Source organism: Salmonella sp. SG203 (assembly GCF_013350575.1).
Classification (GTDB): domain Bacteria; phylum Pseudomonadota; class Gammaproteobacteria; order Enterobacterales; family Enterobacteriaceae; genus Salmonella; species Salmonella enterica.
The window spans coordinates 573,354-619,432 of the sequence record NZ_SNMT01000001.1 but is presented as its reverse complement, the minus strand read 5'-3'; the positions used below and the strand labels follow the sequence as shown (position 1 = coordinate 619,432).

Here is a 46,079-nt window from a genome sequence, read left to right as displayed (position 1 = left end):
AACGAAGTTTGATGCAAATGTCAGATCGTATGCGCCTGTTAGGGCGCGGCTGGTAAGAGAGCCTTACAGGCGCATCTGAAAAACCTCCGGCTATGCCGGAGGATATTTATTTAACAAGCGCAGAAGTCGTCAGGATAATGCTACAAAATGTAAAGTTGTGTTTTTCTCGTGACTTACCGCCTGGTGATGCTTGAAAATAGCCATAAGACCCATACGATGTGGGTAATCGCATAGTGCGCTTTGTTAAATTGAGGTTAAAAGAAAATTATGATGCGAATCGCGCTCTTCCTGCTGACGAACCTGGCCGTGATGGTCGTTTTCGGGCTGGTTCTGAGCCTGACAGGGATACAGTCGAGCAGCGTGCAAGGCTTGCTGATCATGGCGCTGCTGTTTGGTTTTGGCGGTTCTTTTATTTCATTGCTGATGTCCAAATGGATGGCGTTAAAATCCGTAGGAGGGGAAGTTATTGAACAGCCTCGCAATGAAAGAGAACGCTGGTTGATGAACACCGTAGCAACGCAAGCGCGCCAGGCCGGTATCGCCATGCCGCAGGTTGCTATCTACCATGCGCCGGACATTAACGCGTTTGCGACGGGCGCACGCCGTGACGCCTCATTGGTCGCTGTGAGCACCGGTTTGTTGCAAAACATGAGCCCTGACGAAGCGGAAGCCGTCATTGCGCATGAAATCAGCCATATTGCCAATGGCGATATGGTGACGATGACGTTGATTCAGGGGGTGGTTAACACCTTCGTTATCTTTATTTCGCGCATTATCGCGCAAATTGCTGCTGGTTTTCTGGGCGGCAACCGCGATGAAGGCGAAGGAAGTAACGGTAATCCGCTAATCTATTTCGCCGTTGCGACGGTGCTGGAACTGGTCTTCGGTATTCTGGCGAGCATCATCACCATGTGGTTCTCCCGTTACCGTGAGTTTCATGCCGATGCGGGATCGGCGAAGCTGGTTGGCCGTGAAAAAATGATTGCCGCGTTGCAGCGCCTGAAAACCAGCTACGAGCCGCAAGAAGCGACCAGCATGATGGCGTTTTGTATTAACGGTAAATCGAAATCGTTAAGCGAGCTGTTTATGACGCACCCACCGCTGGATAAACGCATTGAAGCGCTGCGTAGCGGTGAGTACCTGAAATAATAAGCCCACTGGCAAGTATGAAAAGCGCGTCGAATGACGCGCTTTTTTTACGCCTGAACGCGTGGTTGCGTAATACGTAAACCGCTCACCACCGCCGCGAGAGTCGCCAGGATCGCCGCTGCGAGCAGAGAAAGATGCGTACCGCTATCGCCAAACTGGTTCAACATCAGCGCTACCAGCGCGGCGCCAGTACTTTGGCCTAACAGTCGCGCCGTGCCCAGCATCCCGCTGGCGCCACCGCTGCGCTCACGCGGCGCGGAAGTGATAATGGTGTGATTATTCGGCGACTGGAACAGGCCAAACCCTGCGCCGCAAAGGATCATCGGCCAGATAATATTCAGATCGGAGGGGGAGGCTGGCAACATGACCAGCGCAAACAACCCGGCTGCCATTATCACCATTCCCAGCGCCCCCAGCAAACCGGCATGAAGACGTTCTATCAGGTATCCCGCCAGCGGCGCCATTACCATCGTTGCCAGCGGCCAGGGCGTCAATAACAGGCCGGTTTCTACTTCGCTACGGCCCAGCACGGTTTGCAGATAAAAAGGTAGCGAGACCATGGCTAACATTTGCGCGCAGAACGAGCAAATTGACGTGCCGATCGAGAGTGAAAAAAGCGGAATGCGTAACAAGTCGATGGGTAACAAAGGGACGGGCAAAGAAAGCTGGCGGCGCACGAAGAAAAACCCGACCACGACCAGAACGAGCAGCTCTGCGCCAATCAACGTTAGCGACTGTCCCTGGGCAAATCCGCTCAATGCGGTAATCAGCAGGCCAAATGTGAGCGCATTCATTACCGCGCTCGGTAAGTCAAAGCGCGGCTTAGTGTCATGGGCGATGTTTGCTGGTAAAAAGCGTATGGCCAGAATTAACGCGATGATACCTAACGGGACATTAATCAGAAACAGCCATTTCCATGATGAGATGGACAAAATCGCTGCGGCGATCGTCGGACCCGCGGCGGAAGAGACTGCGACGATAAAAGAGTTAATTCCCATGCCTCGTCCCAGATGACGCTGGGGGTAGATAAGACGAATCAGCGCCGTGTTTACGCTCATTAGCGCCGCGCCGCCAAATCCCTGCGCGATGCGCGCCAGCGTCAGCATCTGCAGCGAGTCTGAAAGCGCGCAAAACAATGATGAAAGCAGAAATACCACTAAACCACATTTGTAGATCCGGCGATAACCAAACATGTCGCCTAAAAAAGACAGGGAAAGCAGTGAGACGACAATGGCGATTTGGTATGCATTGACAATCCAGATAGAGCTGGCAGGGGAGGCATGTAAATCAGTCGCAATGGTTGGCAGCGCGACATTAGCGATTGCGCCATCCAGAACCGCCATCGAAATACCGATAATAATCGTCAGGATAGCGCCGTATCTCTGCGGGAGGGGCAGGCCATCGGCCCGTGTTTTTTCCATAAGTATTTTGTAATAAGGGGAATTATGAGCTGAATAATAATGTTAGCATTAATACTGAGTTGTTATGTCGCAGATTTGTAACGAAGTAAGCAAAGATGGATTGCGGGCGACCTGGCGTGAAATTATAATAAAAACTCGTTCTGAATTTTATAAAACGCTCGTAATGAGGTGATAAATGGCAAACGCAGATCTGGATAAGCAGCCTGATTCTGTATCTTCTGTGCTGAAAGTTTTCGGCATTCTGCAGGCGCTGGGTGAAGAGCGTGAAATAGGGATTACCGAGCTATCGCAGCGCGTCATGATGTCGAAAAGCACCGTTTATCGCTTTTTGCAAACCATGAAAACGCTGGGCTACGTGGCTCAGGAAGGGGAGTCTGAAAAATACTCTCTGACGCTAAAGCTGTTTGAGCTGGGCGCGCGAGCTTTGCAAAATGTTGATCTCATCCGCAGTGCGGACATTCAGATGCGCGAACTGTCTCGTCTGACAAAAGAAACTATCCATCTTGGCGCGCTGGATGAAGACAGCATTGTCTATATCCATAAAATTGACTCTATGTACAATCTGCGGATGTACTCACGTATTGGGCGTCGTAATCCGCTGTACAGTACGGCCATCGGTAAAGTGCTTCTGGCCTGGCGCGACCGTGATGAGGTTAAGCAGATTCTCGACGGCGTAGAGTATAAGCAAAGCACTGGACGCACGATTACCAGCACTGAAGCGTTGCTGCCGCTGTTGGATGAAGTGCGTGCGCAAGGCTACGGTGAAGATAACGAAGAACAGGAAGAAGGGTTACGTTGTATCGGCGTACCGGTATTTGACCGTTTTGGCGTAGTCATCGCAGGGTTAAGCATTTCGTTCCCGACGCTGCGTTTTTCAGAAGAACGCCTGCAGGAATATGTGGCTATGTTACACGCCGCCGCGCGTAAAATTTCTGAACAAATGGGTTACAACGATTATCCCTTCTAAGCAACGTTATTAGCATGACGTTAAAAAAAAGCAGCTGCGAAAAATGTAGCTGCTTTTTTTATAACATCGGGTGGGATGAAATCGTAAAAGTAGATAATATCTGTCGGCTTATTTAACGGTTATTAAAATATTATTTAACAGTACTTATGAACAACAGCCAATATAGGGGAATTATTGGTGATAGTTTCACTGTGAAATTATTTATTGCCGCTTAGCCATTATCCACCACGGTGGCGATTTTTCTGAAAATGGGACAGTCGGAAAAGCCGATAATGCCGCTGTTGGTATGGAGATATTGCGCCGTGCTGGTGCCGCGTGCGGTCAGGTAATGGCACTGTAAACCCAGCCCCGCAGCGTTCACTTTACTTCCCACCAGGATGCCATAGCCGCTCATCAGCAGGCCTATCCACACCAGGGCAAACAATACAATTGCGCGAATGATCAAACGCATTACTACCTCTTTTCTTTTTTAGTTAGAATAAGAGTAGCGTGTACATTGATTGAAACAAGTGAATCATTCCTAAAAACATATAATGCCGCTACAGTTACTCCTGGTTTAAGTAACTCATGATAATTTAGCGACATAAGATGTAAGATCGGAGAGTGGAGTGAAAAAATTTCGATGGGTCGTTCTCGGCATCGTGGTGGTAGTATGCCTGTTGCTGTGGGCGCAGGTGTTTAATATCATGTGCGATCAGGATGTACAATTTTTCAGCGGTATTTGCGCCATCAATAAATTTATTCCCTGGTAAACGTTTTACACCAGAGATTTCCTTCCCGTGTAGCAGTGGTAGAATGACGTCTCTACATTGAGGTGGTGAAATGAACGACGTTTTAAACTCTGGTGCGTTTTCTCTTGCATCTTTAATAGTATCAATGGTGGTTCTGGTGGTGGGGCTGGCGCTCTGGTTCTTTGTCAACCGGGCAAGTTCCCGTGCCAACGAGCAGATAGAATTGCTCGAAGCGTTATTGGATCAACAGAAGCGGCAAAACGCGTTGTTACGTCGCCTTTGCGAAGCAAACGAACCAGAAAAAGAAGCGGAACCCGCAACAGCGGCAAGCGAACCAAAAGAGGATGAGGACATCATTCGTCTGGTTGCAGAACGATAATGCTTACCGGGGCGCAAATGGCGCCAGTGCCATACGCCCCATTTCCCCGTCGGATCTCTCCGCGTTGCCGTTTGCAACTGATACTACAGCATCAACACCTTACATAATATATGGCTTTATATGCAATATAGTTTTATATGTATAACAAATGGACATATGGCATTTTTGTGATACCGCTCATTCTCTATTAAAAGCGAAACGTTTCTCTCTCTTTATGGATTGTCATTGTTTGTTCATTATTTTAAGGCATTCTGTAAAGACGCAGAACATCACAAAAAGCGGTGTCGAAAATCGCTTTTCTTTTCTATTATTTTGATTAAAAGGTGTTTTTTATCATTGTGACAATTTATGCATAACTCAGCATAAAAAGTGATATGAAAAATACAGCTTTTAAATGTGATTTGATGCACTGGAAGAAGCGAAGTTATTGAGCTATGGTAGAAAAATGGCTTTTCAGCAGTGACGTTGTCAGGAGTCCGTCAGCGCGTGAGGATATATCTTTCGCAATTTTGTTGCATAAACGTGCTGTCAATTTGTGAAGGTTCTCGTAATTTGTGCGACGGATCGAGACACGTTTAAAAATGGCTTGCCATAATTAACGTTGTATGTGATAACAGGCTTTGGGTTAAACGAGGTACAGTTCTGTTTATGTGTGGCATTTTCAGTAAAGAAGTCCTGAGTAAACACGTTGACGTTGAATACCGCTTCTCTGCCGAACCTTATATTAGTGCCTCAAGCAGTAATGTCTCAGTTTTATCTATGTTATGCCTACGGGCAAAGAAAACACTCTAAGGAATTTTGCAAATGGCAAAGATTAAAGGTCAAGTTAAGTGGTTCAACGAATCCAAAGGTTTTGGCTTCATTACTCCGGCTGACGGCAGCAAAGATGTGTTCGTACACTTCTCCGCTATCCAGGGCAATGGTTTCAAAACTCTGGCTGAAGGCCAGAACGTTGAGTTCGAAATTCAGGACGGCCAGAAAGGTCCGGCTGCTGTTAACGTAACAGCTATCTGATCGACACCACTGATTTGATGCGTTTGTCGCGTCAGCCTCAGATATAAAGCCTCGCTAAAAGCGGGGCTTTTTAATTCAATATCCTTCAAAATGTGTCTGGATGCGCTCTCGTTAGCGATTTGTTGCAAAGGCGCGAGGTTATTAGCATTGTTTTTTCTGGTTTTTCCGGCCGTTTCCCGTTAAATCAATCACCTGAAAAATGATTCGGCTGGAGATCAGGTGAAAAAGAAAAGCGACGGCGATACCCGTAATTTTACGCCCATACGTTTTGCACTACTTTGCACTGCCATTCTGCTCAGTATGGCATTGTTGTTAGGGCGGGTGGCATGGCTGCAAATTGTTACGCCGTCGAAACTGGTGAAACAAGAAGATATGCGCTCGCTTCGTGAAGTGACCACGGCCTCTCCACGCGGCATGATCACCGACAGAGAAGGGCGACCCTTAGCGGTGAGCGTTCCGGTTAATGCTGTCTGGGCCGATCCGAAGACTATCATAAGCAAAGGCGGCGTTGGCTACAATGAGCGCTGGCAGGCGCTGGCCAGCGCCCTACATCTGTCGCTCAGTACGCTTGCGGAACGGGTAAACAGTAACCCGGCAGGCCGTTTTATCTACCTCGCGCGCCAGGTTTCACCCCAGCAAGCCGAATGGATAGATAGATTAAATCTACCGGGTATTAACCTGCGGGAAGAGTCGCGCCGTTTTTACCCTGCCGGACACGTAGCGGCCAATTTGATCGGCTTTACCAATATCGACGGGCAGGGAATAGAAGGTATTGAAAAGAGCTTTAACGCGCAACTGACGGGAAAACCGGGCTCCCGATTGGTGCGTAAAGATAAATTTGGGCACGTTATTGAGAACATTACGGAAGTGAATCCGGTTCCTGCTCATGAACTTCAGCTTAGCATTGATGAACGTCTGCAAACGGTTACCGAAGATGCGCTGGATAACGCCGTCATCTGGAACAAAGCGGAATCCGGCGCTGCCGTATTGATTAACATCCCAACGGGTGAAATTCTCTCGATGGCGAGCTACCCGGATTTCAACCCGAACAACCGTGAAGGCGCGCAGTTGGACGATTTTCGTAACCGCGCGATTAGCGACACTTTCGAACCCGGTTCTACTGTGAAGCCATTGGTCATTATGACTGCGTTACAGCAGGGCATCGTGCAGCCGGACAGTGTTATCGATACCCATCCTTTTACTCTCGATGGACACCGTATCCGCGACGTCGGTTACTATCCGGAACTGACATTAACCGGCATTTTGCAAAAATCCAGCGATACCGGCGTTTCTCACCTTTCTCTGGCGATGCCGGTGCAGAAATTAATGGATACTTATAAAAGCTTTGGTTTCGGCGTGCCTACCGGACTGGGTCTCACCGGAGAGAGCAGCGGGTTATTACCGAAACGCCGTTACTGGAGTGATTTAGATCGCGCTACCTTCGCTTTTGGCTATGGATTAATGGTGACGCCGCTGCAACTGGCGCATGTTTATGCCACGATTGGCAGCTTTGGTATCTACCGTCCGTTATCGATCACCAAAGTTGATCCGCCCGTGATCGGCACGCGGGTAATGCCGGAAGAACTGGTGCACGAGGTGGAACATATGATGGAGAGCGTCGCGTTGCCTGGCGGCGGCGGAACAAAAGCCGCAGTAAGAGACTACCGTATTGCGGTCAAAACCGGGACGGCGAAAAAAATTGGCGATGATGGTAAATACGTCGATAAATATGTGGCATATACCGCAGGCGTCGCGCCGGCAAGTAACCCCAGATTTGCGCTGGTGGTGGTGATTAATAATCCGCAAAACGGGGCTTATTATGGCGGCGCGGTATCTGCGCCCGTATTCAGCCAGATCATGGGCGATGTGCTGCGGCTGGAAAATGTTGAGCCAGACGGTATGCCAGCCGATTCAGATCACCTTCTGGTGATGCATGGCAGCCACGTTGCGGTTCCGGGCTCGTAAAGGATTTTCCCGGGGCGCAATTCGCGTTACACTTGCGCCCTTTAGCGCCCCAGTCCGGAGTTGTCATGTCGTTTACCTGTCCGCTTTGCCATCAGCCGCTTACGCAGATTAATAACAGCGTTATATGTCCACAGCGCCATCAGTTTGATGTGGCGAAAGAGGGCTACATCAATCTGCTGCCGGTACAGCATAAACGTTCGCGCGATCCGGGCGACAGCGCCGAAATGATGCAGGCGAGGAGAGCGTTTCTTGATGCGGGCCATTATCAGCCGCTGCGCGATGCCGTGATTAACCTGTTGCGCGAGCGGCTGGATCAGTCGGCCACGGCGATTCTGGATATCGGCTGCGGCGAGGGGTATTACACTCATGCTTTTGCCGAGGCGTTGCCGGGAGTCACCACGTTTGGACTGGACGTTGCTAAAACGGCGATCAAAGCGGCAGCGAAGCGCTATTCGCAGGTGAAGTTTTGTGTGGCGTCAAGCCATCGACTGCCCTTTGCCGATGCGTCAATGGATGCGGTGATCAGAATCTACGCCCCGTGTAAGGCGCAGGAATTGGCGCGTGTGGTGAAACCTGGTGGTTGGGTCGTTACCGCCACGCCGGGGCCGCATCATCTGATGGAACTAAAAGGGCTCATTTATGATGAGGTGCGTTTACATGCGCCGTATACCGAGCAGCTCGTCGGATTCACATTGCAGCAGATTACCCGCCTTGCTTATCACATGCAGCTCACCGCCGAAGCGGCTGTAGCACTGTTGCAAATGACGCCATTTGCCTGGCGCGCCAGACCAGAAGTGTGGGAACAACTGGCTGCCAGCGCCGGACTTAGCTGCCAGACGGATTTCAACCTTCATCTCTGGCAGCGTAACCGTTAACCGTGAAAATGCGTCCAGAGGATCTGGACGCCAATTCCTATCAGTACGACCCCGCCGAGAATTTCAGCACGCTTACCCAGCATTGGGCCGATAAAGCGACCGATCATCATTCCGAGGGTGGACATGATAAGCGTGGCGCAACCGATAGCCAATGCGGTTGCGATGATGTTTACCTGCAAAAACGCCAGACCGACGCCAACCGCCATCGCATCGAGGCTGGTCGCGATAGCCGTCGTGACTAATAGCCAAAAGCTGTGGCGGCGTAACGGTGTTTCGTCTTCATCACTACCGCCGCGGATACCTTCGATGATCATGCGTCCGCCCAGAAAGATCAGCAGAACAAAGGCTATCCAGTGGTTCCATTCCAGAACGAATTTACTCGCCAATATCCCCATCCCCCAGCCGATCAACGGGGTCAGCGTTTCAACCGCGCCAAAGATAAGACCGGTACGCAACGCTTCTGAGAATTTGGGTTTATGTAGGGTGGCGCCTTTGCCAATTGATGCCGCGAAAGCATCCATCGACATACCGAAAGCGAGAAGAACAGTAGCAGTAAAGTGCATGACAACGTCCTGACCGGGGTATCCATTAAACACATCACTGCCCCCAGCAAACATGCATGTCGCCATTCTGTGACGAAATACACAGCAGTTGATGCGCCTATGGTCTCGCCTGACCAGCGGCGGCTGGTCCGTACGCGCCACGTTTTGCAACGAGTATGTTGACGCGTACATTTCCGGAGTCTGGAAATCGGCTACTCCCCAATTGACGGCGCAACATTAACATATTTTTAGAATATAAAACAACAGCGATAAAATATTATTTGCCTTCTAATTGAAAACGATTTTCATTTAGATTTATTCATCAATAAAACGTTAAATTAAATAACAATTGGTCAATAGAAAATATAGCCTTAGCTATATTATGATTCGAAATAAAATTCGAAAAACATAGTTGAGGCTATATCTTAGATTATTGATTTTCAATAAGAAGTTTATATATTTTTTCCAGATCGTCGATATTGCGTACACGGATAAGCAAGCGTCGTTGTTCTAATTGCATCACCAGTACGCCGTCTTCCGATAAATTCATCTCTTTAATACGGTTATATTCTATCCAGACATTGGCGAAGAAAAAGCCACGTTGTTTAAAGATGATCCGTGGCGTGCGGATCCAGAATATATAAAACCCCATTAACGCCAGCGCACTTAATAACCATGTGGTCATCTGCGCTCCGTGGCTGGTTACGTTGTTATAAATAAGGATGGCGACCAGCCCAACGAAGATAACGCTGTCTACGCGACCACGGCGGAGCAGGGCTATAGAAAGCAGAGTGGGGCCATTGCGACGGGGCATGATGAACTGATCGTAGAGAGCGTAAGCCAATAATGCGGCAATAAAGAGAATCAGCACCAGGTCCGTGATAGTCATTTATCCTCCAGAGAAATAAAAAAACGGGGCCGTTTGGCCCCGGTAGTGTACAACAGCCTTACTGACCCAGCAGTCCTACGGAGTAGCCGGCGATACCGATGACGAAGAAGCCCACGATAATCCACAGCGGGTTAACTTTCTTACGCAGCAGCCACATACAGGCAAAGGTCAACAGTAGCGGAACCAGACCCGGCATCAGCTGGTCGAGAATGGTTTGCACGGTGGTAACGCGTGTCTGACCATCCTGACCGGTGATGGTGGAGACCACCAGCGGGATATTCACATGCGTCCACTTGTTAACCAATGCCCCCATGACAAACAGGCCGAGGATTGACGCCCCCTCAGTCAGTTTTTGCAGGAAGCCGCCGCCCATATCTTTAACGATATCGACGCCTTTGCGGTAGCCATAAGCCACGCCATAATAACGGGTCGCCAGACGCACCAGGTTAAACAGGATGAAAAACAGCAGCGGACCAAGCAGGCTGCCGCTCATTGCAATACCTGCGCCCAGCGCCGCGAATACTGGACGGACGGTACCCCAGAAGATAGGGTCGCCGACGCCTGCCAGCGGTCCCATCAGACCGACTTTGATACCGTTGATAGCACCATCGTCAATCTCTGCGCCGTTCGCACGCTTTTCTTCCATTGCCAGCGTTACGCCCAGTACCGGCGCCGCAACGTAAGGATGAGTGTTAAAGAACTCCAGGTGACGCTTAATCGCCTGTTTACGCGCGTCATTATTCTCCGGATACAGGCGACGAATCGCCGGCACCATAGAGAAGCAGAAGCCCAGCGCTTGCATACGTTCGAAGTTCCATGACCCCTGGAACAGGTTAGAACGAAGAAATACGCCGCGAATATCGCTCGGAGTGAGTTTTTTCTCGGTGGTAGTTTTAGTCATATCAACCATTTCGCTCACCTGTTAGTCCAGTTCGTTATCGAGATCGTTATTGCCAGCAGCCGCTGCAGGCGCGCCCGCTACACGGTTGTATTTCGGGCTCAGCTGGATGTAAAGAATAGCCATCACTGCGCCGATGACACCCAGTGCGACCAGGTTGAAGTTTGTGAAAGCCGCGGTGACGAAACCGAGGTAGAAGAACGGCATCAGGTAGCCTGCGCGCATCATATTGATAACCATCGCATAACCAACCACGACGATCATGCCGCCGGCGATGTTCAGACCGCCTGTGACGACTTCAGGAATCGCATTCAGCATTCCCTGTACTTCGCTGGTGCCTACGGAGATGGCAACGATAACCGCCGGGATGGCGATACGCATTGCCTGCAGGAACAGAGAAGAAACGTGCAGCCAGGAGAGCGCCGTCAGGTTGCCGTTTTCAGCCGCCTTGTCCGCCGCGTGCTGGAATGCCACGGTGATGGTACGAACGATAATGGTCAGTACCTGGCCTGCCGCCGCCAGCGGAATCGCCAGCGCGATACCGGCGCCAATGCTTTGATGCCCGGCGATGACCAGAACGGTAGAGATGATGGACGCCAGTGCGGCATCAGGCGCAACGGCAGCACCGATGTTCATCCAGCCCAGAGCGATCATTTCCAGAGTACCGCCGATGATAATACCGGTTTTCATGTCCCCCAGAACGGCGCCGATTAAGGTACAGGCGATCAGCGGACGGTGGAACTGAAATTCATCAAGTACCGACTCCATACCTGCGATACATGCGACGATGAACACCAGCACAATCTGAAGAGTGGTAATCTCCATTGTACTTCTCCTATTGCTATCTTAAGTGTGAAAGCTAATTAAATGCCGGCGGTTATTTCGCCACTTTGGCAATTAAATCCATCATTTTCAGTTTCGGATCGGTGGAAACTTTACGCACCTCAAGCTCGATGCCGCGCTCGTTGAGCTTTTTAAAGGCTTCGATATCCTTTTCATCGACGGAAACGGCGTTGTTCACCTGCGTTTTACCTTGACGATAGGCCATACCGCCAATGTTCACGGAGGTGACTTTCACGCCGCCCTCAACGATGCGCTCGACGTCGGTAGGATTGGTAAACAGAAGCATCACGCGTTCGCCGGCGTATTTCGGGTTATTGTAGACGCGAATCATCTTCGCGACGTCAACCACATGCGCCGTAACGCCCGGCGGCGCAACTTGCGTCAGCAGCGTTTTACGTACGGTATCCGCCGCCACTTCATCGCTCACAACAATAATACGGCTGACATTGGTCTCTTTGGTCCAGCGGGTAGCGACCTGACCGTGAATGAGGCGGTCATCAATACGGGCAAGCCCGATAACCATATAATCATTCGGGCCCATCGGTTTTGCCGGCGTGGCCGCTTTTGGCGCGGCAGCGACTGGCGCTGGCGCGGCTTTTTCTACCGGTTTCGCTTTCAGCGCTTTTACGCCTTCACGACCGGTTTCTACCGCCAGTGCGACCAGCTCGTCAAAGCTCGGATCGTCGTCACGAGCCATAAACGTTTCGACCAGCATCGGGATGTTGACGCCGGCAATAACTTCATAGCGCTCTTTATCGACGACAATGCGGCTGGCAGCATTAAACGGACTGCCTCCCCATGTATCAACGAGAAATAGCACGCCTTTACTGGTATCGAGTTTAGCCAACTGAGCGTTGTACTTTTCGATCAGCGTTTCGGCATTTTCGCCTGGAACGAAATCGATCCAGCCGACGTTTTCCTGCTCGCCTAACAGCATTTCGGCTGTTTTAAGTAACTGCTCTGCAGCCCAACCATGTGTGCCTATAACAATAGCAATGGTCACTTGCTACCTCCTTTATTATTGTCAACACATCAACTTGACAGATGTATTTTTTGAATCGCCGTCCGCAAGCGAATCGATTCAGATGAGGGTTACAACGAAAAACGCATGATTTTCGTGAATTATTTTAGATATCGAAAAAAATATTTTGTGTGATGGAGATCCGTAATTTTGTTTTCGATAATGAGAAATTTCGAAGTGTAAAATATCCTGGTTACATCTCTTTGCAAAGGAAGGTAAATCTTTGCCAAAAACCAGTTGTCTCTGTTATGTTTAGCTTCCGTTTAATTAGAATGGGGTATAGGGCAGCAGCCCGTTGTATGGATCGTCACCGACGTCATTTCACTCTTTGGCCGTTTTGCGCCTGTCAATCTGGCATATCTTGCCATAGCCTTACTTTGTTTATTGCGTTACCGCCTGCATCCTTTGAGATGTTGTGGGCGCCGTTTAGTCATTCCTTAAGCAGGAGCTTGTCATGGAATTATTAATGGATCCCTCAATTTGGGTGGGTTTACTCACGCTCGTCGTCCTGGAAATTGTTCTGGGTATCGATAACCTGGTCTTTATCGCGATCCTCGCCGATAAATTGCCGCCAAAGCAGCGTGACAAAGCGCGTCTTATCGGGCTCTCGCTGGCGCTGATTATGCGTCTGGCGCTGCTGTCCATTATTTCGTGGCTGGTGACCTTAACAAAGCCGCTCTTTACCGTCTGGGATTTTACCTTCTCCGGCCGCGATTTAATTATGCTGCTGGGCGGTATATTCCTGCTGTTTAAAGCGACCACCGAGCTGCATGAACGTCTGGAAAACCGCGAGCATGACACCGGACACGGTAAAGGCTATGCGAGCTTCTGGGTGGTAGTCACGCAGATTGTCATCCTGGATGCGGTCTTCTCGCTGGACGCCGTGATTACGGCGGTAGGTATGGTAAACCATCTGCCGGTTATGATGGCGGCGGTGGTGATTGCGATGGCGGTGATGCTACTGGCGTCAAAACCGCTGACCCGTTTTGTCAACCAGCATCCGACGGTGGTGGTGCTCTGTCTGAGTTTCCTGCTGATGATCGGCTTGAGCCTGGTGGCGGAAGGGTTCGGTTTCCATATTCCGAAAGGCTACCTGTACGCGGCAATTGGTTTCTCGATCGTTATCGAGGTGTTTAACCAGATTGCGCGCCGCAACTTTATTCGTCATCAGTCCACGTTGCCGCTGCGCGCGCGTACTGCGGACGCTATCCTGCGTCTGATGGGCGGTAAACGTCAGGCGAGTATGCAACATGAGACGGATAGCCCGGCCGCGATATCGGTGTCGGAAGGCGCCTTCGCCGAAGAAGAACGCTACATGATTAACGGCGTACTGACTCTGGCGTCGCGCTCCCTGCGCGGCATTATGACGCCGCGAGGCGAAATTAGTTGGGTGGATGCGAATCTCAGCGTAGCTGAAATCCGTCAGCAGTTACTCTCTTCTCCGCATAGCCTGTTCCCGGTATGTCGGGGCGAGCTGGATGAAATTATCGGTATCGTTCGCGCGAAAGAGTTGCTGGTGGCGCTGGAAGAGGGCGCGGACGTTGCGGCTATCGCCGCGTCTTCCCCGGCGATAGTGGTGCCGGAAACGCTTGATCCTATCAATCTGTTAGGCGTTTTGCGTCGCGCGCGCGGCAGTTTCGTTATCGTCACTAACGAGTTCGGCGTGGTGCAGGGGCTGGTTACGCCGCTGGATGTGCTGGAAGCGATTGCCGGTGAGTTCCCGGATGCCGATGAAACGCCGGAAATCGTTGCCGATGCCGAGGGCTGGATAGTGAAGGGCGGCACCGATCTCCATGCGCTACAGCAGGCGCTGGAAGTTGATCATCTGGTGAACGAAGAGGGCGATATTGCGACGGTCGCGGGGTTAGTGATCGCCGCTAATGGCCATATTCCTCGTGTAGGCGATGTCATTGATGTTCCGCCCCTGCGGATCACCATTGTCGAGGCCAACGACTATCGTGTCGATCTGGTTCGAATTGTTAAAGAACAGCCTGCCCACGACGAAGAGGAATGACGTCACACGCAGGAATCAAGTCTATAGATGCGGCATCGCGGACATAATCTGTCCGTTATGCCGGGCGGGCGGCGGCGCGCTGCCCGCCAGCCACTGTGGAAATTCGCTAATGGGCATCGGCTTCGCATAGAGATAGCCCTGTAACATTTGCACGCCATGCTGGCGCAAATGCTGTGCCTGCGTCTGGTTTTCGACCCCTTCCGCCACCAGTTCAATATTCAGTCTTTGCCCCAGAGCGATAATAATATCGGTCACCGTTGAATTGACCGCATCGGTACCGATGGCGGCGGTGAAGGATTTATCGATTTTCAAAATATCCGGCCGCAGTTTTTCCAGCCAGGAGAGCGAGCTGTTTCCTGTGCCAAAATCATCGATGGCTAACTTCACGCCTTTACGATGCAGCTCGCGCATCAGGCGGTAATCAACGTCAAGCAACGCGTCGCGTTCCGTGAGCTCCAGCACCAGTTGCTGAACAGGTTCCGCACTAAACCAGTACTGATTAAGATCCTTGAGAAGCACGCCGTGTCGGAAATGGCTTGCCGCCACATTGATGCCGATATGAAACTGATGGTTGATGGGGAAGTAGTGCCGCTGCCGAATGGTTTCCGCAATCACATAGCGGGTCAGCGGCGCTATCAGGTTATGCTCCTCGGCGATAGGAATAAAAACATCCGGTGAGATCCAGCCCTGGCGCGGGTTGTTCCAGCGTAACAGGATCTCAACGCCGGTACATTGCTGCGTGCGGGCATTAAGCAACGGCTGACAAAATAGCTCAAACTCCCGTTCGGCAAGGGCCAGATTAATTTCCCAGGAAAAGCTCATTCTGCTGGCCGTTGCCAGCCAGGCGATATAACCGATCAACAGGCTAAGCAATACGGCCAGCGGTAACTGCGTCGGGAGATGTTTGAACGCCAGTACGCCTGCCGACGGCCCGCTGACGCTGATAGTAAAAGGGAAATGTCGCGATGAAAGCTGGTAACGCTCTTCATCTTTTTTTAATTCCGGAAGAGTATCGACCACGCCCCGACCATATAACAGGTGCCGTTTGCCGACCGTCAGGCTGGCGCTGGTAATTTGCGGCTGCTGCGGCTCAAGTAGCATAGTCGTCAGCAAGTCAATATTCACAATTTCCATCACGCCATCCTGGCCATCGGCAGAGGCGGGATACCACTGAATGAGGATCGGGCTTCCCTTGAGTAACGATTGGTCTGTGGAAAGTAGCAGCAGATCGCCGACTGCGGGAAGATCGGGCTGAAGCTGGCGTATGGGAGTATTACGGGCGCCAAAAATGCTTGAGCAATAGAGAATTCCCTCTTTTACCAGCCCGATAGAACGAATGGTTTGTAGGCGGGCGGCTTGCTTACGCAACGGCAAATGCGCGGTCGCGCACGGAAGCTCAAGCAAGGGGAGCAGTATGTTTCGTCCGACCAGGAGAGGATGCAGCACATTATCCAGCGCATCAACGGCATGATTCGCGAATGCAACCGTGCGATGGTGATTTAAGTTCCGCTCCGAAATAAATCGGATGCTCAGCGTAAGAATGAGCGTGACCAGTGCACAAATCGTGCAAACAATGAAACGATTACGGCGATAATGATTGATGATCCGTTGTGCTGTTTGCATGCGGGCCGCCCAATAAGCGTTGGCGACAAAAGCCAACCGCGACACAGCAAGTGTAGTGGGGAAACGTGGAGTCGACGAGGAAGAGATAAAAATTTCGCCCATCCGTAGCAGATGGGCGAAGGGAGGGGAAACGGCGTTTAATCACACTGGACTTTAATAGCCAACCCGCCGCGCGACGTTTCGCGGTATTTTGCGTTCATGTCTTTTCCGGTCTCGTACATCGTTTCGATGACTTTATCCAACGAGACGCGCGGCGCGCTGGTTCGACGCATGGCCATACGCGCAGCGTTGATCGCTTTAACCGAAGCAATGGCGTTACGTTCGATACACGGCACCTGCACCTGACCGGCAACCGGGTCGCAGGTCAGCCCCAGGTTATGCTCCATGCCGATTTCAGCGGCAACGCAAACCTGCTCCGGGCTGGCGCCCAACAGTTCAGCAAGGCCTGCCGCCGCCATCGAACAGGCGACCCCGACTTCGCCCTGACAGCCGACTTCCGCGCCGGAAATAGACGCGTTCATCTTATACAGCGCGCCAATAGCGCCTGCCGCCAGGAAGTAGCGGGTGTAAATATCCGGGCTGACAGACTCAATAAAATGGTCGTAGTAAGCCAGTACCGCAGGCACGATGCCGCACGCGCCGTTGGTTGGCGCCGTCACGACGCGACCACCTGCGGCGTTCTCTTCGTTCACCGCCAGAGCAAACATGTTCACCCAGTCAATGACGTTCATCGGATCGCTGGAAAGCTTATCGCTGGAAACCAGCATACGACGCAGCGCAGAGGCGCGACGCGGTACGCGCAGCGGCCCCGGCAGCACGCCTTCGGTATTCATACCACGATCAATACAGGCCTGCATGGTCTGCCAGACGTGACCGAAATACTCTTCAATCTCTTTCTTGCTATGCAGCGCCAGTTCGTTTTGCATCACCATGCCGGAGAGTGAAAGGCCGGTACTGTTGCAATACTCCAGCATTTCTTTCGCCGATTTAAACGGATAAGGTACAGTAACCTCATTCGTCGCTTCCTGGCCGAAATGCGCTTCATCAACGATAAAGCCGCCGCCGATGGAATAGTACGTCTTGCTATAAATGACCGTGTCGTCATGCCAGGCGTGGATCTGCATCCCGTTTTCATGCAGCGGCAAATTGCCGTTGTGAAAACGCATTCCGTCATCTTTCGGGAAGTCGACTTCGTGACGTCCCTGGGCCAGTAACAGACGCTCGCGCGTTTCGACGTCGCGAATAAAACCGGGGATACTATCAATATCCACGGTAGCGGGTTCATTACCCGCCAGACCCATAATAATGGCGATATCGGTATGGTGACCTTTCCCCGTCAGCGACAGCGAGCCGTAGACATCGACAGCGACGCGGGTAACGTTATCCAGTAATCCTTTTTCGACCAGGTCATCGACGAACTGTTTACCGGCCTTCATCGGGCCAACAGTGTGGGAAGAGGAGGGACCAATCCCTACCTTAAACATGTCGAATAGGCTAATCACGATAATACTCCTGACAGGGCAACCGGGGCTTCCGGTTACGATGTTATAACTGCGCATAGTGTAAGAGGGAACGCTGGCATCAGCTTAACTATTCACATGAATTAAACTAATGAATAACCGCGTTTTTACTAATATTGCGACAGTAATCTCAAGTCGTGTCTTGCGCGCGTAAAGTTAAGTATATACACGTTGCCCTTCAGGCTGCCTCTTTGGGGGAGGCGATTGTTACCGCCTTGAGGCAACGTGAATGGCGTTGTGTACAGTCAGGGCTTTACGCCGATTTGCAGCGCCAGCTCACGAAGAATATTTGCGGTCATGCCCCAGACGAAATAATGCTCATACCAGGAGAGCCATACGCGGTGCGAATTGCCGCGACGGTAAACATCAAGCGGATGATATCGACCCAGTTGCAACGCTTGCGCCAGCGGCATTTCAAACACCGCAGACACTTCGTCTTCACTGGCGCGCCAGGGGAGGTTTGGCGGAATAATGCCGACCACCGGGGTGACCTGAAAACCGGTCACGCTGTCTACCGGCGGTAAAACGCCAATCACTTCCACGGCTTGCGGCGGGATGGCGACTTCCTCCTGCGCTTCGCGAAGCGCTGCGGCGATAAGCGAAGCATCGGTACTGTCCACGGCCCCGCCGGGAAAGGCGACCTGTCCGGCGTGTTTGCGCAAATGAATAGCCCGCTGGGTCAATAGCAGCCCCGGCTGGGGGCGGCGAACCACAGGGATCAGTACGGCGGCCTGACGTTGATTCAACGTTTCATGGGGCATCTGCGGGCGCAAAAGCTGAAAGCGCGATAAGAAATGATCGAGCGTCAGACGGCTGGTATCCACGTATTAGTTCTCCAGTGGGTGCAGGATACGATTAACTTTATCAAAAGTTTCCTGATATTCCGCATCTTCCTTGCTATCGGCCACGATACCGCCGCCGGCTGAGCAATAGAGTTGGCCCTGCGTTGCTGTGACGGTGCGGATAGTAATACTGGTATCCATCTTGCCGCAGAAACTCAGATAACCGATGCTACCGCACCAGGCGTTGCGTCGCTGCGGCTCCAGTTCGTCGATAATTTCCATCGCCCGCACTTTAGGCGCGCCGGTAATGGAGCCGCCGGGGAAAGCCGCGCGCAGCAGGTCGGTGGCATGAAGCGAGTCCGGTAAACGGGCGGTAATGGTGCTAACCAGATGGTGAACGGCAGGAAATGGTTCGACGACGAACAGTTCCGGCACTTTCACCGAACCCGGCACGGCGACCCGGCCAATGTCGTTACGCATCAAATCGACGATCATCAAATTTTCAGCGCGATCTTTCATTGAGTTGGCCAGTTTCTGCGCCTGCTGACGATCCGCCTGCGGATCGTTAAGCCGTGGAAGCGTACCTTTGATCGGGCGCGTCTGAATATGACCATTCTCCAGTTGGATAAAACGCTCGGGAGAAAGGCTCAATATGGCGCCGTCATGTAAACGAAGAAAGGCGCTGAACGGGGCGCGATTTGCGCGGTTAAGGTGTTCGAAAGCCTGCCACTCATCACCCTCGTAGCTCGCCTGAAAACGCTGGGAAAGATTGACCTGATAGCAGTCCCCGCTGTGCAGCCAGGCCTGCACCTGACGAAACTTCTCGCCATACTCGCAACGCGTCATATTGGATTGCCAGGCCGAGGTAAGCCTGAAGGGCGTGCGGGTCGGCGCGCGCTGGCTGGTGAGCCAGCGATATCGGGCGTCTGCATCGTGATAGCTTATCAGCGACACTACCTGTTTATGGTGATCGACAATCAGCGCCCAGTCGTAAAGGCCAATCGCCATATCGGGTAAAGCGATATCGCGCGCGGCAGTATCGGGCAGAATTTCGAAACGCCGCCCTAAATCATAACCAAACAGACCCAGCGCGCCGCCCTGAAAGGGTAAGTCAGGGTCAGGCTGAGGATGAAAAGGCAGCGCCTCCAGTTGAGTCTGCAAAACGTGTAACGGATCGTCGAGAGTGACGGTAGTCGTGCGCGCAGTACATACCGTGGTTTCCTGCGCGCGCGTGGTCAGTGTGGTGACAGGATCGGCGACCAGAATATCAAAACGGTTATAGGGATGAATAGCATCACCTGAATGCAGCAGCATCGCCCAGGGCAAATGATTTACGGGCGCAAAATAGTGTTCAGCGGCGTCCGGACGCCAGGGTAAGGTGATAACAGTGGGAGATAACGTCTTCATCATTCCTGACTCGTTACAACACTACTGGCTTACCGCCGGGTAGCGTGAAATAATTAGCGCTAACAATTTAGCAGGAGTTAATCATGTTTGCAGGTTTACCTTCACTCAGTCATGAACAACAGCAAAAAGCCGTAGAACGTATCCAGGAATTGATGTCGCAAGGTATGAGCAGCGGAGAAGCGATTGCCCAGGTGGCGGGCGAACTTCGCGCCAACCATACCGGCGAACGGATAGTGGCGCGTTTTGAGGATGAAGACGAATAACCGGCTTATACCGCCGCGACAATCTTAATCTCAACTTTATATTTCGGGTTCATCAACCCGGCCTGTACGGTACAGCGTACCGGCGCATGGCCTGCGACGACCCACGCATCCCACGCCTTATTCATGGCGGCAAAATCCGCTTTATCGCTCAGGAAAATAGTGGCATCCAGAATACGTGACTTACTGGAGCCCTGTTTTTCCAGCACCGCATCAATTTGCGCCAGAGTATTCGCCGTTTGCTCAAAAGCATCGGCGTCCAGGTTTTCCGGCACGCCGGTATACCACAGCGTATTATTGTAGATCACCACGTCTGACCAACGATCTTCGGCATCAATACGCACGATAGACATCACTTATTCCTCATTTGCTTTCCATTTGAATGGCTCAAGACTGCCACAATGTGGCGCCGCCGTCACCTCTGTAACTGGCGTAAGCCTTTCTACCCTGACATAATCCCCTGTGCAAATTAACAGGGGGCAGTGTGACGGACGATTTTGCAGCAGATGGCCAACTGGCCAAAGCGATAACCGGTTTTAAACCGCGCGAACCACAGCGACAAATGGCGGTTGCCGTAACACAAGCGATTGAAAATGCGCAGCCTCTGGTTGTTGAAGCCGGCACCGGAACCGGGAAGACCTATGCTTACCTCGCTCCGGCGTTGCGCGCCGGGAAAAAAGTCATTATTTCGACCGGGTCGAAAGCGTTGCAGGATCAACTCTACAGCCGCGATCTGCCGACGGTAGCAAAAGCGTTGGCGTTTACCGGTAAGACGGCCCTGTTGAAAGGACGTTCAAACTACCTCTGCCTGGAGCGTCTGGAACAACAAGCGCTGGCGGGCGGCGATTTACCGGTACAAACGTTAAGCGACGTGATATTGCTGCGCTCCTGGTCAAATCAGACGCAGGATGGCGATATCAGCACCTGCGTCAGCGTGGCGGAGGATTCCCAGGCCTGGCCGCTGGTCACCAGTACCAACGACAACTGCCTTGGCAGCGATTGCCCGCTCTACAAAGAGTGCTTTGTGGTGAAAGCGCGTAAAAAGGCGATGGACGCGGATGTGGTGATTGTAAACCACCACCTTTTTCTTGCGGATATGGTGGTTAAAGAGAGCGGGTTTGGCGAACTTATCCCTCAGGCTGAAGTAATGATCTTCGATGAAGCCCACCAACTGCCTGACATCGCCAGCCAGTATTTCGGACAATCGCTCTCCAGCCGTCAGTTGCTGGATTTAGCAAAAGACATCACCATCGCCTACCGGACGGAACTGAAAGACACTCAACAGTTGCAAAAATGCGCCGATCGCCTTGCCCAGAGCGCCCAGGATTTTCGTCTGCAACTGGGGGAGCCCGGCTATCGGGGAAATTTGCGTGAACTGTTAGCCGACTCGCGTATCCAACGGGCATTTTTACTGCTGGATGATACGCTGGAGCTTTGTTATGACGTGGCGAAACTGTCGCTGGGCCGTTCGGCGCTGCTGGATGCGGCTTTTGAACGCGCCACGCTTTACCGTTCACGGCTGAAACGCTTAAAAGAGATCAATCAGCCGGGATACAGCTACTGGTATGAGTGCACCTCGCGCCATTTCACCCTGGCGCTGACGCCGCTCACCGTGGCGGACAAATTCAAAGAAGTGATGGAACAGAAACCCGGTAGCTGGATTTTTACCTCGGCCACGTTGTCGGTAAATGATGATCTTCACCACTTTACCGCCCGTCTGGGAATTGAGCAGGCAGAATCCATGCTACTGCCCAGCCCATTCGACTATACGCGCCAGGCGTTACTCTGCGTACCGCGTAACCTACCGCAAACCAACCAGCCCGGCGCGGCGCGACAGTTGGCGGCTATGCTCAGGCCGATTATCGAAGCCAATAACGGGCGATGTTTTATGCTGTGCACCTCACACGCCATGATGCGCGATTTGGCGGAGCAGTTTCGCGCCACCATGACGCTGCCGGTATTGTTGCAAGGGGAAACCAGTAAAGGCCAACTGTTACAGCAATTTGTTAGCGCCGGCAACGCGCTGCTCGTCGCCACCAGCAGCTTCTGGGAAGGGGTGGACGTGCGCGGCGATACGTTATCTTTGGTGATTATCGACAAATTGCCGTTTACTTCCCCGGACGACCCGTTGTTAAAAGCGCGAATGGAAGACTGTCGTTTGCGCGGTGGCGATCCGTTTGATGAGGTTCAACTGCCCGATGCGGTGATTACGCTGAAGCAGGGGGTGGGGCGGCTAATTCGCGATGCGGACGATCGCGGGGTGTTAGTGATTTGTGATAACCGGCTGGTGATGCGGCCCTATGGCGCCACGTTTCTCGCCAGCCTGCCTCCTGCGCCGCGCACGCGTGATATCGCCCGTGCCGTTCGCTTTCTTGCGATTCCATCCGCCGAGTAATTTGTTACGGAGTATGGTAAGATGCGCGCTATTTTATTGATCTAAGCACGAAACCTCATGCGAATTCTGGCTATCGATACCGCCACAGAGGCCTGTTCTGTCGCCCTGTGGAACAACGGTACTATCAATGCTCACTTTGAGCTTTGTCCACGAGAACACACTCAACGTATCCTGCCCATGGTGCAGGAAATTCTGGCCGCCAGCGGCGTCTCGCTCAATGAGATAGATGCGCTGGCGTTTGGGCGCGGCCCGGGCAGCTTTACCGGCGTGCGTATCGGCATTGGTATTGCGCAAGGGCTGGCGTTAGGGGCAAATCTGCCGATGATCGGTGTTTCGACGCTTGCCACGATGGCGCAGGGCGCGTGGCGTAAAACCGGCGCGACCCGCGTACTCGCCGCGATTGATGCGCGGATGGGCGAAGTGTACTGGGCGGAATACCAGCGTGATGCGCAGGGCGTCTGGCAGGGCGAAGAGACGGAAGCGGTGCTGAAACCGGAACGGGTCGGCGAGCGGTTGAAACAGCTTTCCGGCGAGTGGGCGACCGTAGGAACGGGTTGGTCCGCGTGGCCCGATCTGGCGAAGGAGTGCGGCCTGACGCTTCATGATGGGGTAGTGTCGCTCCCGGCAGCGGAAGATATGTTGCCCATCGCCAGTCAAAAGCTGGCGGCAGGAGAGACCGTTGCCGTGGAACATGCCGAGCCGGTTTATTTGCGTAACGAAGTGGCGTGGAAGAAACTTCCCGGCAAAGAATGACTCTCACTACTATTACCCCCCCATACTTTATGCTGTGGGGTGGAATAGAGGTCGAGAAAAAGGAGTCGCATCATGGCGGTTCAAAAAAGGTTAATAAAAGGGGCGCTGGCGTGCGCTTTTGCGCTTATGCTGAGTGGTTGCGTGACTATCCCGGATGCCATTAAAGGTTCGAGTCCGACGCCACAGCAGGATTTGGTGCGGGTGATGAATGCGCCACAGCTCTATATCGGGCAAGAGGCGCGTTTCGGCGGCAAAGTTGTGGCGGTGCAAAATCAGCAGGGAAAAACCCGGCTTGAAATCGCGACCGTACCGCTTGATAGCGGCGCGCGTCCTGTTCTGGGCGAAGCCTCGCGCGGCAGAATTTTTGCCGATGTGAACGGTTTTCTGGACCCGGTGGACTTCCGTGGCCAGTTAGTTACCGTTGTTGGCCCGATAACCGGCACGGTTGACGGTAAAATCGGCAATACGCCGTATAAATTTATGCTGATGCAGGCTACCGGTTATAAACGCTGGCATCTTGTTCAGCAGGTCGTCATGCCTCCACAGCCGATCGATCCGTGGTTTTACGGCGGACGCGCCTGGCCTTATGGCTATGGCGGTTGGGGGTGGTATAACCCTGGACCCGCAGAGGTTCAGACGATAGTAACAGAGTAACTCTTTGTTTTATCAATAAAAGAAACAGCGGCTGGTCCGCTGTTTCTGCATTCATAGAGACATAATAAAAATAAATAGTGACGCGCTTCGCAACCTTTCAGTTGCGTAATTAATAAACTGGTACGCTGAGTTAATATAATGTTAACGACTTGTTTATTAACTGGGGTTGTGATGACGACGAACACTCATTTTAGAGGTGATGCATTGAAGAAGGTTTGGCTTAACCGTTATCCTGCTGATGTTCCGGCGGAGATCAACCCTGACCGTTATCAATCCCTGGTTGAACTGTTTGAACATGCGGCGACGCGCTATGCCGATCAGCCTGCGTTCGTCAATATGGGGGAGGTAATGACCTTCCGTAAATTAGAAGAACGTAGTCGGGCATTTGCGGCTTATTTACAACAAGGGCTGGGACTCAAAAAAGGCGACCGTGTGGCGCTGATGATGCCAAACCTGTTGCAGTATCCTGTCGCGCTATTTGGTATTTTACGCGCTGGCATGATTGTGGTGAACGTTAACCCGCTGTACACGCCGCGCGAACTTGAGCATCAGCTTAACGATAGCGGCGCGGCGGCAATCATTATTGTTTCTAACTTTGCCCATACGCTGGAAAAAGTAGTCGAGAAAACGTCGGTACAGCACGTTATTCTGACGCGGATGGGCGACCAGCTTTCTACCGCCAAAGGTACGGTTGTTAACTTTGTCGTGAAATACATCAAGCGTCTGGTGCCAAAATACCACTTGCCAGATGCGATCTCGTTTCGCAGCGCGCTACAGCATGGCTACCGTATGCAGTATGTCAAACCCGAGGTTGTCGCTGAAGATCTGGCTTTCCTGCAATATACCGGCGGTACGACGGGCGTGGCGAAAGGCGCGATGTTGACCCACCGCAATATGCTGGCGAATCTGGAGCAGGTGAAAGCGACCTATGGGCCGCTGCTGCACCCGGGGAAAGAGCTGGTAGTGACCGCGCTGCCGCTGTATCACATTTTTGCCTTAACCATGAACTGTCTGCTTTTTATCGAGCTGGGTGGGCAAAACCTGCTGATTACCAATCCGCGTGATATCCCCGGTCTGGTCAAGGAGCTGGCGAAATATCCATTTACGGCGATGACTGGCGTTAATACGCTATTCAACGCCCTGCTCAATAATAAAGAGTTTCAACAGCTGGATTTTTCTTCGCTGCATCTGTCAGCCGGCGGCGGGATGCCGGTGCAAAACGTCGTTGCGGAACGTTGGGTAAAGCTGACCGGGCAATACCTGCTGGAAGGCTACGGGCTGACCGAGTGCGCCCCGCTGGTGAGCGTCAACCCGCATGATATTGATTATCACAGCGGCAGTATCGGCCTGCCAGTACCGTCAACAGAAGCCAAACTGGTGGATGACGATGACAACGAAGTCGCGCCGGGTGAGGCCGGAGAGCTTTGCGTGAAAGGCCCGCAGGTTATGCTGGGATACTGGCAGCGTCCTGACGCGACGGATGAAATCATTAAAGATGGCTGGCTGCATACGGGCGATATTGCGGTTATGGATGAAGACGGCTTTCTGCGGATTGTCGATCGTAAGAAAGATATGATTCTGGTTTCTGGTTTCAACGTTTATCCAAACGAAATTGAAGATGTGGTGATGCAGCATTCTGGCGTGCAGGAAGTTGCGGCGGTTGGCGTGCCTTCCGGTAGTAGCGGCGAAGCGGTGAAGCTTTTTGTGGTTAAGAAAGATCCGGCATTGACTGACGATGCGTTGATCACCTTCTGCCGTCGCCATCTGACCGGATATAAGGTGCCCAAACAGGTCGAGTTTCGCGAGGAATTACCAAAATCTAACGTTGGGAAAATTTTACGACGAGAACTGCGTGACGAAGCCCGTGGCAAAGTAGACAATAAAGCCTGAGCGTTAAGTCAGCTAACGAGAGACGCCGGTTAAGCCGGCGTTTTTTTTGGCGCGAACCAAAGAGAACACGATTTGAATTACCAAATGATTGAAACGGACGATGCGCTGGCGAGCCTGTGTGAAGCTGTCCGAGCATGTCCGGCTATTGCTTTAGATACGGAATTTGTCCGTACCCGCACCTATTACCCGCAGTTAGGATTGATCCAGTTATTTGACGGGGCAAATGTCGCCCTGATCGATCCGCTCGGCATCAGCGACTGGTCGCCGTTAAAAGCGGTGCTGCGCGATACGGGAATCACCAAATTTCTGCACGCGGGTAGCGAAGATCTGGAAGTATTTCTGAATGCGTTTGGCGAACTGCCGGAACCCCTGATTGATACGCAAATTCTGGCGGCGTTTTGCGGGCGCCCGCTGTCGTGGGGTTTTGCGTCGATGGTAGAAGAGTATACGGGCGTGGCGCTGGACAAAAGCGAGTCTCGTACCGACTGGTTAGCCCGGCCTTTAAGCGAGCGTCAGTGTGAATACGCGGCGGCGGATGTCTGGTATCTGTTACCGATCGCCAAAAAGCTGATGATTGAAACTGAAGCCGCAGGATGGCTGCCTGCCGCGCTTGATGAATGTCGGTTGATGCAGCAGCGTCGTCAGGAGATTCAGGCGCCGGAAGAAGCATGGCGGGATATCACCAATGCCTGGCAACTGCGTACTCGCCAGTTAGCCTGTCTGCAACTTTTAGCTGACTGGCGGCTACGTAAGGCGCGTGAGCGCGATATGGCGGTGAACTTTGTTGTGCGTGAAGAAAACCTGTGGGCGGTCGCGCGTTATATGCCGGGCAGTCTCGGTGAGCTGGATAGCCTGGGGCTTTCCGGCAGCGAGATTCGTTTTCACGGCAAGACGTTGATATCGCTGGTGGCGAAAGCACAGGCGCTACCGGAAGAGGCATTGCCGGAACCCCTGTTGAATCTGATGGACATGCCGGGCTATCGCAAAGCGTTTAAGGCCATCAAAGCGCTGGTGGCGGAGGTGAGCGCGTCGCATCACGTCAGCGGCGAGCTACTGGCATCGCGTCGGCAGATTAATCAGTTGCTTAACTGGCACTGGAAATTAAAACCGCAAAATGGGCAACCGGAATTGATTTCCGGCTGGCGCGCCGAACTGATGGCGGAGAAGTTAACTCTTCTGTTGCAGGAGTATCCGCGTTAACGGCGGTAATTGCCGGGAAAACGGCCAGTGAAATAAATGTCCGTATTCGGAATAATGTAAAAAAATAAAAAAGGCAGATTCTTCTGCCTTTTTTAATCCAGGAATTTTCCCATAAAAGAGCTTATTTTGACTCTTCGGCTTCCGGCAGCGTTACGTTAAGTTCAAGGATGGAGATATCACCATCTTTTTGCTCAAGCTGGACGGTAACCATTTCCGGATCGATTTGTACGTATTTACAAATGACCTCAAGAATATCTTTACGTAACTGCGGTAAATAATGCGGTTCGGCATCGCTACGGCGACGTTCCGCGACAATGATTTGCAACCGCTCTTTTGCAATATTAGCGGTACTCTTTTTCCGCGAGAGAAAAAAATCCAGTAATGCCATAATTTATCCTCCGAACAGGCGTTTGAGGAAACCTTTCTTCTCTTCTTCAATGAAGCGGAAAGGACGTTCTTCTCCCAACAGACGATCTACGGTATCTGCATAGGCTTTACCCGCATCCGCAGTGGCGTCAAGAATCACCGGTTCACCCTGGTTAGATGCGCGCAGTACGGATTGATCTTCCGGGATCACCCCGACGAGTTTAATACGCAGAATCTCCAGTACATCTTCCATGCTGAGCATGTCGCCTTTATTGACGCGGCCTGGATTGTAGCGCGTCAACAGGAGATGTTCTTTAATCGGTTCTTCGCCATTTTCTGCGCGACGAGATTTCGATGCCAGAATACCCAGAATACGGTCCGAGTCACGGACAGAAGAGACTTCCGGGTTGGTCGTGATGATCGCTTCATCGGCAAAATAGAGCGCCATCAGCGCCCCGGTTTCGATGCCCGCCGGCGAGTCGCAAACGATGAACTCAAAGTCCATCGCTTTCAGTGAGTCCAGTACCTTAGCGACGCCTTCGCGCGTTAGCGCGTCTTTATCCCGGGTCTGCGACGCCGGAAGAATGAAGAGATTTTCAGTACGCTTATCTTTGATCAGCGCCTGATTCAGTGTCGCATCGCCCTGAATGACGTTTACAAAATCGTAAACGACACGACGTTCGCACCCCATAATCAGATCGAGGTTACGCAGTCCGATATCAAAATCAATGACGACAGTTTTCTTTCCCTTCTGGGCCAAACCTGTAGCGATGGCCGCGCTGGAGGTGGTCTTGCCAACGCCCCCTTTACCCGAAGTAACAACAATAATGCGTGCCATAAAAATTCCTTGTTAAAAAGGGATCAATTCAACGGTTGAACTGTCAAAGCGTTGTCTGCTAAACGCAGGCGCGCCGCTTTGCCATAAAATTCTGCCGGGATTTTATCACTCAGCCAGTAAACACCTGCGATAGAGACCAGTTCTGCCGTCAGATGGGTACAAAAAATTTGCGCTTCCCGATCGCCGCTCGCTCCTGCCAGCGCGCGACCTCTCATCATGCCATAGACATGGATATTGCCGTCAGCGATAAGCTCTGCGCCAGCGCTGACGTGACTTGTAACAATCAGATCACATTGTGGAGCATAAATGCGCTGACCGGAACGAACCGGAACATCAATTAATCGCGTTTTTGTGATGGGATTAGCGTTTTGCGGCGGCTCGCTGGGCGTTGCCGGCTCAACGGGCGCAGGCCGAACCGCTTTCTCTTTACCTTCAGTCAGTAAAGGAAGACCCATCCGATCGATTTCTACTTTCAGGCTGGCGTCTTTACAGCCGCTCACGCCGATAATGCGTAAGCCGGTTGAGGTCACGATCTTATGCAGTCCCGGCCAGTTTACCGGGCTTTCAAGACCGCTAACGTTAATAACGACAGGGGCGTGTTTTAAAAACGCAGGAGCCTGCGCTATTTTGTCTTCTAACGCCTGACGAATAACCTCTGGTTCCGCTTCATGCAAATGAACCACTGATAAGGTGAAGCTACTGCCTTTAAGCTCGATTGGCGTGTTTGACATCCTGGCCTTACTCAATTTGCTATTTATCATCTCCGATACGGAGTGATATTCCGAAGTCCAGAAGGCATGTTATAGTCAGTATTATATTGAGGCAAGTCACCATCCCGTTAATTCAGAGTAAAAGTATGTTTTGTGTGATCTATAGAAGTAGCAAGCGCGATCAAACCTATTTGTATGTCGAAAAAAAAGACGATTTTTCGCGGGTGCCTGAAGCGTTGATGAAAGGATTCGGTCAGCCGCAGTTAGCGATGATGCTGCCGCTTGATGGACGTAAAAAATTAGTCAATGCCGAGCTCGAAAAAGTAAAACAGGCGTTAAGCGAGCAGGGCTATTATTTACAATTGCCGCCGCCGCCGGAAGATTTGCTGAAACAACATCTTTCTTCGGTGGGACAAAATACGTCGCCCGCTGACCGTTAAACGGTATTCGGCGCCGCGCCTGAATTCCATCATGATCTTAGGGGAAAATATGTATCAACATCGTAACTGGCAAGGTGCCTTGCTTGATTACCCGGTAAGTAAAGTGGTCTGCGTGGGCAGTAATTACGCAAATCACATCAAGGAGATGGGCAGCGCGACGCCGGAAGAACCCGTGCTTTTTATCAAGCCGGAAACCGCATTGTGTGATATTCGCCAGCCGCTGGCGATTCCGGCGGATATGGGGGCTGTTCATCATGAAGTTGAGCTTGCTGTGCTGATTGGCGCAACGCTCCGCCAGGCGACCGAAGATCATGTACGTAAAGCGATAGCCGGTTATGGCGTGGCGCTTGATTTAACCCTGCGCGATATTCAAGGGAAAATGAAAAAGGCCGGACAGCCCTGGGAAAAAGCCAAAGGTTTTGATAACGCATGTCCGATTTCAGGCTTCATCCCTGTCGCGGCCTTCTGCGGCGATCCGCAAAATACGGTTATCGGACTTAACGTTAATGGCGAGGTTCGCCAGCAAGGGTCGACCGCGGATATGATTCATCCTATTGTGCTCCTTATCGCCTATATGAGCCGCTATTTTACGCTCAAAGCCGGGGACGTGGTGCTAACCGGCACGCCGGCAGGCGTGGGGCCATTATTAAGCGGCGATGAGCTGGACATTCGTTTTAATGGCGAAACGTTGTCTACCCGCGTTCTGTAAAATCTGCTTGCCGCCTTCAGCGGCGGTAAAACTTGCATCTGCAGGCCAGACTGGTTATAAGGTGCAGCTTTAGTGCAATGGCGGATACTTTAATGAGCGATACACCTTTCTGGCAACGTAAAACCCTGGATGAAATGACCGATGCCGAGTGGGAGTCGCTGTGCGATGGCTGCGGTCAATGCTGCCTGCATAAGCTGATGGATGAAGATACAGATGAAATCTACTTCACCAACGTGGCGTGCAGGCAATTAAATATCAAAACGTGCCAGTGCCGTCATTATGAGCGCCGTTTTGAATTTGAACCCGACTGTATCAAACTCACTCGCGAAAACTTGCCAGACTTTGAATGGTTGCCGATGACCTGCGCCTACCGTTTGTTGGCGGAAGGTAAGCCCTTGCCGACGTGGCATCCGCTGCTGACTGGATCGAAAGCTGCTATGCATGGCGAGCGAATTTCTGTCCGTCATATCGCGGTTAAAGAATCTGAAGTACGGGACTGGCAGGATCATATTTTAAATAAACCGTCGTGGGCAGAATAAGTCTTCGGCAAAACGGCTGATTGTTTACAATTCTTTAATTTACGCTGGGCGGCCCCTGAAGCCATGAATTGCGTGCAAATTCCGTCACCTGGCGTTATCACTGCCTTCTCTTCTTCCCTGACGCGCCTTGTCGCTGCGCTCGCGCACGTATGGCGGCGACTCTATACTTTCAAAGCAGTATATCGCTGCCTATCCTGAGGAGTTACCCCATGAATAACCAACCGTTGCGCGTTTCAAAGGATCAGCCCAGGAAGCCTGATAAGACACCCGAAGACGAAGGAAAAAATCCAAAGAAAAACCAAAAGTAGTGCTGTAGGGTATCTTTAATAACTATGGTTCGTTGGAGGCTTTATGTCTGAACGTCCTGATTTAGTCGATCCATTACCAGAGGATGAGCCGCTTCCTGGTGAAAATATTCCGGATACACCAGAGGGAAACGATCCTCTCGACCCGGATACCCAGAATGAGGTTGAAGATCCTCGTAGATAGCGTCTTGTGCTATTAACCAACCGCCTGATGCACCGTCTGTGCCAAGCGGTTTTTTACATCTTCTAAAGCGAAACATCCTGATAATCCTCAGAAAGATAGCCTATAATTTTTTGTACGTTAAAATAGTAGCGCGTCCATGACGACACTGTCTTATTGCGCTTAGCCGTTTGCGAGTTCAAAGGAGGAAATCAATGAACAGCGAAGAGTTGACACATAAAGCAGAAGAGGAAATCGCGGCACTCATTAGCAAAAAGGTTGCCGAACTACGGAAGAAAACCGGGCAAGAGGTTTCCGAAATAGAGTTCGCGCCGCGAGAAACGATGAAAGGGCTTGAGGGATACCACGTTAAAATTAAACTACTCTAGCGTTTAATTAGCGCCATTAATCACCTGGCTACTGGGCGGGACCCGCCCAGTGGTGACTGGTTTACCGATGTCAGGCTTTTTTCTGTTGATACATTTCCTCGCCCTGATGGTCTTCCTCTACCCAAAAATGAATGTTGAACCGCGCATCATCGCTCAGCTCTACCCGATGCCAGTATTGCGGCGGACTGGTGGCGAATTGCCCGGCATTAATCACCACTTTCACTTCTGGTTCTGTCGCGGTTTCATTCGCAAAGCCATAGTAGGTCACGGTGCCTTCCATCACGCAGAGTTGTCCGAAAACGCCTGCCGCTGTGTTGTGATGAGAGAGCAGTGCCGCCGGAACATTCTCTTTGGTGAAAAAGGGGGTAGAGCGTTTAACTTTCCAGTTTGCCGGGATGCGTAAGTGGGACATAAGACATCTCCCTGATGTGGTGATTAAAAGATGTATTTAATATACACCTTTTAATCACTGGCAAACAACGCTTCGGGCAAAAAAAACGCTCCCGAAGGAGCGTGTGTATCAACGACCGAACAGGTCGCGTTTTTTAGGCTTAAATGCCTGGGCTATGACGACGGCTATCGCCACCACAAGGTAAGCGGCAAAGATCCCCAACAGCCATTGCGGCATCTCCAGCGTTAAAAACGACCACTGGCGTTCGGCGCAATCACCGGATGCCACAAACACCTGTGGCAGCCATTTACCCAACGGCAACCAGTCTGGAAAGCGCGCCATAAAGTCACAGGTCATGAACGGCGAGGGATGCAATTGAATCATCGTATGTTCATACGCCAGTTGTAGACCCCGCCAGGCGCTGTAAATCCAGATAACCATTGCCACGTATCGCAGCGGCGTTTTCGGCGCTATTGCGCCGACCAGACCCGCGCCCATCACGCCAAACAGGGCGCAACGTTCGTAAATACATAGCACGCAAGGTTTAAGTAACATGACGTGCTGGAACCACAGCGCCACCATTTCCAGCGCCAGGGCGGTAAACGCCATCAGTAACCATGCGCCCCGACCCCGTGAGCACTGGTTTAAAAATCGCAACATAATAATTTCCCTGCAACATGCGTAGAGACCGCAGTGTAAACCAATTCAATTCGTGCGCCACTAGCGGGAAATGAAATAATGTGTAATTGGATAATTATCAGGCAAAAATCGGAGCCGGGCGGTGTATTGCCCGGCCAAACGTTACGAAAGCGTTGCTAACCATCCTGCCTGAGTCATCCATTCGGTGGCCGGCGCAAGAGTGAATTCGACGCACAGTAGCCCTATCAGGGTCAGTACGATAGTGTACGGTAACGCCATCCAGACCATACGGCCATAGGAGAGACGGATTAACGGCGCCAGCGCGGAGGTCAGCAGGAATAAGAATGCCGCCTGACCATTTGGCGTCGCTACCGATGGCAGGTTAGTACCGGTATTGATGGCCACGGCTAGCAGCTCAAACTGTTTTAAGCTGATTGCGCCGTTTTCCATTGCCGCCTTCGCTTCGTTGATATAAATGGTGCCGACAAAGACGTTATCTGAGATGGAAGACAACAGGCCGTTAAAGAGATAGAACAGCGTTAGCTGCGCGTGTTCAGAGGCTTGCAAGACGAACTGAATAATCGGCGCGAAAAGATGTTGATCGATAATAACCGCCACAATGGAGAAGAAAACGGTTAACAGCGCAGTAAACGGCAGCGACTCGGTAAACGCTTTGCCGATGGCGTGTTCATCGGTTACACCCGTTAACGCGGTGGCCAGAATAATGACCGACAGACCAATCAGTCCCACCTCCGCGAGATGGAGGGCGAGGGCGGTAACCAGCCAGACGCCAATAACCGCCTGGACTATTAGTTTAATTTTATCCTGGCGGGTGCGCTTCTTACGGCTTTGATCGTCGAATTGCTGTAAAACATCGCGGACTTTTTCGGGCAACGTTTCGCCATAGCCAAACCAGCGCATTTTCTCGACCAGCATACAGGTTAACAGTCCACATACCAGTACCGGGACGGTGACAGGCGACATCCGCAAAAAGAAGTCGCCGAAATGCCAGCCAGCCGCTTTAGCGATGATCAGGTTTTGCGGCTCCCCGACCATGGTCATGACGCCGCCCAGCGCCGTCCCCACGCCTGCATGCATCATCAGACTACGCAAGAATCCGCGGAATTGCTCCAGCACCGTTTTGTAATGCGGATCGATATGGCTGTCGTCCAGCATATCGTTCTCTTCGCCGCGCGATGAGGCCACACGATGGTAAATCCCGTAAAAACCGACGGCGACGCTGATCACCACCGCAACGACGGTAAGCGCGTCAAGGAAAGCCGACAAGAACGCGGCGGCGACGCAAAAGGCCAGCGACAGAACCATCTTCGAGCGGATACTGAGTAACAGACGGGTAAAAATAAACAGCAATAACTGCTTCATAAAGTAGATGCCTGCCACCATAAACATCAGCAGCAGCAAGACTTCCAGGTTGGCGGCAACCTCTTCACGTACATGGGCGGCGCTGGTCATACCGATGATAACGGCTTCAATGGCCAGTAACCCGCCGGGCAGCAGGGGGTAACACTTTAACGCCATCGCCAGAGTGAAGATAAACTCTGCCACCAGCAGCCAACCGGCAATAAAGGGATTAGCTAAGAAAATGAATGGGTTAACAATTAAAAAGACAAGTAGTGCCAGTTTGTACCAGTCGGGCGACTGGCCTAAAAAGTTGCGCCACATGGCGCGACCCCATGAGATCTCCATGAAATTTTTCCTTACCTAGAAAAATGAAATAGCGTTTTTATGTTTAAACACAGAGAGTAGCGAGCGCGACGAATGCAAGCAAGTCCTTAACGATATTGGCAGGCGATATCAGAAATGGTGCCTTGATCCCCTTTTTCTTCATTGCGTCCGCTATCAGGTGTTACGCCCGTCTGGTATGATGAGTGCAACTATGTTTTGCTGTGTAATGGAAATCTCACTATGGTCATTAAGGCGCAGAGCCCGGCGGGTTTCGCGGAAGAGTATATTATTGAAAGTATCTGGAATAACCGCTTTCCTCCTGGCACGATCTTACCGGCAGAACGAGAACTCTCCGAACTGATCGGCGTGACGCGCACGACATTACGCGAGGTGTTACAGCGGCTGGCGCGAGATGGCTGGCTGACCATTCAGCATGGCAAACCGACAAAGGTTAATAATTTTTGGGAAACGTCAGGGCTGAATATCCTTGAAACGCTGGCCCGCCTTGATCATGAAAGCGTTCCGCAACTGATCGACAATTTGTTGTCGGTGCGTACCAATATTTCTACTATCTTTATTCGTACCGCGTTGCGTCAACACCCGGATAAGGCGCAGGAAGTGCTGGCCACTGCCCACGAAGTGGCCGACCATGCCGATGCATTCGCCGATCTGGACTATAACATCTTTCGTGGTCTGGCATTCGCCTCCGGCAATCCTATTTACGGCTTGATCCTGAACGGCATGAAAGGGTTATACACCCGCATTGGTCGCCACTATTTCGCCAATCCGGAAGCGCGCAGTCTGGCACTGGGTTTCTATCATAAATTATCGTCGTTATGCGAGCAGGGCGCGCACGACCAGGTGTATGAAACGGTGCGACGTTACGGGCATGACAGCGGTGAGATTTGGCATCGGATGCAGAAAAATCTGCCCGGCGATTTAGCGATTCAGGGACGATAATCCCGCGATGCCCGGTAAGCGCAAACACTACCGGGCAGCATCTCGATTACAGCATGTTCATGCGCGGCGGACAACGCTCCAGCAGTTCTACGCTGCCATCCTCATTTTGTTGCTCCAGCATCACATCAAAGCCCCATAACCGATGCACATGTTTCAGCACCTCTTTGCGGCCTTTATCCAGCGGTGCGCGGTTATGCGGGATATAACGCAACGTCAGCGATCTGTCGCCGCGTAAATCCACATTCCAGACCTGAATATTCGGCTCCAGGTTGCTCAGGTTATACTGTGACGACAGTTTTGATCGAATCTCCCGATAACCTTCTTCGTTATGAATGGCGGAGATCTCCAGATAATTATGCCTGTCATCATCAAGTACCGTGAAGAAACGGAAATCACGCATCACTTTTGGCGACAGGAACTGACTGATAAAGCTTTCATCTTTAAAATCGCGCATGGCGAAGTGCAGCGTTTCCAGCCAGTCGGAACCGGCAATATCCGGAAACCAGTATTTATCTTCATCCGTGGGCGACTGACAAATACGTTTGATATCCTGGAACATGGCAAAGCCGAGCGCATAGGGGTTAATTCCGCTATACCAGGGGCTATTATAGGGCGGCTGAAATACGACATTGGTATGGCTGTGTAAAAACTCCAGCATAAAGCGTTCCGTCACTTTGCCTTCATCATACAGATGGTTCAGGATGGTGTAGTGCCAGAAGGTCGCCCAGCCCTCGTTCATGACCTGCGTCTGTTTCTGCGGATAAAAATACTGGCTGACTTTACGCACGATGCGCAGAATTTCGCGCTGCCACGGCTCGAGCAACGGGGCGTTTTTCTCCATAAAATAGAGCAGGTTTTCCTGCGGTTCAGCGGGAAAGCGGCGTGCTTCGGCGACAGTTTTTTCTTCCTCGCGTTTTGGCAGCGTGCGCCACAGCATATTCACCTGGCTTTGTAGATACTCTTCCCGGCTTTTTTGTCGCGCTTTCTCTTCCTGCAACGAGATTTTCTGCGGGCGCTTATAGCGATCGACGCCGTAATTCATCAGCGCGTGGCAGGAGTCGAGCAGTTTTTCTACTTCATCCACTCCGTAGCGTTCTTCACAGCGGGTAATGTAATTCCGGGCGAAAATCAGGTAATCGACGATAGAGCTGGCATCCGTCCAGCTCCGGAAGAGATAATTATTTTTAAAAAAGGAGTTGTGGCCGTAACAGGCGTGCGCCATGACCAGCGCCTGCATGGTGATGGTGTTCTCTTCCATCAGGTAGGCAATGCAGGGATTAGAGTTGATCACAATTTCATAAGCCAGTCCTTGTTGACCATGCTTATACAGACGTTCCGTCTCAATGAACTTTTTGCCAAACGACCAGTGCGGATAGTTGATCGGCATCCCGACGCTGGAGTAGGCGTCCATCATCTGTTCGGAAGTGATGACTTCAATTTGGTGCGGGTAAGTATCCAGTTGGTAGAGTTTCGCCACGCGGTCTATCTCTGCCAGATAGACATCCAGCAGATCAAATGTCCAGTCGGGTCCATCGCTCAAACGTGTGGTGTCCTTGTTCATGGAATCAATCGTTGCCATTCGCGCACCCTCATTGTTGGCGACGCTCTCTGTATGGAGCGCCTCCTTTCAAGCATAGAACACCATGTTAAAAAACGACTTGATCGTGAAAACTTTTCTTTGCGATTTCCTCCACTCTGAACGGCAAAAAAACGGGTATTGGCATCATTTTATGCTGTATAGCCATGCCGCGTAGCAGGAGATCCCAAACCAGTGGGATCGCTTGTCTTTAGGGTATATGTGAAGCACGTCACCATAAAAAAGTCATATGTTGAATAATATTTTCATCTGAGTTATCAAGATGTAATCAGAAGATTGTTCTTTTACTATTAACGGAGTGGCTATGCGAGTTGTCATCCTGGGGAGTGGCGTAGTTGGCGTGACCAGCGCCTGGTATTTGAGTCAGGCGGGGCATGATGTCACCGTCATCGATCGCGAATCCGGCCCGGCGCAAGAAACCAGCGCGGCGAATGCCGGACAAATTTCACCGGGATATGCGGCGCCCTGGGCGGCCCCTGGCGTACCGCTGAAGGCGATAAAATGGATGTTCCAGCGCCATGCGCCGCTGGCGGTGCGTCTGGATGGCACCCCGTTTCAACTGAAGTGGATGTGGCAAATGCTGCGTAACTGCGATACCCGGCATTATATGGAAAATAAAGGCCGCATGGTGCGTCTGGCGGAATATAGTCGCGACTGTCTGAAAACGCTACGCGCCGCGACCGGTATCGAATATGAAGGCCGCCAGGGGGGAACGCTGCAACTCTTTCGCACCGCGCAACAGTATGATAACGCCACCCGTGATATCGCCGTGCTGGAAGATGCCGGGGTGCCGTATCAGCTCCTGGAAGCCAGCCGACTGGCGGAAGTTGAACCCGCTCTGGCTGAGGTTGCGCATAAATTAACCGGCGGACTGCGCTTACCGAATGATGAAACCGGGGACTGTCAGCTCTTTACCCAGCGTCTGGCGCGCATGGCGGAGCAGGCGGGCGTAACCTTTCGCTTTAATACTCCCGTGGAAAAATTACTGTACGAAAATGATCAGATTTACGGCGTGAAATGCGCCGATGAGATCATTAAAGCAGATGCGTATGTTATGGCGTTTGGATCGTATTCGACGGCGATGCTTAAAGGCATTGTTGATATCCCGGTGTATCCGCTGAAAGGCTATTCATTAACCATCCCAATCGTCGAGCCAGACGGCGCGCCGGTATCGACGATTCTTGATGAAACCTACAAAATCGCTATTACGCGTTTTGATAAGCGTATTCGCGTGGGGGGAATGGCGGAAATCGTGGGCTTTAATACCGACTTACTGCAACCACGCCGCGAGACGCTGGAGATGGTTGTGCGCGATCTTTTTCCGCGCGGCGGTCATATTGAGCAGGCCACATTCTGGACCGGCCTGCGCCCCATGACGCCGGACGGCACGCCGGTAGTAGGACGTACCCGTTATAAAAATCTGTGGCTTAATACTGGACACGGCACCTTAGGCTGGACGATGGCCTGCGGTTCAGGCCAGTTGTTAAGCGATATCTTGTCGGGTCGTACGCCAGCGATACCCTACGACGATCTGAGCGTGGCGCGATACCGTTCCGATTTTACGCCCACCCGCCCGCAACGTTTGCATAGCGCGCATAACTGATAAAGGAAGTGAAATGACCCGCCCTATACAGGCCAGCCTTGATTTACAGGTAATGAAACAAAATTTGGCTATTGTGCGCCGGGCGGCCCCGGAGGCGCGCGTCTGGTCGGTAGTGAAAGCCAACGCCTACGGCCACGGTATTGAACGCGTCTGGAGCGCGCTGGGCGCCACAGATGGTTTCGCTATGCTCAACCTTGAAGAGGCGATTACCCTGCGTGAGCGCGGGTGGAAAGGGCCGATATTGATGCTGGAGGGGTTTTTCCATGCGCAAGACCTGGAGGCGTATGACACTTATCGGCTGACCACCTGCATCCACAGTAACTGGCAGTTGAAAGCGCTGCAAAATGCGCGGCTTAACGCGCCGCTGGATATCTATGTCAAAGTCAACAGCGGCATGAACCGACTCGGTTTTCAGCCTGAGCGGGCGCAGACCGTCTGGCAGCAATTGCGGGCAATGCGCAATGTCGGTGAAATGACCCTGATGTCACATTTTGCTCAGGCCGATCATCCGGAAGGTATCGGGGAGGCGATGAGGCGTATTGCGCTGGCGACGGAAGGCCTGCAGTGTGCGCACTCGTTATCAAATTCGGCAGCGACGCTGTGGCATCCCCAGGCGCATTATGACTGGGTCAGGCCAGGCATTATTTTGTACGGTGCGTCGCCGTCAGGACAGTGGCGGGATATTGCCGATACCGGACTAAAACCTGTGATGACGCTGAGTAGCGAAATTATTGGCGTGCAGACGCTGAGTGCGGGTGAAAGGGTAGGCTATGGCGGAGGGTATTCTGTGACTCAGGAACAACGCATTGGCATCGTCGCGGCGGGTTATGCCGATGGCTATCCACGCCATGCGCCGACCGGGACGCCTGTGCTGGTGGACGGTATCCGTACCAGAACAGTAGGCACCGTTTCAATGGATATGCTGGCGGTGGATTTGACGCCGTGTCCGCAGGCGGGAATCGGCACGCCGGTTGAATTATGGGGCAAAGAAATTAAGGTCGATGATGTCGCTTCTGCGGCAGGCACGCTGGGCTATGAGCTACTGTGCGCCGTAGCGCCGCGCGTGCCGTTTGTGACAACGTAACATAATGCAGGCTAAGGCGTCGACTGGTCCACCTGGGGGCGGGTCGACGTTGTCAGGCGACCTTATTCTGCTTCGTCTTCGGCGACGCGTACCCCAATCTTGCGTACCACGTTATCTTCTTTTTCAGCTACTGTCCAAATCATGCCGCCAAACTCTACCTGATCGCCGACGACCGGCGCAGCGCCCAGCAGCTGCTGTATGATTTCACCCAGAGTTTGTTGTTTATCCCGGTATTCCGTTCCTTCTTCCAGCCCGTAGATAAGCGCCACGTCGGCGAATTTCGCATTCGCTTCGAGGATAAAATCGCCAAAGAAACGCTGATCTAACGAAACCGGCGGCGACTGGCTAAACAATTTGCCCAGCGCTGGCAGATCGCGCTCCCGGCCAATCACGCAGAGTACGTCGCCTTCCTGCAGGCGAGTGCTACCCGTGGGGTGAAACAGTTCATTATTGCGAAATAGCGCGGCAATGCGGGTTTCGTTCGGCATATGCAGGTCGCGCAACGCCGCGCCGACGCACCATTTGTCGGCGCTCAACTGATAAATGAATTGCTCCCACGGATTATCAGGATGGATGTCAAGCCCCACGCGCGATACTGGCCAGCCAACCGGAGGCACGACCACTTTAGCTCTCTTCGCCGCCCATGACAGCGATGTTCCCTGCAGGAGCAGCGACACCAGTACCACAAAGAAAGCGACATTAAAGAACAGGCGAGCGTTTTCAAGCCCGGCCATCATCGGGAAAACGGCGAGAATAATCGGCACCGCGCCGCGCAGTCCGACCCAACTGATGAAAATGCGCTCCCGAAGATTGAAGCCGCGAAATGGCAGCAGGCCGGTAAACACCGACAATGGGCGGGCGAAGAAAATCATCCAGATAGAGAGAATAAGCGCAGGGACGGCAATCGGCCACAGATCGGAAGGCGTCACCAGCAGCCCCAGGACCAGGAACATCGCGATCTGCGCCAGCCAGGCTAGTCCGTCAAAGTTTTGCAGGATGCCGTAACGGTTGCGAATCGGGCGGTTTCCTAACAGGAATCCGCACAGATAGACCGCGAGAATGCCGCTGCCTTCAAGCGCGGTCGTCAAGGCAAAAATCAGAATACCGCCGCTGAGCGCCAGCATCGGATACAGGCCGCTGGGCAGAGAAATACGGTTGATCATCTGCTGTAGCAGGTAACCGCCGCCCAGGCCAAAAACAATACCGAGACCGAACTGCTGGATAATATGGACGGCAAACATCCAGTCCAGACCGGTTTCGTGTTTCTGGATCATCTCAATTAATGTAATGGTCAGAAAAACGGCCATCGGATCGTTACTTCCCGATTCGATCTCCAGCGTGGAGCCTACACGTTCGTTTAGCCCTTTGCCGCCAAGCAGAGAAAAGACCGCTGCGGCGTCAGTGGAACCGACTATCGCGCCAATGAGCAGACCTTCGATAAGATCCAGATGAAACAGCCAGGCGGCCATCATACCTGTTAACCCCGACGTGATCAGTACGCCGAGCGTCGCCAGCGACAGCGCGGGGCCCAGCGCTACCCGGAAAGAGCTGGCCTGGGTGCGCATGCCGCCATCGAGTAAAATAATCGCCAGCGCCAGGTTACTGACCATATAAGCGAAAGGATAATTATCGAAAGGAATACCGCCAATGCCATCCACACCCGCTAACATCCCAATGGCGAGGAAAATGACCAGAATCGGGATACCCAGTCGCGATGAGAATGAACTTAACAGGATACTGCTGGTTACAAGGATGGAACCTAAAATAAATAGACTAATAATTGTTGCAGCATCCAACGTTTTATATCTCCTGACTCACACGACTTCGTATTATTTAACATTAACATAATAACGGCCAGGGCAGCGTTTTACTTAGCCTGTCGGGGACTTTTTTTACAATTGCAGCGTAGGATGACCAGATAAAGTGAGTTGAGTCCCCTGGCGCGTATTTTTAAGCGTCGCGTTTGCCCCGATAGGGAGCGTCACCGTACGCTGTTCATGCCCGAAGTCGAGACCGGTAATCAGCGGAACGGACAGACGGGAACGTAAAAACGCGTAGACGCTCTCCAGAGAATAACCGGCGTCATACTCGTTGGGCGCCGCGCCGCTAAAGCTGCCGAGAACGATGGCGCTCTGGCGGTTTAAAATTCCGGCGTACTCCAGTTGCAAAAGCATACGCTCCACCCGGAAAGGATGCTCATTGACATCTTCCAGCACTAAAATTCCTTTATCGATAGTCGGCATCCAGGGCGTACCGATAAGGGAAATCAACATCGCCAGATTTCCGCCCCATAAGGTGCCCTGTACATCGCACTGAGGGCCGTCACCTTGCCACTCTACGGTAAATTGCGCCTTGCGTAGCGCCAGCCAGAAATGTTGCTCGGTGAACGTATTCAGCGTTTCGGCGCCAAAATTTGCCGCCAGCATAGGACCGCTAAAGGTGATGACATTGGCCTGCGCCAGGAGTCCAGCCTGAATCGCCGTAAAATCGCTATGACCGCAAATCAGTAAGGGATCGTGCTGTTGCCGGGAGGCGAGCGCCTGCCAGTCGATACGATCCAGCAAGCGGCTGGCGCCATAGCCGCCGCGAACCGGCATGACGATCGTATCCGGCGAAGTTAGCGAGGCCAGCGAATTAACATCGGCCAGCCGTTCCGCGTCCGTACCGGCAAAACGCTGATAGCGGCGACGAATCACCTCGTCATTCTCCACCTGATGACCCGCGTCAGTCAGGCGCTGAACGCCGCGTAACGCGGCCTGTTGGTTAATACAGTAGCCCGAGGGGGCGATTAAATGAAACAGAGACATGGTAATTCCTTGCTGACAATAGAATGCAAATGTATATCATGCCGCATATATTAGGCGATGTCCCTCGTTGTGCGACGTTTCTGGATGCACGCCAGGGAGGCAACCTAAGTGCCTGGCCGGGGCGGTATGACCTCTTCGACAGATAAGTTACGGCTATAAGGATAGATGACGTGAAATTAAGATGGTTTGCTTTTTTGGTAGTAATACTGGCTGGCTGTAGCTCAAAACAGGATTACAGGAATCCACCGTGGAATGCCGAAGTGCCTGTAAAGCGTGCGATGCAGTGGATGCCCATCAGTGAAAAAGCCGGGGCGGCATGGGGGGTTGATCCGCATTTAATCACCGCGATTATCGCCATTGAATCCGGCGGCAACCCTACCGCGGTCAGTAAGTCCAATGCGATTGGCCTGATGCAGTTAAAGGCGTCGACCTCCGGGCGCGACGTTTACCGTCGCATGGGCTGGCGTGGCGAACCGACCACCAGCGAGCTGAAAAACCCTGAGCGTAACATCTCAATGGGCGCGGCGTATCTGAGCATTCTGGAAAATGGGCCGCTGGCCGGCATCAAAGATCCGCAGGTGATGCAATATGCGCTGGTCGTCTCTTATGCTAACGGCGCAGGCGCGTTATTGCGTACTTTTTCATCCGACAGGAAGAAGGCGATAGAAAAAATTAACGATCTGGATGCGGACGAGTTTTTTGAGCATGTTGTTGATAATCATCCCGCGCCGCAGGCGCCGCGCTATATCTGGAAGCTTCAGCAGGCGCTGGACGCCATGTAGTTTAGCGTGAAGATTATTCTCGCACTTTATTCGCTCTTTCTCGGGCCTCGCGCTCAAGCGAAAAAATAATCCGCTGCAACTCCCGCTCCACCGCCGGGCTAACGTTAAGGAAACGAAAGCTCAGGCGGGGAGTGGTGATCGTTTCATTTTTCCCATCAATCACCTTACGCTCGCTGATGGCGATAAGCTGGGCGTCAACGTGAAAAATCCCCCATTGCCCCATGTTCAGTTCAACCTGCGAAAAGCGCGCGCCTTCGATTAGTCCGTCGGGGATGGCGGATTCCAGTAGCGCGCCCATGCCGCCCAGGGAAAGATCAAACAGGCGAAAACGTAACGTACGGGTGTCCGGTAGCGTGGTGACGCCGTAATAAGGCGGATACAGCGGCGCGCCAATGCGAAAATACTCCCGGCGCTGGACAAACCACAGTGACGACGGCAGGGGCGTGATAAAGGCCGGCAGCCGCTGATATTCGCCTGTAACGAGTTGCGGCAACGTGAACTCGACTTTTGCGCCCTGCGTTTCTGCGATAATGGCTACCTGTCCGGCACGTAATACGGCGCTATTTTCATATTCCTGGCTGCCGTAATCCACGATGAGTTTTTCCGGGTCTACCGCCAAAATTTTACTGATGAATTGACCATTCGCCCATGAAATACGCAGTGGAACCTGATTTTTATTTAAATCCCGTAGCACGCCTAATATCGCTAATGGATTTTTTTTCAGGAACTGCTCATTGTAACCACTCACACGAAATAACCCCTGATACGCAGACTATCGTTGGGTTATCGGCATCGGTAGAAAGAACTTAATAGCGATAAATAAATTTTTATGTCCGCGAGATAAATCAGTGTTCAGAAATGCGACGCTTGACTTTGCCTATACTTAAAACGTTTTTACTGGAAAGAGGGTTTGCAAATGGGAATTATCGCCTGGATTGTTTTTGGTTTGATTGCCGGCGTTATCGCCAAATTGCTTATGCCGGGGCGCGATGGCGGGGGATTTATCCTGACCTGTATTCTCGGTATCGTCGGGGCGGTCGTTGGCGGATGGCTGGCGACGATGTTTGGTATTGGCGGCAGTATCAGCGGCTTTAATCTGCACAGTTTCCTGGTCGCCGTGGTGGGTGCGATCGTGGTGCTGGTGATTTTCCGCCTTCTGCGACGCGGCTAACTGCTGCAGAACGTTTAAGCGTTGACCCGGTCATCGCCGGGTCAACCTAAAACACGCGTTACTGCGTCGCTGCAGACGGCGTTTTTGTCGGCGTTGCGCTTAACGATGCCGGACGAGTAGACGGTACGCTATCGCACGGTTTTTCCTGCGGACAAATCAGATCGAGCATTTTCAGCGTCACGCCGTTGGTCCAGCCAAAGCCGTCCTGAAGGGGATATTCGCCGCCGCCACCGCCGGTTCCGGTACTGCTGACGTCATATTTTTCGACCAGTTTTTTCTCGCGATCGTAGGTGTGCTGCACATTGGTTAAAAAGCGCCAGGTGACTTCCATTGCCACGTCATCCTGCCCATAATTTTGTAATCCTTCGGCAGCGACCCATTGTAACGGCGCCCAGCCGTTTGGCGCATCCCACTGCTGTCCGCTTTTAACCGAGGTGGTAGCCAGCCCGCCAGGCTGTAGCAGATGCGCCTGGGCCGCCGCCGCCACTTTCGCGGCGCGATCTTTCGCGGCGGCGTTTACATAGAGCGGGAACAGCGCGGCAGCGGTGAGTTGGTCACGGATTTTATTGTTCTGCAGATCGTAGTCGGCATACCAACCCTCTTTGTTATTCCACAGATGCATTTCAATGGCTTTTTGCCGCGCGTTGGCCAGCGCGTCATATTGCGAGGCTTTGGCCCGATCGCCCGCCGCAGCGCTGGCGCGGGCGAGGGTTTTCTCCAGCTGATACAGCAGAGCGTTAAGATCGACAGGGACAATCGTGGTGGTACGAATGGTACTGAGCTGCTGCGGATTATCCATCCAGCGGGAGCTGAAATCCCAGCCGGAGGCGGCGGCAGATCGGAGGTCTCGATAGATCTCCGTTGCCGGGCGGTTGGGGTTGCTTTTGGCGGTAGCGATATCTTCAACCCAGGATTCAGGGCGGGGCGTATCCCGATCGTCCCAGTAGCGGTTGAGAACGCTGCCGTCCTCCAGTTTGACGACGCGTTGGTTTTGTTGCCCTGGCTGCAATGTCTCAACGCCCTCCATCCAGTAGGCGTACTCTTTTTGCAGTTGCGGCAGGTATTCTTTCAGCGCATCGTCACCTTCATGTTGCGCCAGTAACTCAACCATAAACGCAAAGAAAGGCGGCTGCGAACGACTCAGGTAGTAGGTACGGTTGCCGTTGGGAATATGCCCCCAGGCGTCAATTTCGTAACCAAAGTTCGCCACCATATCCGCCACCTTATCCCAGTGCCCGCTTTCTGCCAGCCCCAGCATCGTAAAGTAGCTGTCCCAGTAGTAAATCTCTCTGAATCGCCCACCCGGTACGACATAGGATTCAGGCAACGGCAAGAGCGAGTCCCACTTTTCGACGTTTTTAGTTGAACGGGTCAGCACCGGCCACAGGCCATCAATATGTTCACGCAATGACTGCCCGGCAGGCGGGACATATTTTTCACCCGCTTTCGGCAGGGTGAAGTTAACATCAACAAAATGACGCAAATCGAAGCCGGACTGGTTCCGCTGCATACGATAATCCGCAAGAATCATGAGCGGATCGCTATTAGGTATGGCGTCAGCAAAGGTTTTCTGATCGGGGAAGAGTTTTGCATTCTGGACATCATTAAAGAGCGGGCCAAGCAAAATATCCGGCGGCTGCGGAGTTTCAGTGTCGGAAGACGGGTCTGCGGCAGTCGCCGAAAACGATGCAAACGTCAGCAGCGTCCCTGC

The 46,079-nt window shown here is 52.3% G+C and carries 49 protein-coding genes and 1 riboswitch (1 of these 50 only partly in view); of the genes, 26 read left to right on the top strand and 23 right to left on the bottom strand.

The features are described from left to right. The first annotated feature begins 267 nt into the window (after positions 1-267). Positions 268-1,149 carry a protease HtpX gene (htpX, locus tag HV477_RS03100; protein WP_000984498.1) on the top strand — a complete coding sequence of 294 codons (882 nt, stop codon included), beginning with the start codon at positions 268-270 and terminating at the stop codon, positions 1,147-1,149. Between the two features lie 47 nt (positions 1,150-1,196). Here the strand turns inward: htpX and HV477_RS03095 are convergent, their stop codons facing one another. After that, positions 1,197-2,570 (bottom strand): MFS transporter, encoded by a 1,374-nt coding sequence (locus HV477_RS03095; protein WP_000416139.1) that lies wholly within the window; start codon positions 2,568-2,570, stop codon positions 1,197-1,199. 175 nt (positions 2,571-2,745) lie between these two features. Between HV477_RS03095 and kdgR the strand changes: the two genes are divergently transcribed. Then, on the top strand, positions 2,746-3,537 hold the full coding sequence (kdgR, locus tag HV477_RS03090; protein ID WP_001262195.1) for a DNA-binding transcriptional regulator KdgR: 792 nt from the start codon (positions 2,746-2,748) through the stop codon (positions 3,535-3,537). 211 nt (positions 3,538-3,748) lie between these two features. On the opposite strand, the gene yobH is transcribed toward kdgR, so the two are convergent. Beyond that, entirely contained in the window at positions 3,749-3,988 is a 240-nt protein-coding gene (gene yobH, locus HV477_RS03085; RefSeq protein WP_001236777.1) for an invasion protein YobH, read from the bottom strand. Between the two features lie 157 nt (positions 3,989-4,145). Here yobH and mgrB point away from each other — a divergent pair, with 157 nt between their 5' ends. The 6 genes from mgrB to rlmA all read left to right on the top strand — a co-directional run bounded on the left by mgrB (position 4,146) and on the right by rlmA (position 8,501). Continuing rightward, positions 4,146-4,289 carry a PhoP/PhoQ regulator MgrB gene (mgrB, locus tag HV477_RS03080; protein ID WP_000714547.1) on the top strand — a complete coding sequence of 48 codons (144 nt, stop codon included), beginning with the start codon at positions 4,146-4,148 and terminating at the stop codon, positions 4,287-4,289. A 70-nt stretch (positions 4,290-4,359) separates the two neighbouring features. Beyond that, the gene (locus tag HV477_RS03075) at positions 4,360-4,647 is read left to right on the top strand and encodes a YebO family protein (protein ID WP_001000660.1); all 288 of its coding nucleotides are present in this window, start codon (positions 4,360-4,362) and stop codon (positions 4,645-4,647) included. A gap of 648 nt (positions 4,648-5,295) precedes the next feature. Further along, a complete protein-coding gene (locus HV477_RS03070; RefSeq protein ID WP_001537930.1) occupies positions 5,296-5,439 on the top strand; it encodes a DUF2627 domain-containing protein in 144 nt (47 codons plus the stop codon). Between the two features lie 12 nt (positions 5,440-5,451). After that, complete coding sequence (gene cspE, locus HV477_RS03065; protein ID WP_001062678.1) at positions 5,452-5,661, top strand: transcription antiterminator/RNA stability regulator CspE; 210 nt, start codon at positions 5,452-5,454, stop codon at positions 5,659-5,661. A gap of 219 nt (positions 5,662-5,880) precedes the next feature. Beyond that, the gene (gene ftsI, locus HV477_RS03060) at positions 5,881-7,626 is read left to right on the top strand and encodes a peptidoglycan glycosyltransferase FtsI (protein ID WP_000730326.1); all 1,746 of its coding nucleotides are present in this window, start codon (positions 5,881-5,883) and stop codon (positions 7,624-7,626) included. 65 nt (positions 7,627-7,691) lie between these two features. Further along, positions 7,692-8,501 carry a 23S rRNA (guanine(745)-N(1))-methyltransferase gene (gene rlmA, locus HV477_RS03055; protein ID WP_079898762.1) on the top strand — a complete coding sequence of 270 codons (810 nt, stop codon included), beginning with the start codon at positions 7,692-7,694 and terminating at the stop codon, positions 8,499-8,501. Here the strand turns inward: rlmA and mntP are convergent. The 5 genes from mntP to manX all read right to left on the bottom strand — a co-directional run bounded on the left by mntP (position 8,498) and on the right by manX (position 12,676). Beyond that, entirely contained in the window at positions 8,498-9,064 is a 567-nt protein-coding gene (gene mntP / locus HV477_RS03050) for a manganese efflux pump MntP (RefSeq protein ID WP_131535264.1), read from the bottom strand. The genes rlmA and mntP overlap by 4 nt on opposite strands. A 111-nt stretch (positions 9,065-9,175) precedes the next feature. Continuing rightward, positions 9,176-9,277: riboswitch (yybP-ykoY riboswitch) on the bottom strand. Between the two features lie 196 nt (positions 9,278-9,473). Further along, positions 9,474-9,932, bottom strand: a complete 459-nt coding sequence (locus HV477_RS03045) for a DUF986 family protein (protein WP_000156280.1) — start codon at positions 9,930-9,932, stop codon at positions 9,474-9,476. A gap of 58 nt (positions 9,933-9,990) precedes the next feature. Further along, positions 9,991-10,842, bottom strand: coding sequence for a PTS mannose transporter subunit IID (locus HV477_RS03040; RefSeq protein ID WP_001518647.1), 852 nt, complete (start codon positions 10,840-10,842; stop codon positions 9,991-9,993). 12 nt (positions 10,843-10,854) lie between these two features. Further along, the gene (manY, locus tag HV477_RS03035; RefSeq protein ID WP_000406918.1) at positions 10,855-11,655 is read right to left on the bottom strand and encodes a PTS mannose transporter subunit IIC; all 801 of its coding nucleotides are present in this window, start codon (positions 11,653-11,655) and stop codon (positions 10,855-10,857) included. Positions 11,656-11,707: 52 nt separating this feature from the next. Continuing rightward, positions 11,708-12,676 carry a PTS mannose transporter subunit IIAB gene (gene manX / locus HV477_RS03030; RefSeq protein WP_000150523.1) on the bottom strand — a complete coding sequence of 323 codons (969 nt, stop codon included), beginning with the start codon at positions 12,674-12,676 and terminating at the stop codon, positions 11,708-11,710. 152 nt (positions 12,677-12,828) lie between these two features. Between manX and HV477_RS28965 the strand changes: the two genes are divergently transcribed. Further along, complete coding sequence (locus HV477_RS28965) at positions 12,829-13,161, top strand: hypothetical protein (RefSeq protein ID WP_011233029.1); 333 nt, start codon at positions 12,829-12,831, stop codon at positions 13,159-13,161. After that, positions 13,149-14,708, top strand: coding sequence for a CNNM family cation transport protein YoaE (gene yoaE, locus HV477_RS03025; protein ID WP_058115795.1), 1,560 nt, complete (start codon positions 13,149-13,151; stop codon positions 14,706-14,708). Before HV477_RS28965 ends, yoaE begins: the two co-directional genes overlap by 13 nt. A gap of 21 nt (positions 14,709-14,729) precedes the next feature. Here yoaE and HV477_RS03020 read toward each other — a convergent pair whose 3' ends face one another. The 4 genes from HV477_RS03020 to pabB all read right to left on the bottom strand — a co-directional run bounded on the left by HV477_RS03020 (position 14,730) and on the right by pabB (position 20,043). After that, positions 14,730-16,331 (bottom strand): EAL domain-containing protein, encoded by a 1,602-nt coding sequence (locus tag HV477_RS03020; RefSeq protein WP_001192525.1) that lies wholly within the window; start codon positions 16,329-16,331, stop codon positions 14,730-14,732. A gap of 137 nt (positions 16,332-16,468) precedes the next feature. Continuing rightward, complete coding sequence (sdaA, locus tag HV477_RS03015; RefSeq protein ID WP_000624274.1) at positions 16,469-17,833, bottom strand: L-serine ammonia-lyase; 1,365 nt, start codon at positions 17,831-17,833, stop codon at positions 16,469-16,471. A gap of 263 nt (positions 17,834-18,096) precedes the next feature. Next, entirely contained in the window at positions 18,097-18,675 is a 579-nt protein-coding gene (locus HV477_RS03010) for a CoA pyrophosphatase (RefSeq protein ID WP_000381534.1), read from the bottom strand. A 3-nt stretch (positions 18,676-18,678) separates the two neighbouring features. Next, a complete protein-coding gene (pabB, locus tag HV477_RS03005) occupies positions 18,679-20,043 on the bottom strand; it encodes an aminodeoxychorismate synthase component 1 (protein ID WP_072162124.1) in 1,365 nt (454 codons plus the stop codon). Between the two features lie 80 nt (positions 20,044-20,123). Here pabB and HV477_RS03000 point away from each other — a divergent pair, with 80 nt between their 5' ends. Further along, the gene (locus HV477_RS03000) at positions 20,124-20,303 is read left to right on the top strand and encodes a YoaH family protein (RefSeq protein ID WP_000457328.1); all 180 of its coding nucleotides are present in this window, start codon (positions 20,124-20,126) and stop codon (positions 20,301-20,303) included. A 5-nt stretch (positions 20,304-20,308) separates the two neighbouring features. Here the strand turns inward: HV477_RS03000 and HV477_RS02995 are convergent, their stop codons facing one another. Next, positions 20,309-20,653, bottom strand: coding sequence for a RidA family protein (locus HV477_RS02995; RefSeq protein WP_000029550.1), 345 nt, complete (start codon positions 20,651-20,653; stop codon positions 20,309-20,311). Positions 20,654-20,784: 131 nt separating this feature from the next. Between HV477_RS02995 and HV477_RS02990 the strand changes: the two genes are divergently transcribed. From HV477_RS02990 to rnd, 5 genes are all read left to right on the top strand, one after another. Beyond that, positions 20,785-22,695 (top strand): ATP-dependent DNA helicase, encoded by a 1,911-nt coding sequence (locus HV477_RS02990; protein ID WP_023209838.1) that lies wholly within the window; start codon positions 20,785-20,787, stop codon positions 22,693-22,695. A gap of 57 nt (positions 22,696-22,752) precedes the next feature. Then, positions 22,753-23,448, top strand: coding sequence for a tRNA (adenosine(37)-N6)-threonylcarbamoyltransferase complex dimerization subunit type 1 TsaB (gene tsaB / locus HV477_RS02985; RefSeq protein WP_023206805.1), 696 nt, complete (start codon positions 22,753-22,755; stop codon positions 23,446-23,448). A gap of 72 nt (positions 23,449-23,520) precedes the next feature. Continuing rightward, the gene (locus HV477_RS02980; protein ID WP_000290594.1) at positions 23,521-24,102 is read left to right on the top strand and encodes a Slp family lipoprotein; all 582 of its coding nucleotides are present in this window, start codon (positions 23,521-23,523) and stop codon (positions 24,100-24,102) included. A gap of 204 nt (positions 24,103-24,306) precedes the next feature. Beyond that, on the top strand, positions 24,307-25,992 hold the full coding sequence (fadD, locus tag HV477_RS02975) for a long-chain-fatty-acid--CoA ligase FadD (protein ID WP_000758418.1): 1,686 nt from the start codon (positions 24,307-24,309) through the stop codon (positions 25,990-25,992). A 72-nt stretch (positions 25,993-26,064) separates the two neighbouring features. Then, entirely contained in the window at positions 26,065-27,192 is a 1,128-nt protein-coding gene (gene rnd / locus HV477_RS02970; RefSeq protein WP_001109128.1) for a ribonuclease D, read from the top strand. Positions 27,193-27,313: 121 nt separating this feature from the next. On the opposite strand, the gene minE is transcribed toward rnd, so the two are convergent. Genes minE through minC form a run of 3 tightly spaced genes read right to left on the bottom strand, consistent with a single transcriptional unit; the run spans position 27,314 to position 29,127 of the window. After that, positions 27,314-27,580, bottom strand: a complete 267-nt coding sequence (minE, locus tag HV477_RS02965) for a cell division topological specificity factor MinE (protein ID WP_001185666.1) — start codon at positions 27,578-27,580, stop codon at positions 27,314-27,316. Between the two features lie 3 nt (positions 27,581-27,583). Continuing rightward, entirely contained in the window at positions 27,584-28,396 is an 813-nt protein-coding gene (minD, locus tag HV477_RS02960; RefSeq protein WP_000101047.1) for a septum site-determining protein MinD, read from the bottom strand. A gap of 23 nt (positions 28,397-28,419) precedes the next feature. Then, a complete protein-coding gene (gene minC / locus HV477_RS02955; protein WP_079898764.1) occupies positions 28,420-29,127 on the bottom strand; it encodes a septum site-determining protein MinC in 708 nt (235 codons plus the stop codon). 125 nt (positions 29,128-29,252) lie between these two features. Here minC and HV477_RS02950 point away from each other — a divergent pair, with 125 nt between their 5' ends. The 5 genes from HV477_RS02950 (at position 29,253) to HV477_RS02930 (ending at position 31,648) form a co-directional block, all read left to right on the top strand. Then, the gene (locus HV477_RS02950; RefSeq protein ID WP_001525604.1) at positions 29,253-29,546 is read left to right on the top strand and encodes a YcgL domain-containing protein; all 294 of its coding nucleotides are present in this window, start codon (positions 29,253-29,255) and stop codon (positions 29,544-29,546) included. Between the two features lie 49 nt (positions 29,547-29,595). Then, positions 29,596-30,255 carry a fumarylacetoacetate hydrolase family protein gene (locus HV477_RS02945; RefSeq protein ID WP_079898837.1) on the top strand — a complete coding sequence of 220 codons (660 nt, stop codon included), beginning with the start codon at positions 29,596-29,598 and terminating at the stop codon, positions 30,253-30,255. 92 nt (positions 30,256-30,347) lie between these two features. Beyond that, positions 30,348-30,794: a YcgN family cysteine cluster protein gene (locus HV477_RS02940; RefSeq protein WP_001285703.1), complete on the top strand. Its 447-nt coding sequence runs from the start codon at positions 30,348-30,350 to the stop codon at positions 30,792-30,794. 351 nt (positions 30,795-31,145) lie between these two features. Next, a complete protein-coding gene (locus HV477_RS02935) occupies positions 31,146-31,283 on the top strand; it encodes a hypothetical protein (protein ID WP_175064921.1) in 138 nt (45 codons plus the stop codon). A gap of 191 nt (positions 31,284-31,474) precedes the next feature. Then, a complete protein-coding gene (locus tag HV477_RS02930; protein ID WP_001083582.1) occupies positions 31,475-31,648 on the top strand; it encodes a GnsA/GnsB family addiction module toxin in 174 nt (57 codons plus the stop codon). Positions 31,649-31,718: 70 nt separating this feature from the next. On the opposite strand, the gene HV477_RS02925 is transcribed toward HV477_RS02930, so the two are convergent. The 3 genes from HV477_RS02925 to nhaB all read right to left on the bottom strand — a co-directional run bounded on the left by HV477_RS02925 (position 31,719) and on the right by nhaB (position 34,385). Next, positions 31,719-32,060, bottom strand: coding sequence for a DUF1971 domain-containing protein (locus tag HV477_RS02925; protein WP_000018967.1), 342 nt, complete (start codon positions 32,058-32,060; stop codon positions 31,719-31,721). A gap of 108 nt (positions 32,061-32,168) precedes the next feature. Next, positions 32,169-32,699, bottom strand: coding sequence for a disulfide bond formation protein DsbB (gene dsbB / locus HV477_RS02920; protein WP_000943475.1), 531 nt, complete (start codon positions 32,697-32,699; stop codon positions 32,169-32,171). 141 nt (positions 32,700-32,840) lie between these two features. After that, positions 32,841-34,385, bottom strand: a complete 1,545-nt coding sequence (nhaB, locus tag HV477_RS02915; RefSeq protein WP_000406438.1) for a Na(+)/H(+) antiporter NhaB — start codon at positions 34,383-34,385, stop codon at positions 32,841-32,843. 219 nt (positions 34,386-34,604) lie between these two features. Here nhaB and fadR point away from each other — a divergent pair, with 219 nt between their 5' ends. Continuing rightward, positions 34,605-35,324: a fatty acid metabolism transcriptional regulator FadR gene (fadR, locus tag HV477_RS02910; RefSeq protein WP_000234826.1), complete on the top strand. Its 720-nt coding sequence runs from the start codon at positions 34,605-34,607 to the stop codon at positions 35,322-35,324. A 46-nt stretch (positions 35,325-35,370) separates the two neighbouring features. Here the strand turns inward: fadR and HV477_RS02905 are convergent, their stop codons facing one another. After that, entirely contained in the window at positions 35,371-36,903 is a 1,533-nt protein-coding gene (locus HV477_RS02905; RefSeq protein WP_000190831.1) for a SpoVR family protein, read from the bottom strand. A gap of 322 nt (positions 36,904-37,225) precedes the next feature. On the opposite strand from HV477_RS02905, the gene HV477_RS02900 reads away from it, so the two are divergent. Beyond that, positions 37,226-38,524 carry a D-amino acid dehydrogenase gene (locus HV477_RS02900; RefSeq protein WP_114063910.1) on the top strand — a complete coding sequence of 433 codons (1,299 nt, stop codon included), beginning with the start codon at positions 37,226-37,228 and terminating at the stop codon, positions 38,522-38,524. A gap of 13 nt (positions 38,525-38,537) precedes the next feature. Then, positions 38,538-39,608, top strand: coding sequence for a catabolic alanine racemase DadX (gene dadX, locus HV477_RS02895; protein ID WP_000197902.1), 1,071 nt, complete (start codon positions 38,538-38,540; stop codon positions 39,606-39,608). Between the two features lie 62 nt (positions 39,609-39,670). On the opposite strand, the gene HV477_RS02890 is transcribed toward dadX, so the two are convergent. Next, on the bottom strand, positions 39,671-41,404 hold the full coding sequence (locus tag HV477_RS02890; RefSeq protein WP_000338376.1) for a potassium/proton antiporter: 1,734 nt from the start codon (positions 41,402-41,404) through the stop codon (positions 39,671-39,673). 96 nt (positions 41,405-41,500) lie between these two features. Further along, complete coding sequence (ldcA, locus tag HV477_RS02885; RefSeq protein ID WP_079898766.1) at positions 41,501-42,415, bottom strand: muramoyltetrapeptide carboxypeptidase; 915 nt, start codon at positions 42,413-42,415, stop codon at positions 41,501-41,503. Positions 42,416-42,585: 170 nt separating this feature from the next. Between ldcA and emtA the strand changes: the two genes are divergently transcribed. Continuing rightward, positions 42,586-43,197, top strand: a complete 612-nt coding sequence (gene emtA, locus HV477_RS02880; RefSeq protein ID WP_079898767.1) for a membrane-bound lytic murein transglycosylase EmtA — start codon at positions 42,586-42,588, stop codon at positions 43,195-43,197. A 13-nt stretch (positions 43,198-43,210) separates the two neighbouring features. On the opposite strand, the gene ycgR is transcribed toward emtA, so the two are convergent. After that, on the bottom strand, positions 43,211-43,945 hold the full coding sequence (ycgR, locus tag HV477_RS02875; RefSeq protein WP_001525167.1) for a flagellar brake protein YcgR: 735 nt from the start codon (positions 43,943-43,945) through the stop codon (positions 43,211-43,213). A 168-nt stretch (positions 43,946-44,113) separates the two neighbouring features. On the opposite strand from ycgR, the gene HV477_RS02870 reads away from it, so the two are divergent. Beyond that, positions 44,114-44,368, top strand: coding sequence for a GlsB/YeaQ/YmgE family stress response membrane protein (locus tag HV477_RS02870; RefSeq protein ID WP_000511323.1), 255 nt, complete (start codon positions 44,114-44,116; stop codon positions 44,366-44,368). 58 nt (positions 44,369-44,426) lie between these two features. Here the strand turns inward: HV477_RS02870 and HV477_RS02865 are convergent, their stop codons facing one another. After that, positions 44,427-46,079, bottom strand: partial view of an alpha,alpha-trehalase gene (locus HV477_RS02865; protein WP_000612829.1) — the 3' portion only. 60 nt of this gene lie beyond the right edge of the window; only the last 1,653 of its 1,713 coding nucleotides appear in the window; the start codon falls outside the window, past its right edge; it ends in the stop codon at positions 44,427-44,429.

Coding starts and splice junctions, on each gene's coding strand:
- HV477_RS02980 (WP_000290594.1), top strand. CDS start 23,521: ATGGCGGTTCAAAAAAGGTTAATAAAAGGGGCGCTGGCGTGCGCTTTT.
- tsaB (WP_023206805.1), top strand. CDS start 22,753: ATGCGAATTCTGGCTATCGATACCGCCACAGAGGCCTGTTCTGTCGCC.
- HV477_RS03045 (WP_000156280.1), bottom strand. CDS start 9,932: ATGACTATCACGGACCTGGTGCTGATTCTCTTTATTGCCGCATTATTG.
- pabB (WP_072162124.1), bottom strand. CDS start 20,043: ATGATGAAGACGTTATCTCCCACTGTTATCACCTTACCCTGGCGTCCG.
- minD (WP_000101047.1), bottom strand. CDS start 28,396: ATGGCACGCATTATTGTTGTTACTTCGGGTAAAGGGGGCGTTGGCAAG.
- nhaB (WP_000406438.1), bottom strand. CDS start 34,385: ATGGAGATCTCATGGGGTCGCGCCATGTGGCGCAACTTTTTAGGCCAG.
- HV477_RS03020 (WP_001192525.1), bottom strand. CDS start 16,331: ATGCAAACAGCACAACGGATCATCAATCATTATCGCCGTAATCGTTTC.
- HV477_RS02945 (WP_079898837.1), top strand. CDS start 29,596: ATGTATCAACATCGTAACTGGCAAGGTGCCTTGCTTGATTACCCGGTA.
- HV477_RS02905 (WP_000190831.1), bottom strand. CDS start 36,903: ATGGCAACGATTGATTCCATGAACAAGGACACCACACGTTTGAGCGAT.
- htpX (WP_000984498.1), top strand. CDS start 268: ATGATGCGAATCGCGCTCTTCCTGCTGACGAACCTGGCCGTGATGGTC.
- HV477_RS02935 (WP_175064921.1), top strand. CDS start 31,146: ATGTCTGAACGTCCTGATTTAGTCGATCCATTACCAGAGGATGAGCCG.
- minE (WP_001185666.1), bottom strand. CDS start 27,580: ATGGCATTACTGGATTTTTTTCTCTCGCGGAAAAAGAGTACCGCTAAT.
- rlmA (WP_079898762.1), top strand. CDS start 7,692: ATGTCGTTTACCTGTCCGCTTTGCCATCAGCCGCTTACGCAGATTAAT.
- ldcA (WP_079898766.1), bottom strand. CDS start 42,415: ATGTCTCTGTTTCATTTAATCGCCCCCTCGGGCTACTGTATTAACCAA.
- fadR (WP_000234826.1), top strand. CDS start 34,605: ATGGTCATTAAGGCGCAGAGCCCGGCGGGTTTCGCGGAAGAGTATATT.
- minC (WP_079898764.1), bottom strand. CDS start 29,127: ATGTCAAACACGCCAATCGAGCTTAAAGGCAGTAGCTTCACCTTATCA.
- HV477_RS03040 (WP_001518647.1), bottom strand. CDS start 10,842: ATGGTTGATATGACTAAAACTACCACCGAGAAAAAACTCACTCCGAGC.
- HV477_RS28965 (WP_011233029.1), top strand. CDS start 12,829: ATGGAGATCCGTAATTTTGTTTTCGATAATGAGAAATTTCGAAGTGTA.
- HV477_RS03075 (WP_001000660.1), top strand. CDS start 4,360: ATGAACGACGTTTTAAACTCTGGTGCGTTTTCTCTTGCATCTTTAATA.
- HV477_RS02995 (WP_000029550.1), bottom strand. CDS start 20,653: ATGTCTATCGTGCGTATTGATGCCGAAGATCGTTGGTCAGACGTGGTG.
- dsbB (WP_000943475.1), bottom strand. CDS start 32,699: ATGTTGCGATTTTTAAACCAGTGCTCACGGGGTCGGGGCGCATGGTTA.
- HV477_RS02870 (WP_000511323.1), top strand. CDS start 44,114: ATGGGAATTATCGCCTGGATTGTTTTTGGTTTGATTGCCGGCGTTATC.
- HV477_RS03070 (WP_001537930.1), top strand. CDS start 5,296: ATGTGTGGCATTTTCAGTAAAGAAGTCCTGAGTAAACACGTTGACGTT.
- HV477_RS02950 (WP_001525604.1), top strand. CDS start 29,253: ATGTTTTGTGTGATCTATAGAAGTAGCAAGCGCGATCAAACCTATTTG.
- HV477_RS02940 (WP_001285703.1), top strand. CDS start 30,348: ATGAGCGATACACCTTTCTGGCAACGTAAAACCCTGGATGAAATGACC.
- cspE (WP_001062678.1), top strand. CDS start 5,452: ATGGCAAAGATTAAAGGTCAAGTTAAGTGGTTCAACGAATCCAAAGGT.
- HV477_RS03095 (WP_000416139.1), bottom strand. CDS start 2,570: ATGGAAAAAACACGGGCCGATGGCCTGCCCCTCCCGCAGAGATACGGC.
- HV477_RS02930 (WP_001083582.1), top strand. CDS start 31,475: ATGAACAGCGAAGAGTTGACACATAAAGCAGAAGAGGAAATCGCGGCA.
- yoaE (WP_058115795.1), top strand. CDS start 13,149: ATGGAATTATTAATGGATCCCTCAATTTGGGTGGGTTTACTCACGCTC.
- yobH (WP_001236777.1), bottom strand. CDS start 3,988: ATGCGTTTGATCATTCGCGCAATTGTATTGTTTGCCCTGGTGTGGATA.
- manY (WP_000406918.1), bottom strand. CDS start 11,655: ATGGAGATTACCACTCTTCAGATTGTGCTGGTGTTCATCGTCGCATGT.
- HV477_RS02925 (WP_000018967.1), bottom strand. CDS start 32,060: ATGTCCCACTTACGCATCCCGGCAAACTGGAAAGTTAAACGCTCTACC.
- mntP (WP_131535264.1), bottom strand. CDS start 9,064: ATGCACTTTACTGCTACTGTTCTTCTCGCTTTCGGTATGTCGATGGAT.
- HV477_RS03000 (WP_000457328.1), top strand. CDS start 20,124: ATGTTTGCAGGTTTACCTTCACTCAGTCATGAACAACAGCAAAAAGCC.
- kdgR (WP_001262195.1), top strand. CDS start 2,746: ATGGCAAACGCAGATCTGGATAAGCAGCCTGATTCTGTATCTTCTGTG.
- dadX (WP_000197902.1), top strand. CDS start 38,538: ATGACCCGCCCTATACAGGCCAGCCTTGATTTACAGGTAATGAAACAA.
- HV477_RS02900 (WP_114063910.1), top strand. CDS start 37,226: ATGCGAGTTGTCATCCTGGGGAGTGGCGTAGTTGGCGTGACCAGCGCC.